Consider the following 57,115-nt stretch of genomic DNA (forward strand, 5'->3'; position numbering starts at 1 on the left):
TAAAAGTGGGAGAGTAGATAGCCGCCGTTTTTTAGGAGTGAGAGCGAAAGTTCTCTAAGAGGAGGAGTCAGTCGTAAGCCTGACTCCTTTTTCTGTTTTATATGTTGAAGGATTCTTTCCGGAGGACTGTTTGGTATTGGGTAACGTTTTGGTGTCATAATTGGGGATTTTTTTAGGAAGAATGTGGAATAATTCTACATATATGGATTGTGATTTAGGTAACAAGCTATTTTGTATAGAAGGTATTATCTTATAAATAAGCTGTATAATGTTTTTTAGCATCTTGATTGAAACAGTGGTACGATTATTTCATGTCTTAATTTAGAGATAGATATATATAGCAAGTTTAAATGTCAATTATAGATATTAGAAGATGGTAGGAGAAAGATTGGTTAAAGGGGCTGTGTTTTTAGCCTTGATAGTGTTAGCAACAGGATGCCGACATAAGGATGAACCTTTGAAGCCTCTCGTGATTGTTGATAAACCGGCAAAGGAAGATGTACAGATCTTTGGTGAATATGTCGGACGCATTCGGGCAGCTCGGTTCGTGGAGATACATGCCCGCGTTGAGGGTTATCTGGAAAAGATGTTGTTTGTGGAAGGAAAGGAAGTTAAGCAGAATGAACCTCTTTTCATTATTAATTCGGCTCTTTATAAGGCAAAGGTAGAGAAAGCTAAAGCACAGCTGAAAAAGAACGAAGCACAAGCTGCAAAAGCTAAACGCGATGTAGAACGTTTGCAGCCTTTGTACGAGCAGCATGCTGCCAGCCAATTGGATTTGGACAATGCATTAGCATCGTTAGGAGATGCAGAGGCGGATATTGCCATGAGTAAAGCCGATCTGGATCAGGCCCAACTTGAATTGAGTTATACGACTGTAACCTCTCCGCTGGCCGGATATATCAGCGAACGTTTTGTGGATGTTGGCGCCTTGGTCGGTCCTGGTGTAAACTCTAAATTGGCAGCTGTAGTAAAGAGTGATACTGTTTTAGTAGACTTTAAAATGACTGCATTAGATTATCTGCGTGCCGAACGTCGTAATATTAAATTCGGAGAGCAGGACACATCCCGCTCCTGGCAACCGACCGTAACAGTTACCTTAGCCGATGATTCCGAATATCCTGTTAAAGGGATAGTGGATTTTGCCGATCCGATTGTTGATCCGCAGACTGGAACATTCGGGGTGCGTGCTGAACTTTCCAATCCGAACCAGAAACTTCTCCCGGGGCAGTTCACAAAAGTGAAACTCTTGTTGGATGTCCGTGAACGTGCGATTGTTGTTCCCCGTAAGGCTATTTCCATAGAGAAAGGAGGAGCTTTCATTTATGTAGTCCGCCGGGATAATGTAGCAGAAAAGCGTTTTGTGCAGACTGGGCCGGAAATCGGAAATAACATTGTTATAGAACGTGGATTGGGTGAAAATGAACAAGTCGTAATAGAAGGCTATCATAAGTTAGTTCCCGGAATGTTGGTACAGCCGATACAGGCGGGTGACGATAAAGCGATTGAAGCATTAAGGGCAGAGGAGGAAGAGGAATGAAACCGGGATTTTTTATAGATCGTCCCGTTTTCTCGACAGTGCTTTCTTTGGTAATTGTTATTGTCGGGATTATCGGGTTGGTGATGTTGCCGGTGGACCAGTATCCGCAGATCACTCCACCGGTTGTTAAAATTAGCGCCTCGTACCCAGGTGCAAGTGCCATGACGGTATCGCAGGCTGTTGCGACTCCTATCGAACAGGAGTTGAACGGTACGCCGGGTATGATCTATATGCAAAGCAGTAGCTCTAATTCGGGAGGTCTGACTATCACTGTAACATTCGATGTGAATGCGAATCCAGACCTTTCGGCAGTAGAGATCCAGAACCGTGTGAAACTGGCGGAGTCTCGTTTGCCAGCAGACGTTGTGCAGAACGGTATCACGGTAGAAAAACAATCAGCCAGTCAGTTGATGACATTGAGTCTACTTTCGGATGATCCTCGTTTTGACGAAATCTATTTGAGTAATTTTGCGACTATTAACGTGTTGGATGTATTGCGTCGTATTCCCGGTGTAGGCCGTGTTTCGAATGTCGGTAGCCGTTATTACGGTATGCAAATCTGGGTTTATCCGGATCGTTTGGCGAATATGGGGTTGACAGTAAAGGACTTGCAAAATGCCCTGAAAGAGCAAAATAGCGAGTCTGCAGCCGGTGAGTTGGGAAAACAACCAGTATTGGATGTCGATATCACTTTGCCTGTTACTGCCAGAGGACGTTTGTCTACGGTAAAGGAGTTCGAAGATATTGTAGTCCGTGCCAACCCAGACGGCTCTATTGTCCGTATTCGTGATGTGGCAAGAGTTTCACTTGAAGCCTCTTCTTATTCGACGGAAAGTGGACTGAATGGAAAAAATGCGGCTATACTTGCTATCTATATGTTGCCGGGAGCCAATGCACTGGAAGTAGCTACGAATGTAAAGGAGGCGATGAAAGAAATCAGCCAGAATTTTCCAGAAGGGTTGGAATATAAGTTTCCTTTCGATGCAACCGAATATATATCGCAGTCTATCCACGAGGTATATAAAACCTTATTTGAAGCTCTGTTCTTGGTCGTATTGGTGGTATTCCTATCTTTGCAGAACTGGCGTGCGGCCTTGATCCCGACAATTGCTGTTCCTATCTCTTTGATCGGAACATTCGGTTTTATGCTGATCATGGGGTTCTCACTCAATATGTTGACTTTGTTAGGTTTGATTCTAGCAATCGGTATTGTAGTGGATGATGCTATTGTTGTGGTGGAAAACGTGGAACGTTTGATGCATGAAGAGCATCTGACGGCACGCGAGGCTACTCATAAAGCCATGCACGAATTGTCGGGAGCCTTAATCGCTACCTCTATGGTGTTGGCGGCCGTGTTTGTTCCTGTTAGTTTTTTGAGCGGAATTACTGGAGCTTTGTACCGTCAGTTCTCCATTACGATCGTAGTTTCCGTACTGTTATCCACAGTCGTGGCATTGACGTTGAGCCCTGCCATGTGTGCGATTATTCTACGTCCGAACAGGAAGAAAAAAAATATTGTTTTCCGTAAAATCAATATTTGGTTGGCCAAAGGAAATAATAAATACGGCCATTTACTGGAAAAAGCGATTCGGAATCCAAGGCGCATCCTGGCCGGTTTCGGAATGGTAATCGTGTTCATCTTTGTGTTGAATCGGGTAATCCCGACCAGCTTTATTCCTGAAGAAGACCAAGGGTTCTTTACTGTCGAACTGGTGATGCCCGAAGGGGCGACTTTGGAACGTACGCGTAAAATTACAGATCGAGCCATCGCTTTCATTGAAAGTCTGCCGGCTGTCGCATATGTGCAAAATGTGACCGGTAGCAGCGCACGTGTCGGAACTTCGCAGAGCCGTTCTACCCTGACCGTTATTCTGAAGCCTTGGGAGGAACGCAAATCTTCCAACATGGGAGTGGAAGATGTAATGGAACAATGCCGTAAAGAGTTCTTATATTATCCGGAGATATTGGCCTATCTGAACCGTCCTCCTGTGATTCCAGGATTAGGAGAGAGCGGAGGTTTGGAAATGCAACTTGAGGCCCGTGGTGATGCCAGTTGGGAAAACTTAGTGGCGGCTACCGACACTTTTATGCTCTATGCATCACAAGCGCCGGAACTGACAGGTGTGTCCTCAGCCTTGCAGTCGGAGATTCCGCAGCTCTACTTCAATGTAGACCGCGACCGCGCGAAGTTTCTCGGTATCCCGTTGACGGATATCTTCTCAACTATGAAAGCTTATTTAGGTTCCGTCTACGTGAACGATTTCAACATGTTCAACCGTATATATAAGGTATATATTCAGGCGGAGGCACCATATCGTGCAACGCGTGATAATCTTGGCCTGTTTTTTGTCCGTGCACAGAACGGTTCGATGGTTCCATTAACAGCCTTAGGAACGACCAGCTATACAACAGGACCGGGAACGATCAAACGTTTTAATATGTTTACGACTGCTGCTATTAGTGCTGTTGCCGCTCCTGGATATAGTTCTGGCGAAGCAATGGCCGCCATGCAGCGGATTGCCCGCGAGCATCTGCCTGAGAATATCGGGCTGGAATGGAGCGGACTTTCTTATCAGGAAAAAAAGGCCGGTGGACAGACTGGATTCGTGTTGGCGCTGGTATTTCTTTTCGTCTTCCTTTTTCTAGCTGCCCAATATGAAAGCTGGATCGTACCGATCGCAGTACTGCTTTCATTGCCGGTTGCAGCATTGGGAGCTTACCTTGGAATATGGGTGACGGGCCTGCACAACGACATTTATTTCCAGATCGGCTTGGTGACGTTGATTGGTTTGGCAGCAAAGAATGCGATCTTGATCGTCGAGTTTGCCAAAATACAGGTCGATTCCGGAGTTGAGGTTGTTAAGGCTGCCCTTCATGCCGCCCGAATGCGTTTTCGTCCGATCCTGATGACCTCATTGGCATTTGTTCTGGGTATGCTTCCGATGGTATTGGCAAGCGGACCGGGTTCTGCTTCACGCCACAGTATCGGTACCGGTGTGTTTTTCGGGATGCTAGTTGCTATCACAGTCGGGATCGTTTTGGTTCCTTTCTTCTTTGTCTTGATTTACAAGATAAAAGGTAAAGTCAGAATGGAACGTATTCTTCATCGAACAATAAGCAAATAATTACAATGAAACGAAATATCTATATATTCATAGTCCTGTCCCTTGCGTTGGCTCTTCCTTCCTGCAAGATCGGCAAGAAGTACGCTCTTCCGGAACTGGATCTTCCGGAAGAGATTGTGGCAGGAGCGGATACAGCTTCGATAGACAGCATCTCTTGGCAGAGCCTGTATGTCGATACGACTTTGCAACGTCTGATTACCATCGCTCTCGATAATAATAAAGACATGAAGATCGCTGTTGCGAAGGTTAAGGAGATGATCGCTTCGAAACGGATCACCTTTGCCGATCAGTTCCCGGAAATAGGAGCCCGGATTTATGGACAGAAAGAACGCTTGAATTACGGAGGTGATAACCCAAAACCTGATCCTGAATACGGAGCCAAACTGGCTCTCTCGTGGGAATTGGACCTGTGGGGGAATCTTCGTTGGGCAAACGAAGCGGGAATTGCTGCCTATCTGCAATCGGTGGAAGCACGTCACGCCTTGCAGATGACATTGGTAGCGGAAGTGGCTGCTGCTTATTATGAACTTTGTGCACTCGATCAGGAACAAGATATCGTACGCCATACATTGGCTGCCCGTCGCGAAGGCGTCCGCTTAGCCAAACTGCGCTTCGAAGGTGGTCTGACTTCCGAGACGTCCTATAGCCAGGCACAGGTGGAACTGGCACGTACGGAGACCTTGCTTCCTTCACTTGAACAGAAGATCAAAATAAAGGAGAATGACCTTGCTTTCCTGCTTGGACAGTATTCGGGGGATATCCCGCGTGGATTGCCTTTACGTGAACAGCATTTGCTGGAGACATTGCCGGTCGGTTTGCCTTCTTCCTTGCTAGAACGGCGTCCGGACATGCGGCAAGCCGAGCAGAAACTGCGTGAAGCGAATGCTAGGGTAGGAGTGGCTCAAACCGATCTTTTTCCAAAGATCAGCTTGACTGGTAATTTGGGTTTTGAAAACGAAGAACTGACGAATTTCATTAAGAGTCCTGCTTGGTTCCTTGCTGGCGATTTGCTGCAACCGTTGTTTGCTATGGGTAAGAACAAAGCGAAGCTGAAGGCGGCCCGTGCTCGCTATGAGCAGGAAGTATATAATTACCAGAAGAGCGTGCTCAGTGTTTTTAAGGAAGTCAACAATGCAATTGTCACGATCCGCAAGGCAAAGGAGGTTCGCATGTCATACGAGAAATTGCTCAATGCTGCTGATACTTACCTTCAGCTGGCACAATTGCAGTACATCAACGGTGTCACTAGCTATATGGACGTTCTTGATGCCCAGCGTGGTTTGCTTGACGCCCAACTCAGTCTGAACAAGGCGATGCTTGACGAACTGCTGTCAACGGTCTATCTTTACAAGGCGTTAGGAGGAGGCTGGGAATAAAGCCGGCTGATTTCTGAAAGCCCCTTTTCCTTTGATCAATCAGAGGAAAAGGGGCTTTTTTTGTACCGAAAATCTCATTATCTTTGTTTTCTCTTTCGCAATCAATAAAGTAAAATATAAATGGAAAGTTTCGCAACATTAATAAAGAGCAGAAAAAGTACCCGTAAATTCACGGATCAGTTACTGAATCCGGAGCAGGTGGAAATGATATTGAAAGCCGCTTTGATGGCACCGGCTTCCAAACGGAAAAATCCCTGGCAGTTTGTTGTCGTGGAGGATAAGGAAATGTTGGCCAAGTTGTCAGTATGCAAACCGGCAGGTGCTGCGTTCCTGAAAGATTGCGCGTTGGCTGTTGTTGTACTGGCGAATGTAATGGAAAGCGATGTTTGGGTAGAAGATGCTTCGATTGCCTCCATCTATATGCAATTGCAGGCTGAAGATTTGGGACTGGGCAGTTGTTGGTGCCAAATACGCAACCGGCAGATGGAAGACGATACGGACGCCGCGCAGTATGTGCGAGGACTTCTCGATGTACCTTACCAACTGGACGTTTTGTCCATCATCGGTATCGGATATAAGGATCAGGAACGTAAGCCGTTTGACGAATCGCATCTGCAATGGGAAAAGATACATCTCGGAACTTTCCGTATGCCAATTGAAAACGAACAGGGGAAAGTATGAAAATCATTTTTTTAGGCTCTGGCAACTTGGCGACGCGCTTGTCGCTCGAAATGCATCGCAAAGGGATGCAGATCGGGCAGGTGTATAGCCATACGCCGGAAAATGCACAGCAGCTGGCTGCTCTGTTGGGCTGTCCCTGGACAACTGATCCCGAAACTGTCGATACGGATGCTGACCTGTATGTCTTTTCTTTAAAAGATACGGTTTTGGCGGATGTGATTGCTCGTGTCAGGCCGAATGAGGGCTTGTGGGTGCATACGGCAGGCAGTATGCCGATGGATGTTTTCAACGGCCATACGGCCAATTATGGAGTCCTGTATCCGATGCAGACGTTTAGTAAAACACGGGAGGTAGATTTCAACGTGATCCCTTTTTTTCTTGAAGCTAATACGTCTGAAAATGCTGGCAAATTGCAACATTTGGCGGAGAAACTTTCGGGAAATATCCGTTTCCTGTCGTCCGACAAACGTAAAAGTTTACACCTGGCAGCTGTTTTTGCCTGTAATTTTACCAACCATATTTATGCGTTGGCTGTTAAATTATTAGAAGAACAGGATATACCGGCTGATGTCTTGTTGCCACTTATCGACGAGACGGCAGCCAAGATACATACGATGCCGCCGAGGGTGGCACAGACTGGTCCGGCTATCCGATATGATGAGAATGTGATTAATAAACATTTGGCTATGTTGGGGGATTCCGATATGCGGTCGATCTACCGGCTGATCAGTCAAAGCATACATAAGGAGGCACAACATGAGTAGTATCAATTATGATCTGAGTAAGATAAAGGCTTTTGTCTTTGATGTAGACGGTGTTTTGTCCTGTGATGTAATCCCGTTGCATCCGAATGGCGACCCTATGCGTACCGTTAATATAAAAGATGGCTATGCCTTGCAGCTCGCTGTCAAGAAAGGCTATCACGTAGCCATCATTACCGGAGGCTATACGGAAGCGGTACAGATCCGCTTTTCGCGTCTCGGCATTACTCATATATATATGAAGAGTGCAGTAAAAGTCCACGATTACCGGGATTTTCTGGAAAAGACTGGTCTGCAGCCTGAAGAGGTTATGTATGCCGGGGACGATATTCCTGACTACGAAGTGATGACAATGGTCGGCCTGCCGGTAGCACCCGCTGATGCGGCTCCTGAGATCAAGCGTATCGCCAAATATATCTCCCACAAGAATGGGGGGGCTGGCGTTGCCCGCGATGTAATCGAACAAGTCATGAGAGCTCAAGGCCACTGGATGGGTGACGAGGCTTTCGGCTGGTAGAACTAAACTGATAAAATAGGATAATGAAAAGCATACTCCCTAACTTGAGTCAATATAAAATCGTATTAGGTTCCAATTCTCCCCGGAGACGCGAATTGCTGGCGGGATTGGATATTGACTTTGAAGTACAGACGATCCCGGATATAGACGAATCCTTTCCCAAAACGTTGCGGTCGGACGAGGTTCCGGTCTATATCGCTAGGAAAAAGGCGGAAGCCTACATCTCTTCCATGTCGGCAGACGAATTGTTGATCACTGCCGATACGATTGTGTGGACTTTCAGTGAAATTTTAGGAAAACCGAAAGATCGCGAAGATGCTATCGCCATGCTTCGGAAACTGTCCGGGCATGTACATGAGGTGATTACCGGTGTTTGTATTACGACAAAAGAAAAAACGGTTTCTTTTTCCGCTTCATCGACCGTCTGTTTTGCCAGGCTGGATGATGACGAGATCGTCTACTATGTCGATAAATATCGTCCGTTTGATAAAGCCGGTAGCTATGGCATACAGGAATGGATCGGGTACGTGGCAGTCGAAGCCATCAATGGCAGTTTTTATAACGTGATGGGGTTACCGGTCAGGCTGCTTTATCAAGAGTTGAAGAAGTTCTGAAGATTGGACAAAATTCTATGTTTTAAGATGATTTATTGAAGGTAAGGCGAATAGGAAGTCTGTATTTTTGTGGTATTAACTTTTAAATATCATGAAAAAGATCTATTATTTGCTTGTATGTCTGTTTTTCCTGCAATCCGCTTTTGCTGCAGGGGAGAAACAGTCATTCGATGTTTGTTTACAGAATGGGCTGAACATGAATGTGGAAGTTTGTACGGATGGGATATTCCGGATTCGGGTTACTCCTCGTTCAACCTTTTCTGAGTCGTTGATGCAACGTTACGGAATTATTAAGACGGATTGGGACCCGGTTCCGGTTTCCCCGAAAGACAATAAACAGCAGTTTGAAGTATCGACCGGCGCTTATCGACTGAAAGTTGATAAAAAGACCGGTGCTATATCTGTTTCTGACCGGAAAGGGCGGGTGATTATCGAGAAAGTAGTCTTTCTTACTTCTGCCGATCCGTTGTGCATTGAGCTGGGAGAAGTGATCAATGCCAAATACAAGGACATGAAAGTCCCCAACAATGGAACGATCATCGGTGACGACAAAAATCCGGGAAACATGAAAGACCAGGCGGAAACCGGCGATTACAAGAACACCAGTATCCTTTCGATCTCGCTGAAAGACGGCGAACGTTTCTATGGTGGTGGCAGTACCAGTCGCGACCATATTCAACATCGGGGCGAACTGTTGCGTATGTGGACTACTTACCAGCATACCGAGATTCCGATGCCTTTTATGATCAGTTCCGAAAATTGGGGTATTTTCAACAACACGACACGGAAAAATTTCTTTGATATCGGCAACTACCAGTCGGATGTTTTCTCAATCTATAATACGACGGACGAGGTGGATTTCTATTTGATGTTCGGTAATTCGATGCCCGATGTGATCAACTATTATACGGCTATTATCGGTCGGCCTTACTTGTTGCCGAAATATGCATACGGATTGTGTTTCGGTCCGAATATGCTGGAAGACCAATTCGATATTTTGAATGATGCTGTACGTTTCCGTGAGATGGGTGTCCCTTGCGACTTATTCTGGCTCGAACCGCAATGGATGGAGAAACGTTATGATTTCTCGACTAAAAAGAAATGGAACTATCAGAAGTTTTCGGCTGAAGCTTATTGGGATTCTACTCGCTATCCGAAGAAAGAAAACCATCGGCTGCTTATCGGCCGTCTGCATGGGATGGGGTATCACATGGGGCTTTGGCTCTGTATCGAGTATGATCTGAGCGTTCCGGAGGAGGATGCGTTGGCGAAGGCGATGGGGAAGCCTCTTTCCGGGCAGGAGCACTGGATGGATCATTTGAAGAACTTTGTGGATAATGGTGTAGACGGTTTCAAGATGGACCCGGCACGTACGATAGACGAACATCCGAATTTCAAGTATTATAACGGACACACCGATAAAGAGATGCATAACTTGAACCAGATTCTTTTGCCGAAGCAGATGTATAAGATGATGCGTGAACACACTGGACTCCGTTCTTGGCATCATTATACTGCCGGGTGGTCGGGAACGCAGCATTGGAGCGCTTCCACCAGCGGTGATAACGGGGGAGGGCGTACGGCTCTGTTCGACCAGTTGAACTTGGGTATGAGCGGTTTTCTCAATACTTCTTGCGACGTGATGAATGTCAATAAGGACGAGGAACTGCAGAGTCTTCATTTCGGCCTCTTCTTGCCATGGGTGCAGATCAATAGTTGGTATTCGTTGCATCAACCGTTCTATTTCCCAGAGAAAGAAAAGAAAATGTACCGGGATTATGTGAAGTTGCGTTATGCGTTGATGCCCTATATTTATTCGGCAGCATTGGAAGGGGCACAGACCGGTATGCCGATTGTACGCTCCATGCCTTTGATGTTTCCTGATGACCGTAAGACGGATGATATGGTCTATCAGTATATGTTTGGCCAAAGTTTTCTGGTCGGTATCTTCAGTGATTCGATCTACTTGCCGAAAGGGAACTGGTTTGACTTTTGGACAGGTGAAAAATTGGCTGGCGGTAGGGAAATCAAGCATGCAATACCTGATAACCGTGCAGGGTTGCTGTTCGTACGTGAAGGGGCGATCATACCGTTCCAAAAAGATATGCAATTCATTGGGGAGGAACCGTTGGATACTTTGATGGTGAAAGTATTTCCCAAAGATGTCTCTTCCTATACGATGTATGAAGATGATGGTAAAACATATGATTATGAAAATGGAGCGATTGCTACAACCCGTTTTGAATGTAAGCAGAGCGGGCGGACAGTAGAGTTTACTGTTTTCCCAGTGGAAGGATCGTATAACGGCATGTGCAAAGCACGGACATACGAATTGGAGATCGACGCTCCGCAGCGCCCGTCGGAAGTGCTAGTAAACAATGTTCCGATAATGGATTGGCAGTATGGCGACGATCACAAGGTACGTTTCAGTTTGCATCAGGAAAATAACGAGTTGATAAAAGCTATGCTTCGTTAGTTCAGTTCGCTTCGCTTTTCATTTTGATAATATTCGATTATGTATAGGGTTTTAGCTAAAGATGGACAGATAGGGAGTATGACAGGACGATCCGGATTCCATTCCGGATCGTCTGTTATCATTTCGGAAAGCGGACCGGCATGCATGAGTATGAGTCGTGTCGATGTGATGGCTATCGCAATAAATGATTTTTCGGCAGGCAGTAATACAAAATGTCCTTCGTCCACATCGGCAACCGGCGTCTGGTTTTGATTATAGATGACCAGTTTTCCGGAAGAGACAAACAATAAGACATTGCCGGTGTCATCCGTATTACATAAAATTTCGCCCGCTTTTCCTATTTTACATTCAAGCTGGTTCAGGACGTTTCTTGTCATATTTAATCAATCAGGAATTATCCGAACTTATCATTGTTTCCGTTTAGGCAGATACTGAAGCATCCCTTTTGAGTATTCAATCTGATGCTTCCCATTTTCGTCAGCGTATATCACGTAGTATTCGATCTCAGGTAAGGAATCTGCCATTTGCCGGGCTTTTTCCAAGCCCATTGCCATAAATGCAGTGGCGTAAGCATCGGCAGTCATACAGTCATTAGCAACGATTGTTGCGCTCAACACGCTTTGTTCGGCTGGATAACCGGTACGTGGATCGATTGTATGGGCATATTTTTTACCGTCTTTGATATAAAAGTTGCGATAATTGCCTGAAGTGGCAATCGCGCCTTTTTTACATAGTTGGACGATTTCGTCATAATTATTTTTGATGCCGTCCGGATCGTCTTCCGGGAGATTGATACCGGTACGCCAGCATACGCCATTCTGATTGACACCCTTTACTACCACTTCGCCTCCAATCAAAATCATATAGTTTTCCACTCCTTCTTTTTCAAGCAGGCGGGCGATCACGTCACAGGAATATCCTTTGGCTATGGCGGAGCAGTTCAATAGCAGACGGGGATCGTCTTTCACGACCTTTTTGCCTTCCAGATGTACTTTTCGGTAGCCTACAAAAGTTTTGAGGCTGTCGATCATAGCAGGTGTCACACTGTCCTTTTTATTGAAACCGAACCCCCAAAGATTAACCAGAGGGGCACAGGTGATATCGAAAACACCATCTGAATTGCGGGAAACTTCCATCGACTTGTTAAATACCTCCGTGAACCATTCGTCTACTTCCACCGCTTCGTTATTATTCACTTTTGCGATGATCGAATTTGGGTTGAAGGGATTCAAGGACAGGTTGAACTTTTGCAACTCGGCATCGATTTTATCCGTTAAAATATGGGGCGCTTCATATTTGATCGTATATAGGGTATGAAACACGGTACCACTTTCTTCGTAATATTGTTTTTTGTCTTTACACGAGACAAAGAACAGAATTCCTAAAATAACTGATAAATAAATTTTCTTATGCATTTTTCTATTGTTTAGTCGGTTGCAAAGATAGTGTAAATCTTTGAGTACTACTTTATCTGTATAAAATAGCAAAATAATATACTTCCTCGAATCTCTTGTTTTTGGGTAGAGAAGTCAGATACAGTTGTTTCGGATTTTGTTCTTTAATGCACATCCCGGACATCCTTGACAAGGATTGTCTGTTCCGGTGGGATGTGTAAAGAACTTATATATTTTCTTTCCGATATAGAAAATAACGATAAGGCCGATGATGAAAACTGCTATTTCCTGCCACATAAAGAAGGTGTATTAATTAAACAGGTTCATAAAGAAGTGCCCTGTCTGATAGACTACGCATGAGACGAACCACGCAAGTACGCAAGTATAAACAATTACAAATATACCCCATTTCCAGGAGCCGGATTCGTGGACAATGGCCGATATTGTAGCGATACAAGGGAAATAGATCAGGACAAAGAGCATGAAACTCAGTGCGACCAAAGGTGTAAAGACCAATTCTCCCTCGGCATTTTTATCCTGTTTTAATCGTTCGGTCAAGACCTGGCTATCATCCGACTCTCCTGTATATAAGACACTCAGTGTGCTGACGACGACTTCTTTGGCGGCCATACCGGTCAATAGGCTGACACTCATCTTCCAGTCGAAACCCAGTGGATGGAGTATCGGTTGTATGGCTTGGCCGATACGGCCGATGTAGGATTTCTGCTGATGGTCCATCGATTTCAGGCGTTCTAGTTCAACGATGGTTTCCGCTTTGTCTTCCGGGTTCGTGTCGGACTGTTCCACTTCGGCGATCTGCTTCTCAAAAACATCTCCGTTTTCCGAATGACGAGGAAAATATCCCAAGAACCAGATGATGATAGAAGCGATCAAGATGACCCCCCCCATCTTGTGCAGATATTGCTTGGCTTTTTCCCACATATGAATCATAATTGATTTACCTGTCGGCATGCGGTAAGGAGGAAGTTCCATCACGAAAGGTACATCTTCGTCCTTAAAAAGGAAGCGCTTGAACAGACGTGCCATTAAGACGGCAAGCAGAATACCCGAAGCATAGAGGATCAGCATGACCGTTCCGGCCGTCTGGGGGAAGAAAGCACCTGTCAGCAGGACATACACCGGAAGGCGGGCACTACAGCTCATTAACGGGTTTACCAGCATGGTGATCATCCGGCTGTTACGGCTTTCGATCGTACGAGATGCCATGATAGCCGGCACGTTGCACCCGAAGCCCATCACAAGCGGGATAAACGATTTGCCGTGTAGCCCCATCTTATGCATGATCTTGTCCATGATGAAAGCGGCGCGCGCCATGTAGCCGGAATCTTCCATAAAAGAAATGAAGGCATACAGTATCAATATGTTGGGCAGGAATACGATAACGCCTCCCACGCCTCCTATAATGCCATCGACCAGTAAATCCTTCAACGGGCCTTCGCTCATGTTTCCACGTACGAACTCTCCGATCCAGCCAACAAACGATTCGATCCATTCCATCGGGTATTCTCCCAAGCGGAAAGTGGCTTCGAACATGATCCACATGAAAAGGATGAAGATCGGGAACCCCAACACTTTATGGGTTACGAACAAATCGATGATCTGGGTGCTTGTCGCTTCTTTTATTTTGTTTTGCTCGTAGGTCTCACGCAGTGCACCGGAAATAAAACCGTAGCGGGCATTGGTGAAGGCTGTCTCACAATCTTCTTTCAGAAGGGTTTCGATTTGAGCGACATTGCGGTCGCGTTCGTGGATGACTGTTTCGGAACCAGGCATTGACTTGACGAATGATTCCACTTCCGGATCGCCTTCTAGCAACTTGATGGCAAGGTAGCGCTTGGAAAGGCTTTTGGATACATTTCCGTTCAGTTTCAAAGCATGCCTTACTGGATAAATGGCCTTTTCCAATACATCACCATAATTGATATGGATATGGCGGAGTACGGGATCTTCTTCTTCGTAGACCTTTATGACGCGGTTGAAAAGTTCTTCGATACCGAAGCCGGTCTTACTGATGGTCGGAACAATCGGCGTACCGATCATCCTTGAGAGAGAGTTATGGTCGAACTTATTTCCGTGTCGTTCCAGTTCGTCGTACATGTTGAGGGCGATAACCATACGTACGTCCATATCGATCAGTTGGCAGGTCAGATACAGATTGCGTTCCAAGTTGGATGCATCGACTACATTGATTACGATGTCTGGCTGTTCTTCATTCAGATGCTTGCGAACATAGAGTTCTTCAGGGGTGTAAGCCGATAGGGAATAGGTCCCCGGCAAGTCTACGATTTTGAAGGTATAGTCATTCTGATGGAATGTCCCGGCTTTGGCGTCGACTGTCACGCCGCTGTAGTTACCGACATGCTCGTGTGCACCGGATGCGAAATTGAATAAAGATGTTTTACCGCAATTGGGATTTCCGACTAATGCGACATTGATGGTTTTACCTTTGTGCATGGCCATAGCCTGTAAACTCTTGCCAGATGTTTGGATATAAGAATCCACCGGGCGGTTTTCCTGTTTTCCGGTACTGGCTTCTATGAATTCAGCCACACTGACGACTTCTATCATTTGCGCATCGTTTCGTCTTAATGAAACGTCGTAACCCATTACACGGTAGTGTATAGGATCTTTAAGCGGTGCGTTCTGGATGACATCAACCTCTTTTCCTCTGATAAACCCCATTTCGATAATGCGCTTGCGGAATGCTCCGCGTCCCATTACCTTTACTATAACCCCTTTTTCGCCTGTACGAAGTTCTGATAGTCTCATCTTTTTAAAATCTTGCGCAAAGGTAGCATGAAATGGTAATATGGTCAATACCGTATTGTAGGTATTTTTTTGTTAGTTTTGTCTCCGTAAAGGCTTTAAAATATGACTATGTGGAACAATGTTATATTATGTTTGGGGTCCAATACGGATTGCGAGGCGAATCTAAAGTCGGCGGTCAGTCTGTTGCGTGCTTATTTCGGATCGATCCGGTTCTCTGAAGCGATTTATACGGAGCCGATAGGTTTATCCGATTCCGGCTTATTCTTGAACCAAGTGGCTGTTGCCGGTACGAATGCTTCGCTGGAAGAGGTGAGGCGGGCTGTGAAGGCGATGGAAAAGCGATTGGGACGCATGTCGGACAGTAAGCAGAAAGGGAAGATTCCGATCGATATAGACCTGCTTTTATGGAATGGAACAATCCTGAAACCTGCCGATTGGGAAAAGGAGTATGTGCAACTACTCTTCCGGTCTGTTGCGGATTAGGAGACATAACCCATAGCTTTACGATGGCTAATGCATAGCTTTAAGCGTCGTAACCCATAGCTTTGGTTATTGTAACTTATCGTCCTTTGTTATCGCTCTGTAGGTGCAGGGTTATAAACGGGGCAAATAGGAAACCAGCTTTTCCGCTGATCCTGATCAGACCGTTGATACCTAAGCAAATGAATGTGGAGATCGGGTTGGAGCGATCCGTGTTGTAGAAACCTTTTCCTATCCGGACTTGATAACCGAAAGGTTTTGCCAGCGAGCGATATGTTTCGATGGGTAAGATGCGTTCTGTCCAATTCCCGTTTCGTGGATCGCAGGTGTTGAAAGCATCTTTCAATAGAGGATAGGAACCGGTCTTGACAGCCTTGTGGATATGTGGGAAGGTAAGTCCGCGCGTCTTTCGTGCAGCTTCTTTCGCTTCGGCAGGGGAAAGGGCCGGAAAGTGCAGTTGGATATAATGCAGACGTAAAGCATAATATTCCTTTTCCCAAATGGTCATAAGCCGATGCAGCCTTCTTTTCACATACGGGTTAAAAGGTGTAGAGGCCGTTGTAAACAACATTTGCATCTTGTTGTCGATGGCAACCAAATTGGCGAAAAAAGCCGACAGGTCGTAAACATGTTCGATCAGGTCGGTCGCGATCAGCAATTGTGGCTTGACTTTATTTGCCGAGCACCAATCTGCTAAGGTGTCTGAGTCTCCATGAAGAATAATGTCAGGTCCTGTATTGACCTGCTCTTTCAAGATGCGGATCGTATCGACAGAATCCGGATTGAGGTCGATGTAGATGACTCGGCCGATTCCGGCTTGTTTAGCAAGTATACTCAGGAAGCCGCTTCCGCCACCATAGTCGATAAGTGTTATCTCCTCCGGTGAGCTACCGATAGATTCCAGTCCTTTAAGGAGACAGTCCGCATAGATTTTCATGTAATAGGATAAAACCGGTTTCAGCCGGGCAATATAACGTTTGTTATATTTACTGATAGGCAATCGTTCGTAATCGATAGCCTTTAGTTGGCTAATCAACGCTTGTGCTGCTTGTCGGATATCATACTTCATAGATCAAATGTAAGAGGTGTTCGCCTTGATATTGATTGGAATAAGTCGGATAAAGAAAGTCGCGGCGCTGCTCGATCGACTCCGGAGCCATATCGGTATGCATCAATTTCCGACAGATGCAGACCATTTCGTCCGGAGTGTCGGCGATATGGCAGAGCGATTCCAGTCCGCTACCTGCTATCATCAGTCGGTTGACCACTGTATGGCGTCCGGCAAACAGGCTGTTCAGTAGTTTTAGTTTCAATCCGGTTGCCTGAAAAGTAATCAAGGCATGTATTTGTGCATTGTGTATCAAGTCGTTCATCTGTTCTTCTGACGGATTGGCTTCGATATGGATATTCGGATAGGGAGCTGCCGCTTTCAACAAAGAAGCCGGCGGGTTCATACCGGCAATGATGCAACGGCAGTCCAGTTTACTGAACACGTTCCGGATAAGAAAGAGGGCTGCTTGTGTATTCTCTATTACGGATAGTTTACCATGATAGAGGATAAAATCGGAAGAACCCGGCTTGACCGTAATTTGGTTGTTGGTGTGAAAGCAAGGCATGAATTCGATCGGTTTGTCGGGGAACTGGTGCCGGAGGTAGTCAGCATCGGTTGTTGAAACGGCAATCATCAGATCGGCATGTTTCAGTATTTTCTGATAATGTTTGAATCGCCAAGCCTCTATCCGGAAGAAGCTTTTCCTGATCGGATGGCTCTCCGCCTGTGCCAGGTGATAATAATAGTCGTGTTCGATATTTGCTTCCCGGTAAATCTTTTTCCGGTTGTGTAGTCGCGGATCGTTTATGTAATAACAACAATGGAGTCCTTCGAACAGGATCGGGTAATCGTTCTTCAACAGATTGGCGATCAGTTCAGGATGCTTGCGGCTGTATACGTTATAAGGCAGCAGGGTTATATTGGTACGTAGCCCTGTATGTCGCTTGTAATAAAATACCTTTTCGCAGATGGCTTCTAGTTCGGGTGAATGGGCACGTTCGTATTCGAAACAGTGTAAGATGATCTTCACACCGCACTGGTGCAGAGCTTTTATCTTATAATATACATCAATGATTCCCCCGTAGTTGGCAGGCCAGGGAATATTGAAAGCTATAATGTTCAGATACCTTTCCATGTCTGTCATTTGCTGTTTAGTCGGGTAAAGATACGCATAAATTGTTCAGCTTGTTTTTTACGGGAGAAACGTTCCACTGCTTCCTTATCCGTATTTATGTGTGTGTACCCATTATCCTGCCAGAACTGATAATGGTGCAGGATAAAACGAAAAGCTTCTTCGGCTGTCCGGGCTGCCAGTCCGGAATGGGTATTCCGGATGGTAGCTTCGAGGCAACTTTCGTCACTCTTTACACAGAGTAAAGGTTTCCCGACAGCCATTGATTCGAAAAGCTTGGTAGTCATAAATCCTTTTGGTCCGTCGGATGCAAAGGTATTGGCGAGTTGCAGCAGAATGGAACTGCGGTTTAACACGCCGGGAATCTCGGAAGCGGGAACATAGTCGAAAAAGTCCATATACCGGGCGACTGGGTAAGCGGTTGCTGCCTGCATGATGATCGCTTTTGATCCGGCGTCGACATACCATTGGATGCGGAACTGGTCTGGATCAATGAGCTTTTCACGATCTAACCGGCTAACGGCCTCGAAAAGCAATCGAGGGTCACGTGTCGCCAAGCTAATCAAACGTCCGGTATAGGTGATGACGAATTGAGAGGTCCGATGTTGTTCAGGATAGAAGAGCTCTGGATCGTAACCGTTGTAAACCAATTCTGTGTTAGGATTGTATGCTTGAAGTTTTTCCACATGCCAGGGGGAAATGGTCGTGACCTGATCCGCCTTTCTCAATGCATTATTTCTGTCCCGTAATAACTTATGACGGAATGTTTCCGTGATCTTTCTATCCAACCAGGAAAAGGTACGGAAGTTATGAGCGATATATTCGTTGGAAGCATATTGTTCGACTATGTCTCGAAGGTCGATTACTAACGGCAGATGATATTTCTCTGCTATATATTGGGCGGCCGGCAAGGGAAAAGTTCGGTATGAACTGCACAGGATACCGGCATATTCCCCTTCTTCCAGTAAACGGGAGGCGGCTTTTGCCATCTTCTTGTCTTTATAATGGAAAAAATAATCGAGTATGAATATGCATATCCACTCTAACTTTTGGAGGATTTTCCCTTTGGAATGAAAGAAATTTACATATGTGACAGGCGTTTCTCCTTTCAGGAAAGAGAACGTGCTGTCATCGATTTGCTCAGTGACAACGACAGGTTCCCATCCGGCCCGCCTCATATATTTGCATAAATAGCCCATTCTCGGTCCGAATGCAGGGGGAAACATATCACATAATATCAGTATCTTCATGATTTTATCAATTCTTCAATGATGGCGGCGAATAGTTTTCGTTGCCAGTCGACAGAGACATTCGGCTTGATCCGGGTGGTGATGGAGTCGTTATGCCAGAGCAACACCAGTTCGCCGTTGGCAGATGCCACCTGTTTGATGAGTTGTGTTGAGTAGGCAAGTGCTCCCTCATAGCCAAGATTCATATAAACAGGTTCGTTCAGGCTGCATTCCATGATTGCCAATGGGTGGAGAATAAGTGGCGAGATACGTTTATTCTCAGGATTAATCCAATGTACCGGACGAGATGTGCCGAGGCGAAAACCGGCAACATCCGGATAGCCCATCGTGAAATCATCTGTAATACCTGCTTTTTCCAACCATACCATATCTTCCGGTTCGCGTGAGGCCAGATAATGATGCCGATTGTAAGTGACCGATTTTCCGGTCTGTCTCTCCAACAATTCTTTTTCCGTTGAGATGAGTGCCGGTGTTTTACCGGCATCGTAACTGGTATGCAGTCCAATCTGTACTTTTTCGGTTTTACAAAAGAGCAAAAGCTCTTGTAAGTCCTTTGAATGCAGTTTATAATGAGGCTTGTCATAAACGGATGAGCCACCTGACTTGATAAAAAACAGAGATTCACAACGGTTTTTTCCGATAACGGCCTTTAATTTGTTTCGTTGTTTTACAAGCCAGGGAAATGTGTAGAACGGATCTTCCTGTAACGGACCTTGAAACATCTTCCAGGCATGTTTCAGTCCTGTGCCTTTAACCGTTTCTCGTATCAGGTTGCGGAAAGTCCGGCAAAAGAAAGGAGCATCTACATCGTGTGTCAGCCATACTTTTTGTATGTGTGGGGGCAGTTCGACGGCTGACTGTACACGCGCTTGGCGTAACCAGCGTCGCAACAATTTACCGTATTCGTCGACTATCGGGCGATGAATGAATCCTGCTTTGAAGGGTAGGGATTCTGTTCCGAGGAAGCGACCGTGGATGTCCCGTATGTTGCGTTTCCGTATTTCTTCATATCGCGTCAGCAGAAAATAGGCACTGGCGATGATATCGGCATGTACCACCCAAGTATCCCCCTGCCATTCTATTTTGGGAGAACCGAAGAGCAGAGGTATGCCTTCTATCTCTTCCAGTGGTAGTTTGGGTATGGACTCGGCTGTCCCGTAAACTTCATCCCGGAAAAAGGGGGACGGGATGATGACTACGCGATAACGGGAGAATTTGTTGGGATCCGATGTGTAACCGACAAGACTGGCTAATACATCGGCCTTTTCTCCTCCTATCAGGAATTTGGTAATATAGGAAATAACGGCTTTCATACTGTCTTTCAACTTTACAGGAACAAACGGACTACTTCGAATGCTTCAGCATAAGGACAGCCAGCTTGTACACCGCGTGTTTTTGCCAGTGAAAAGATAAACTCTTCGGATAGATAGTCGCGTGTTCCTTGTGATTCGTATGCTTTTAATGCTTCGACTTTGGCTTGAATGTGCTCTCTATTCAGTTCAACGAAACATTGTGTGTTGAATGTCAGATTGTTCCAAATCAACTCGTAGCCCAGCAGTGTCGTGTTTTTGAAGGCGCGTAGGCCTTCTTGGGCGATCGTTGTATGATCCTGGTGAATGTCGTGTAGGCTTGGGATAAAGACCAAGTCAAAGCTGTTCGATTTTTTTAGGCGGATCAGTTCTTCCAATATTTCCTGCCGGACATATCCGAGTTTACGGACCTCATAATTGTAGATGATGAGGTTTTCAGGTGATATTCCCAATTGGGCAGTCGCTTTCTTGACTTCTGTCTTCAAAATATCTTTCGGAAAACCTTCGGGTACGGACTGCTGAGCGGTTGAAAAAGCGACATAGGTTACTTTCTTTCCCAGTTCGATAAGTTTGCTTATGGTTCCTCCCAGTCCTAATTCCCCGTCGTCCGTATGAGGGGCTAAAACCAGTATATTATTATAACTGTTTAATATCATAAATAATTTATCTGTTTATTATCCTTCCTATTTTTAAACAGGCTCTATTTAATAAACTTAATTTTCCTTTGGTTATTGTGAAGAAGGGGGTTTGAATTGCACCGAATTCACGGAAAAAACGTTCGACTCCCGGTATCATGGAACCTTCGAAATCAAATGTGTCGGTATATTGTGAAACATAACGGATTGCTTCCCACAAAATTAAACTGTGTGCTCCGGACTCCCGAAGAGTCGGATTTCCTCCACCAGCCAGATACCAGGCGGAACTTTCTTGCCAGACGATAAAAGCGACAGCATGCAAACGTCCTTTTTCGTCATAACCGCCCCATAAATCTCCCTGGTCCCGTTTTCGGCAAATATTGATCAGTTTGATTAAAACTTCCATATCTTCTTTGTTGGTGATCTGTTGACGTTTGAAGGTTTGTGCCTGTATCAACAAGAACTCTTCTATAGAAATTCCTTTTTTTACTGTGATATGATATTTGTCTCTGGCTTTTGTGATGTTCCGTCGGATATTGAAACTCATATTTCCCAATATTGCTTTTGTGTTTCGGATATCCTTCAACATATAGGTGTAGCGTGTTGTTTGTCGGTAACCTTCCCAATAGAATGGTAGCCAGTCGGTGATTCCGTAATGAAAATTTTGCATAAAATACGGATAGCTTTTAAGCGTGTTTAGCAGTTGTTTGCATAAAACTTGCCGGTGGCCTAAAGTTTTGGTGTATTTGGTATCTTTGGATTCCGGTGCGAACCAAGGACCCATTGTTTGTGTGTAAGATGGCATTGAGATAATACCTTGTCGAGGACAATAAAGTGGCATCGCTGCCGTAATCCTTTCTTTTTCTTCAACCAATAAGACTTTCCATTTATCTTTGCCACAAACCGTATCGAGCCACCAGTCACGGGAAAAGATGGGAATACTAGTTTCAGTGTTGCAAAGCAAATGGTATTTGTCTTTTGTGTTCATGAATGATTTTCTGTATAATCATGGACACAGATGACTACAGACTTGATCCGTATCATCTGTGTGCCATTGATTTTATCCTTTTAACGCTTCGAAGATCAGGTCGGACAATTCGTCTGCCAGTTCAGGATTGTCGGCAACGCATTGTTTGGCGGCATCACGTCCCTGTCCTAATTTAGTGTCGTTGTAACTGTACCACGAACCGCTTTTCTTAATGATGTTCAGTTCTGCACCCAGGTCGATTATTTCACCGGCTTTGGAGATACCTTCACCGAACATGATGTCGAACTCTGCTTTCCGGAAAGGAGGAGCGACCTTGTTCTTGACTACTTTTACGCGCACTTGGTTACCTTTGATATCATCACCGTCTTTCAATTTACCGATGCTGCGGATATCCAGACGAACAGAGGCATAAAACTTCAACGCATTACCGCCGGTTGTCGTTTCGGGATTGCCGAACATCACGCCAATCTTGTCACGCAGCTGGTTGATGAATATACATGTCGTGTTAGTCTTATTGATCGCAGCCGTCAACTTACGAAGTGCTTGGGACATTAATCGTGCCTGTAGTCCCATCTTGCTGTCACCCATATCGCCTTCGATTTCCGCTTTTGGAGTCAGAGCGGCAACCGAGTCGATTACGATAATATCCACAGCAGATGAACGGATTAGCTGTTCAGCAATTTCCAGTGCCTGTTCGCCATTATCCGGTTGGGAAATCCACAGGTTTTCGACATCTACTCCTAACTTTTCTGCATAAAAACGGTCGAAAGCATGTTCCGCATCGATAAATGCCGCAATACCACCATTTTTCTGTGCCTCGGCAATCGCATGGATCGCAAGAGTTGTCTTACCGGATGATTCCGGTCCATAGATTTCGATCACACGGCCTTTAGGATAACCGCCTACACCTAATGCTGCGTTCAAGGCGATAGAACCTGTTGGGATCACTTCGATATTTTCGACGCTTTCGTCACCCAATTTCATGATCGAACCTTTTCCGTAGTTTTTTTCGATCTTGTCCATTGCTGCGCGAAGCGCTTTCAATTTGTCTGCGTTTACAGCCGGTTTCTCGGCTGCCGGCTGTTTGCCTTCTTCGAATAAATCTTCTTTTGCCATTTCCTTTTATAGATTAAGGATTTGATTAGCATGGTCTTTAGTCTTCACCTCTTTCGGGCCGATGATATTGGTAACGATACCGTCTTCATCTATAATAAAGGTGGTACGGAGAGTCCCCATGTATGAACGTCCGTACAATTTCTTTTCTGCCCAAACCCCGAACTGCTGTTGCAGGGTCGTATCCGTATCAGCGATGAGGCTGAAAGGGAGTTCCTGTTTTGCGATAAATCCCTGATGAGACTTGGCACTGTCTTTGCTGACACCCACTACTTCGTAGCCAGCAGCTTGCAATTCCTTGTAGCCATCCCGCAGACTGCACGCTTCAGCTGTACAACCGCTGGTATTGTCTTTCGGGTAGAAATAGAGCGCCAACTTCTTGCCTTTGAAATCGCTTAGCTTTATCTCTTTCCCGTTCTGGTCAAGTCCCAGAACTTCGGGAGCTTTATCTCCTATTTGTATTGCCATATATTTATTTACTTGATGTTATAGTTCATCTTGCGTGTTACATCCGCTTTCCGGCGGGCTTTTCGTCCGAAGACCTTCCAAAGCAGTTTTCTTCCCATGTGATGGGCAGCAGCATATGACTCGAATGTCTCCGTCCGGTAATCGAATTCATCTTGCCAGCATTCTTGGGGAGAAACATAGCAGTATGTAATCTTTTCGATACTGTTGTCGTCTGCGTCGTTTTCCTCCAGCACGATGATGTTCTGCTTGTCGGGAGCCAGGCAGATGATATGCTTGCGGCGGCATTCTTCTATTAGCGGAACCAGTATGGCATCGTACCTCGCATAGATATTAGTCAGATCGAAATCCTGGTATTCGCTCTCTCCGATCTTTTGTATCGGGCGGAGTTGCAGGATATCCAGTTCGTCTCCGACGACTTCCCATATCCGGTTTAGTTCTTCGAGATTGTCGTTGTTGATCGTATAATTGATGCGCAACTTGAACTGCGGATGTTGTTTCTTTATTTCTGCGACGTCGGCGAGCAGCCTGCGGAACAAGTCGAATTTACCGTTTGTCATCAGATACTCGTATGTTTCGCGGGTAAAACCATGTGCCGATAGTGTCAACTCGTCCAACCCGTTTTCTACAGCAACGGCTAACTGCTTTTTTGTCAGCAGATTCCCGTTTGTCGTGAGTGAAACGTAAGGGACGTTGTATCGTTTACCCAGTGCAATGATTTTTACCAGATCCTTATGCAAAGTCGGTTCCGCTCCGCAACCGATCTGAAGTTTCAAGGCACGGTGGAACAGGCTTCCGGCAATGGCTTCTATTTCTTCATATTTCAGTGTACCTCGCAGACTTTTCCTTTTTTCCTCGTCGCTGAAATAACACATCTTACAGCGGAAGTTACAGGCTAGTACCGGATCGAGAAAAACGCCGATATATCGTTTGCCTAACACATGAAATAGCCAAATACCCAATAGTTTGAGCCTTCTGCTTTTGATTTGTGTACCAAGACGTAGTATGTTGTAAATATTACGAGCCATTTAGTTAATTGATAATTGACAATTGACAATTAAAAAGGATATTAATATAATTGTCAACTATCAATTGTCCATTGTTTACAGTTCTAGATCTATATTGAACAGTTCGTGCCAAGGCAGACCTTGTTCGTTCAGTTCCTTCATGAACGGATCGGGATCGAACTCTTCTACGTTCCAAACCCCCGGTTTTTTCCAAACTCCCTGTATGAACAGTTTGGCCCCGATCATCGCCGGGACGCCAGTCGTATAGCTTACACCTTGTGCCCCTGTTTCTAGGTAAGCGGCATGGTGGCTACAATTATTGTAAATATAGTAGGTCATTTCTTTGTCATCCTTGATACCACGGATGCGGCAACCAATGGAGGTTTCGCCTGTATAGTTTTCACCCAGATCCCCCGGATTTGGTAACACGGCTTTCAAGAATTGGATCGGAACGATTTCCTGTCCATTATACATAATCGGATCAATGCGGGACATACCGATGTTCTGGATCACGCGTAAATGAGTCAGATATTCCTGTCCGAAAGTCATCCAGAAGCGGGCACGTTTAATTGTCGGGAAGTTTTTGGTCAGGCTTTCCAACTCTTCGTGGTACATCAGGTAGGACTCTCTCGGACCGACATTCGGATAGTTCAACGGTTTGTGTATGGACAACGGATCTGTTTCTTTCCATTCTCCGTCCTCGAAATATTTTCCTCGTTGGGTAATCTCGCGGATATTGATTTCCGGGTTGAAATTAGTCGCAAATGCTTTGTGATGGTCTCCTGCATTACAGTCTACAATATCCAGATATTGTATTTCATCGAAGTGATGTTTGGCCGCATAAGCCGTATATACGCCTGTTACGCCCGGATCGAATCCACAACCCAGGATAGCAGTCAGACCGGCATCTTCGAAACGTTTCTTGTATGCCCACTGCCAGCTGTATTGGTATTTAGCTTCGTCCAGCGGTTCGTAATTGGCCGTGTCGAGATAGCTGACACCGTATGCTAGGCAGGCATCCATGATGTGGAGATCCTGATAGGGCAAAGCTAGGTTTACTACTAAGTCTGGTTTGAAGGAATTGAACAAGGTAACGAGTTCTTCCACGTTGTCTGCATCAACCTGTGCTGTTTGTACCTTTACATTCTTAATATCGGCGGCAATCCGGTCGCATTTGCTTTTTGTGCGGCTGGCAACCATGATATCGGTAAAGATATCTGCATTCATCGCAATCTTCTTAACAGCAACGGTACTAACGCCCCCTGCACCAATAACTAATATTCTTCCCATTTACTAATAGAATTAATCTTGTTAATATACAGTTTACAAGGTTTTAAACCTATCGACAAATATACGATGAATCTTTGAATAATTTGGCAAGGTAGGAGAGAAAAACAGTTTCGCAGGTTAGGAAACAAAAGTTTCATACGCCGGAAACTTTTGTTCCGTGCTTGGGGAACAGGCTCCGGCTAACCGAGTTTACGCCTGTAGTATTGCGGAGAAGTGTCGGTATGTCTCTTGAAATACCGGTCGAAAAGCGACTGATCCGGAAACTGGAGGTGGTTGGCTATTTCCTGTATGTTAAGTCTGTCGATTCCAGCAATACTTTTATTTCGAGTATGACATGTTTATCAATGATGTTTTTTGCTGTTTCTCCGGAGACGGCTTGCGCGATGGCGGATAGATAGCGGGGGGGGTGATGAACATTTTTTTTGCGTAAAATGAAACTTCGCGCTGGCTGAGGCAGTGTTTGTGTATCAACTGGATAAATCGTTTGAACAAATCTTCCTACCGGTTGATTCCTCCCGGGTGGTTCTGCTTGAAGATACAATGTGTCTTATCGTAAATGTCCAAAAGGAAACTTTGCGTGTAGCTGCGAAGGATTTGTAGTCGGAAACAGTTTTCTTTATCTTTATAGAGGTCTTCCAGTGCAATGATGAGTCCGTTAATGGTGCGTGTACGTTCGGCAGGTAGCGTGACGACAGGATTCTCTTTCAGAAAATGAAAAAAAGAAGGGTCGAGCCGGACTGTTGCTTCTTGGAAAAACGCATTGGAAAATGTTATAATAGAGAGGTCTGAACTTGCATATGAATAATTGATAATACTGTTGGGTAGGAATATGATCTGCGTATTAGGTACGATGTCATATTCCAACAAATCGATTTCGATCCGGGCTTTCCCGCTATGGCAAAAAAAGATACAGGCATCTTCCAGTTTGAAAAGATGGATGCAACTTTTAGGTGTTATCAGTTGCGTAGCGTTAGTGGTGTCTTGCAAGCGCCATCAATAGAAATGGAAGCAGAGTACACGGTATTGCAGGTACAACCATCCGATAAAGTAATCGACTTATTCGGCGACAATCCATGGGCGGCAGGATATCAATATCTATCAGTCCTTTGAGGTAGGTCTGATTTATTGCCGTCCCTCAACGAAAAGGTAAAAAGAAGTATTTTTCCTATTTGCTGGAGGACGACTGTTTTAAAATGTTTGTTTTTCTGTTCATTTCACTCCTGAATGGCTGCCCGTAACTTATCGACGGCGACAGAGATCGGTTCGCTTTTCAATAATTGTATGAATTTGCTTCCTATAATAGCCCCTGATGAGTTAATAGCTGCTGCATCGAAGGTTGCTTTGTTCGATATGCCGAAACCGACCAGGCGCGGATTCCGGAGTCCCATCCCGTTGATGCGGTAGAAATAAGTCTGCTTCTGCTCGTTGAAACTTTGCTGCGCTCCGGTAGTGGAGGCGCTCGACACCATATAGATGAAACCGCTTGTATGTTCATCGATCAGGCGGATGCGTTCTTCGGAGGTTTCAGGTGTGATGAGCATGATCATTTTGAGGTTATTCCGTTCGGCGATGGCTTTATACTCTTTCATATAATCGGCAAAAGGCAGGTCCGGAATGATCATACCGTCCACACCTGTCAGTGCACATTTCCGGCAGAATGCTTCGAAGCCATATTGCATGATCGGATTCAGATAGCCCATCAGGATAATCGGGATATGCACATCCTGACGGATATCTTCTAACTGTTCGAACAGAACATGCAATGACATCCCGTTTCGTAACGCGGCAGTAGAGGCTTCCTGGATCACGGGGCCGTCTGCCATCGGGTCGGAGAAGGGAATACCGATCTCTACCATGTCTATTCCTTTGTTTTCTAACTCTTTTAATATCTTCTTCGTGTCATCCAGGTTCGGATATCCGGCGGTAAAGAAGACGGAAAGGATTCCGTTCTTTTTTGTGTTGAATAAGTTTGTGATACGGTTCATCTTTTGATTTGTGATTTCAGATTTATGAATTATGATTTTGAATTGCTTTTAAAAACTCCTTTAGCTTTCCTATGTCTTTCAGCCCCGGTTCAATCTCGAATCCGCTGTTCAGGTCGATCCCGGCGAGGCGGGGATGCCGGAAAGAACGTATTGCCCCAGCACTTTCCGGACGGATGCCTCCGCTTAACAGGAAAGGAGTCTTTCCCCGGTAGGCTTCGAGCACGGACCAATCGAATTGTTTGCCGGAACCTCCATAACTATTGCATTTGGTATCGAAGAGGAAGTAATCGACACGCCCTTCATAATTGGTAGTTTGTTCAAGATCGCAAGCTGTTGCAATCTGAAATGCTTTGATTAGCGAGTAACCACGCTTTTGCAAGGCATGGCAATCTTCCGGTGTTTCATTTCCGTGCAGTTGCAGGTAATCGAGTCGGAAAAATGCCGCTGTTTCCACCAACTCTTCGAAGGAAGTGTTGACAAAAACACCGACCTTTTTTAATGGATAATTGATAATTGACAATTGACAATCGGAATACCGCTTGCCGCCATTGTCAATAGTTAATTGTCCATTGTTAGTTATTCTTCGTGGGCTTCTCGCGAAAAATATCAGTCCTATCCAGTCAACCCCTAAGGCTGCAACTTCCCGTATATTTTCGGGATCACGCATTCCGCATACTTTGATGATCATGATAATCTTCCTATGAATTGTGCGAGAGTGTCGCCTGGTACATCGGTTTTCATGAATGTCTCTCCGATCAGGAATCCATGAAAACCAGCTTCTCTGAGGTTCGATACGGTGGTTGTGGTCGAAATACCGCTTTCTGATACTAACAAAGGAGAAAGATTTCTTTCACGAGCGACCGTTTGCATCGCTTTTGCCAGACGGAAGGAGTTTTCCACATCAGTATGAAATGTTCCGAGGTTGCGGTTATTCACTCCCAACATATCGACAAATGGATTGAGGTGGTCAAGTTCTTCTTTGGAATGGATTTCCAACAGTACTTCCATGTTGAGGGTATGAGCTAACTCCGCAAACATAAGACATTGTTCTGGGGTAAGGCAGGCGGCAATCAACAGGACGGCATCGGCACCCATTACGCGTGCTTGATAGAGTTGATATTCGTCAATGATGAAGTCTTTTCTCAATAAGGGCAGGCCCACCAGGCTGCGTGCTTTGCAAAGGTCACCTAAGGACCCCCCGAAAAAGTTCGAATCGGTCAGGACAGAACAGGCGGAAGCGCCTCCCTTCTCATAGGCGGGCAAGACATCAGCTATAGCAGCATCGGGATGTAACCAGCCTTTCGAAGGACTTTTTCTCTTAAACTCAGCAATGATGCCCGATGAAGATGCTGCGAGAGCCGCCCGCATGGAACGGGCAGGATGTTCGAGTCGTTCACCGCCCATCCCCAGTAAGGTCTGCAACCGGACAGCTTGTTTTTGTCGCTCCACTTCGATACGCTTATTCGCTATAATATCTTGTAATATATCTTTCATATTCGTTGTTTCATTGTAATTTGTCATTCAAACTGATAAACGTATTGAATGTCTGCAATGCTTTACCACTTTCCAATGCTTCTTGAGCTTCCTCCAGGCATTCTGAGATTCTCTTTTCCGGGCAGATGACTTGGATGGCGAAAGCGGAGTTGGCGATTACGCAATTCTTTTGTGCCGGAGTCGCCCGGTTATTCAGGACATCGTCAAAGATGCGGGCTGCTTCGGCGACTGTCTCACCGCCATCCAGTTCCGCTTCCGTTGTGCGGGAGAAACCTAACATTTCCGGTGTGTAGAGCTTCTCTTTTTCCGGCATTGCTACCTTAAATTCTGCTGTCAGCGAGATTTCGTCATACCCGTCGAGGCTATGTACAACGGCAAAACGCGTTCCGCTCTCCTGATAGGTATAGCTGTAAAGCCTGAGCAATGGCAGGTTGTACACACCTAACAACTGGTAGGTCGGCATTACCGGATTGACCAGCGGGCCGAGCATGTTGAAGAAGCTGCGCACTCCTAAACTCTTCCGTATCGGAGCCACAGCCTTCAGTGTCGGATTGAACAACGGCGCATGCAGATAGGCGATATGGCAGGATTCCATCGAACGGCGCAACCGGTCGATATCGGCAGTAAACTTCACACCGTGCTGCTCCATTACGTTGCTCGCGCCACTGACCGAGGTCGCCCCATAGTTCCCATGTTTCACGACGTTATATCCGGCACCGGCTACGACAAAGCAGGAAGCCGTGCTGATATTGAACGTATTCTTTCCGTCGCCTCCCGTCCCCACAATATCGATCGGCTTAAACTCCGACAAATCTACCGGGACGCGCATTTCGAGCAATGCCTCCCGAAAACCCGCCAATTCCTCTACGGAGATATTACGCATCAGGTATACCGTTATCAAGCTGGCAATCTGTGAATCATTATACTTGCCTTCTGCAATATTCTGAAGAATCGTCCGCGCTTCGTCACGTCCCAAATACTGATGTTCGAATAACCTATATAATATATCTTTCATCCTTAATTTTTAATTCTTAATTTTTAATTTATCCCCAGCCAGTTCCGTATGATTGCCTTTCCCTTGGGGGTCAGTACGGATTCCGGGTGAAACTGGATGCCGCGAACATCATATTCGCGATGGTGAAGCGCCATGATCTGTCCTTCTTCCACATCCTCTGCCGTGATCTCCAGGCAGTCGGGGAAATTCTCTTTCGATACGACCCACGAATGGTAGCGGCCGGCACGGAAACCGGGTTCCAAGCCCGTAAACAACACATCCGGCACCGTCACCCGTATATCCGAACAGACTCCGTGATGTACATCCGCCAGGTTGATAAGCGTTGCACCGAATGCTTGCCCGATGGCTTGCTCTCCGAGGCAGACGCCTAAGATGCTCTTGGTCGGCGCATAGCGGCGGATTAACGGCAGCAAGATGCCTGCCTCCTCCGGAATGCCCGGACCGGGTGACAAAAGGATCTTGTCAAAACGTTCCACTTCGTCTAATGAAATCTTGTCATTGCGATGTACTTCAACTTCCGCACCCAATTCCTTCAGTATATGCAACAAGTTGTAGGTGAAGGAATCATAATTATCGAACAGTAATACTTTCATAAAAACTTTCAACTTTTAATTTTCAACTTTCAATTTATAAATGTTGTTGCCAGATCGATCGCTTTCTTCAAAGCGCCTAATTTGTTATTGACTTCCTGCAATTCCCGTTCATCATTGCTTTTGGCGACAATGCCGGCTCCTGCCTGATAGTACAGGACGTTTCCGCGGCTGACGAATGTACGGATCGTGATCGCCTGGTTCAAGTCGCCGTCAAAGCCGATGAACCCGATGCAACCGCCATAAGCGCCCCGATTATGCTTTTCTATATCCGTAATCAATTGCATGGCACGTACCTTCGGCGCTCCGCTCAATGTTCCAGCTGGGAATGTATCTATATAGGTCTTGATCGGATTGCTGTCTGCATCGATCTCACCGCTGACACGCGATACCAGATGAATGACATGACTGTAGTACTGCACTTCCTTGTAGAAATCGACCTGTACGTCATGCGCATTGCGCGAAAGGTCGTTACGGGCAAGGTCAACCAGCATGACATGCTCGGCATTCTCTTTCGGATCGGCAAGCAAAGCTTCGGTACGCTGTCTGTCCAATGCAACGTTTCCCGTGCGGAAAGCCGTGCCTGCAATCGGGTCGATGCTTGCATGTCCGTCGGCTACCTTGCAGTGCGTTTCAGGTGAAGAGCCGAAGATACGGAATCCTCCGAAGTCGAAGTAAAACAGATAGGGAGAGGGATTGATGCTCCGGAGAGCCCGATAAACCTTGAAGTCGTCTCCTTTGAACGGTTGTTCGAACCGGCGGCTCAGCACGATCTGGAAAACGTCTCCACGGAGACAATGACGGATGCCTTCGCGCACCATTGCTTTATATTCTTCCCCGCTGACAGGCGATGTCTCAGGGCCGGTAGCCTGGAAGTTATAAGAAGCATAGTTCCGGTTTTTTATCAAGGTCTCTATCTCTTGCAAACCGGAGTTTTCGCCGGATTGCATCAGCTCAACGAGCGTCAGTTCATTTTTGAAGTGGTTGAAGACAAGTACATACTTATATAATATGTAGAGCATGTCGGGAGCATCGTTTTCTTCATGGTGCGCTTCCATCACCGGGATGTTCTCAAAGTAACGCACGGCATCGAAAGCCGTATATCCGAACAGTCCGCATACTTTCCTGTCAGGTCCTTCGATCGAGAAACGCTTCAAAAACGCATTCATGGCCTCCGCCACATTGAATGTTCCGGTCAATGCCGTAACCTCGCTTTTTCTATCAGGAAAAACAGCGGTGCATTCCCCGTTATTGATTCCGATACTTGCCAGCGGACAAAGTGCGATGTAAGAAAGACTGTTTTCATTCCCATGAAAATCGGAACTTTCCAACAACGCCGATTTCGGATAAACGTCCCGTACCTTCAAGTAGATACTGACAGGTGTATGAAGGTCACTGAGAACCTTCCTGCTTATTGTTTTAAATGTATAGTCCATTATGATCGACAATTGATGATTATAAAACTGATTATAGGAAGAACTTCCTGACTCTCACTTTTCACTTCTCGTTTTTCAATTTATACTTAATATAAGTCTCCATATCCTTATCTCCCCGACCCGATATTGTCAGGACAACGACATCTTCCGGTTTGAATTTTATCTTAGGCAACGCCCCTAATGCATGCGCACTTTCAAGTGCCGGAATAATTCCCTCGATGCGCGTCAGGCAAAAAGCCGCATCTAGCGCTTCGTCATCATTGACGGCAAGAATCGTAGCTCGGTGAGTTTCTGACAGGTTGGCGTGGATCGGTCCGATACCCGGATAGTCCAGTCCGGCAGAGATGGAATAAGGCTCTTCGATTTGCCCGTCCTCGTTTTGCATCACTAATGTGCGCGCTCCATGTATGATACCTTTCTTGCCTAATTGGATGGTTGCTGCGCTTTGTCCGGTCGTAATCCCCAAACCGCCCGCTTCGGCAAGAACGATTTTTACCCGTTCATCATCAATAAAATGATAGATCGTTCCGGCAGCGTTGCTTCCGCCACCTACACAGGCGATCAGATAATCCGGATAGTCACGTCCTTCCTGCTCCGACAACTGCTTTTTAATCTCTTCGCTGATAACGGATTGCAAACGTGCCACCATATCCGGATAAGGATGGGGGCCGACTGTCGACCCGATGATGTAATATGTGTCGGAAGGATGGCAGCACCAGTCGCGGATCGCTTCATTGGTCGCATCTTTCAGTGTCATATTGCCAGAAGTTACGGGGATGACCGTCGCGCCCAACATCTCCATTTTCTGCACGTTTGCATGTTGGCGTTCCACATCCGTCTTGCCCATATAAACGATACATTCCATATTCATCAACGCACAGACAGTAGCGGTTGCCACGCCGTGCTGTCCGGCTCCCGTCTCGGCTATGATACGGGTTTTTCCCATCCGGCGGGCCAACAAGATCTGTCCGATCGTGTTGTTGATCTTATGAGCGCCGGTATGGTTCAGGTCTTCACGTTTCAGATATATCTTGCAGCCATACATCTCACTCAGCCTTTTTGCTTGATAGAGAGGAGAAGGGCGGCCGACATAGTCCCGAAGTAACTGGTTGAATTCTTTCTTGAAACTGTCGCTTTCCAATACTTCCAGATACTTCTTCTGCAAGTTTTCCACACATTGGTGAAGTATTTCGGGCACATATGCTCCTCCAAACTCACCATAATACCCATTTTCGTCAACTTGATACGTTTTCATCGTTCTATCTGTTATTATTTATTTTTTGTCTTTTCGAATCTTGGTAATTGCCCTAAACGAAAAAAGGCCTGCCGCAAGTGCGACAGACCTTTTATTATATCATGATAGTATATACATGAGGACTGGTTCCTTACGACCTTATGAGTTGTAAAGAGCGCCACCACCAATATGTATTTACTATAATTGTTCTCATGACTTTTGTTGTTATTACGGCAGCAAATATATGCATTCTCTGACAAACTGCAAATAATTCGGCTGTTTTTTTGTTATATAATCATAGAACTTTTGTATGGCAGTCTCAGTTGTCCCTCTCCCTGCTATTTCAAATTTCTTGTTTGAGGGGATAGGCTTCTTATGATTTATCAAAATGTCACTACTACCCCGTCAAAATAGGATTAGTAGGGCATGTTTTGGAAATTACACTGGCGGGTGATATTTTTTAACGTTTCTATCTATCTTGTTTTGTCCCTATGAAGATAACAAAATGATACTGGAGGAGAGGTCGCGTTTCCGTGTGGTTATGTAAATAAAGAAGGTGATACTTGATCGGGTATTAGGGGAAGCTCTGTTGGCTGACAAATAGAGGAAGTGAGATAATTTACATTATTTTAATAGAAGTGAGTAGTGAGTTTTTTACCTAATCCTGTCTTTATCTCTAAAATGTAGAAGAGAAAAGCATGGAACCTTCACACGATCATATAGAAAAGACACTGGACAAGCTTGTCGCCTCCACACGTTCACCTCGTGGGCGCTATTCCGCTTCCGAAAGTTGGAAATTGTTGGAGAGGCGGCTCGTTCCTCCCCGGACAAAGAGGCTGAGACTGTTCCGTCTGGCGGGAGTCGTTGCTGCATCCGTCCTGCTTTGCTTTGCAAGTTGGTTCATCTATGATTATTGGAAGCCGGTAGCGATGCAAACTGTTTCAGCCGGTGCAGCCATATCGGTAATTACTTTGCCGGACCAGACGAAGGTGACGCTGAACCGCTATTCCTCTTTGACTTACCCGGATCGTTTCAAGGAGGATAGGAGGGAAGTACAATTACAGGGAGAAGCTTATTTCGAAGTGGAGAAAGATGCCCGGCATCCCTTTGTTGTGAAAGCGGACCCAGTCGAGGTCGAAGTGCTCGGAACACATTTTAATGTTGAAGCCTATCCCGGAGATGCAGAGGTGAAGACAACTTTGTTGGAAGGTTCTGTCGCTGTCAATGCGCCGGCTGTTTCCAGCCGGATTACGCTTTCTCCCGGAGAAAGCGCGATTTATAATCGAGCAGATAAAACACTACAGGAAGAAAAAACAAAAGAAAATAATACGGCTACCGGTTGGCGCGACGGCCATTTTCATTTTGATTATCTGCCGTTGCAGGAGATTGCACGAGAGTTGTCGAATGCTTTTCATGTGAAAATCAAAATTACGGATGAAGATATAAAGGATTTTCGTATCAGGGCGCATTTTACTGAAGGCGAGAGTTTGGATCAGATGCTCGATCTGCTCCAGCCAGCCGGTAATTTCAGTTATTCAAAGACAAATGATACGATCTTGATTCATTCTAAACTTAACTAAGTCATGAATTATTACCTATATTGTCTCCGCCGGTTCGCCCGGCTTATTCTTCTATTATGGATAGTTTTCAGAATTGCGCCGCTCGCTGCACAAGACCGGGCGGCGCGTCTGGACTTCCAGGTCCGGAAGGCAACACTGGACACTTTTGTCCGCCAGTTAGAGGACTCCACCGGCTTCTCGTTTATCTATGGTGAAAAGGTACAGCTCCGGCAGCCTGTTACCCTTGATGTCCGTCAGAAGACCATCGAGGAAATCCTGCAATATGCATTTGGTCAGGAAGCGATAACGTTTAAAATCTCCGGCACACACATCTTGTTAGGAGAGCGTCCTGTTTCCCGTAAATATACGGTCAGCGGATATATTACCGATTCCATATCGTCAGAAACGCTGATTGGTGCAAATATTTTGGAATCCAGCTGTCATGCCGGGACTTCGACGAACCCTTTCGGGTTTTACAGCTTGACCTTGCCGGAAGGAGAGACTGGACTTTTCTTTTCGTATTTAGGATATGAAACCAAGCATTGCCGTTTTCTGTTAAGTCGGGATACTGTAATGAACATCCGTTTGCAGACCAATAACCAGTTGTCGGAAATCATCGTTCTTTCCGACAAAAAAGAGACAGGCATTCGGGCAACGGGTATGGGTACGTTAGACATCCCGATGACGCAGATCAAGAATACTCCGGCCATTTTAGGAGAGGCTGATATTCTCAAAACAATCCAGTTGATGCCTGGCGTACAGGCTGGAACGGAAGGTTTCAGCGGGTTGTATGTACGGGGTGGCGGACCGGATCAGAACTTGATCCTTCTGGATGGTATCCCCATCTATAATGCCGACCATATGTTGGGCGTGTTTTCCATCTTCACTCCGGAAGCCATGAAAAAGGTTACGCTTTTCAAAGGTTCATTTCCAGCCCGTTATGGCGGCCGTCTGTCTTCTATCGTGGATATCCGGACAAACGACGGCGATATGCAGAATTATCACGGTACGGTCAGCATTGGCCTGTTGACCAGTAAGCTACACTTCGAAGGTCCGATCTTGAAAGATAAAACCTCCTTTTGCCTGACCGGCCGCCGCACTTATCTCGACCTGGTGGCAAGGCCGTTTCTGCCGGAGGACAAGAAATTCAATTACTATTTTTATGATATCAATGCAAAGGTGAACCATAAGTTTTCCGACCGCAGCCGCCTGTTCCTCAGTTTCTACAAAGGGAAAGACCATTATGACTACAAGCAGGACAAGGAATATGACGCCTATTCGAATGGGTCACGTATGTATTTCTACAACAGCCGGATCGATTTCAACTGGGGAAACACGATTGCCGCCGGACGGTGGAATTATGTCTTCAACAGTAAATTATTCAGCAATACGACCGTAGCCTACAACCATTACCAGATGAGTATGGCGGACACTTACCGTAAAGATATCATCGAGGCGGATAAAAACGGTGATCCGATAACCGATAGAGGTGAATCGTATGTCTATAATTCCGATTACCGTTCCGGTATACACGATTGGAGTTTTCATACGAACTTCGATTATATGCCCGTCCCTGACCATCATGTCAAGTTCGGTGTTTCTTATCTGTATCATACCTTCCGACCGGAGGTGATGACCTCGCGTGTGAAAGAAGCTGTAGGCGGGCAGACGGCACAGGATACCGTCTACAACGATTCCTCGAACAGCTATTTGCACGGGCACGAGTTTTCGTTTTATGCCGAAGACAATGCCGATATCAGCGACCGTCTGAGCCTGAATGTCGGCATTCATCTTTCCTTGTTTTCCACACAAGGGAAAGGCTATCTGTCGGCACAGCCTCGTCTTTCTGCGCGTTATCGCTTTCATGACGGTTTTGCGGCAAAGGCTTCTTTTACACAAATGGAACAGTATGTACACCTGCTGTCATCCTCGCCGATTTCGCTGCCGACCGATTTATGGGTTCCGGTTACTAAAAACATCCGTCCGATGCGCTCCTACCAGTATGCTGTCGGTGGCTATTATACCGGTGTGGAAGGGTGGGAGTTCTCTCTAGAAAGCTATTATAAAGATATGCATAATGTATTGGAATACCAGGATGGCGCTACCTTTTTCGGATCATCCGGCGGATGGCAGGAGAAGGTGGAGATGGGACGTGGCCGTTCTTTCGGCTTGGAGATTTTAGCCCAGAAGACGATCGGTAAAACGACAGGATGGTTGGGGTATACGATCGCCAAGAGTGATCGCCAGTTCAAGGATGGGACGGTCAACAACGGCGAACGTTTTCCTTATAAATACGATCGCCGCCACAACATCAACCTCTGTGTAAACCATACTTTCAGCAAGAAAACGGATATAGGGATCACTTGGATTTTTAATACGGGCGGAACGGCTACGGTTGCCGAACAGCGTACAGGGACGGCATCTGGTAACTTGATTGATTACATTTCCCGTCGAAACAATTATCGCCTTCCTGTCAGCCACCGGTTGAATCTGAGCATCAATTTCCATAAGAAATTGCGCCACGGCATGCAGACTTGGAATATTTCGGTCTATAACGCCTATAATGCCATGACTCCGAATCTTATCTATAAAGAAGAAGAATATATCGGAGTAGAGCATATTAAGCCGGATGGTAGCCATGAGACGACCTGGAAGCGGAAAACGAGGCTGATAAAGCAAACGCTTCTGCCTTGTGTTCCATCGATTACCTATACATACCGGTTTTAATAAAGAGGAGTAGAATTATGAAAAAGAATTTATTTATATTATTCATACTGGTTTCCATGCTGTTCCCGGGTTGTGAGAATGAGCTTCCATATATGAACAAGCCGCAGGTCCCACAGCTTCTGATGAATGCTTTTCTTGAAGCTGGAAAGAAAGAAAACGGAGTGTCTCTGCGTATGATCGATACCGATAAACAGCAAGCGGATTGTGTTTCCAATGGTTCCATTGTAGTATATGTCAACGGTCAAAAGACCGAGACGGCAGAGGTGGAGAAGGTCTATGGTTCTTTCGATGATCCTAATTGTACGTTGAAAACATCTTTTCGTCCCGGTGACCGTATCCGCTTTGAAGCGACAGCCGAAGACGGGCAATACCAGGCTGGCTGCGAGGTGGAGATCCCTTTTCCGATCGAGGAAACTATCCGTGTAGATACGCTCCGTACGCAATTGAGGGGTGGTTCCAGCATGATGGATTGTATGCGATACAAAATAACGATACATGACCGTCCGAACGAGAAAAATTATTACCGTCTTATTATCGAAGAAAATACATACAGGATTTCTTCGGAAACAGGTATCAAATACGGTCCCTTTTCCTCTTATCCCGAAATTATCAACCAGGAGGATATTGTGTTGACCGATGGGCATCTTACGACTGCCGATGATGACAAATTCGGCATTTTGGATTGGACTATTCGTAATCTTAGCAATGTTTTCACGGATGGCCGTTTTGAAAATGGTTCGTATACCCTTAAGATCTACACCTCTGTTCCGCATATTAGCGAATCAAATGGAAAAGATCATTTTTACTTGGATGTTACAGTCCGCTTATTGAGCATATCACAACCTTATTATCGTTATTTGCGTGCGATGAACTGTCTGAATTCGGAAGATTATAACGAAACCTTTATGGAACCGGTCATCGTTCCTCAAAACGTATCGGGTGGCTTAGGTTTTGTCGGGGCCTCCTCTGAGCAGCAGGTTACCTTGCGTATGGTCGACCGGCCGCCGTTGTCGTATCCAAAGTGAACTGCCGGAAGGACTGTGCTGAGTGTAAGGCCGTATTCATTAAGCGGAAGATGGTCAGCGAATAATCATAAAGCTACAACGAGAAAAGATTTTCGTCTTATGAGGGGCTTTTTCTCATAAGGATGGCAATCTTTTCTCGTCGTAATGATAATCTTTTCTCATACGGATGAGAATATATTCTCTCCCTGGTGAGGAAGTATTCTCATGGATTGGAAACTGCTGAGAAAAGCATACGATTTATTCGTTGTATTCTTTGTTCCGTTTGTGCAAGCTCTTCAGTTCGAAGGAAAGCATAACCCGGAAGATGCCGATGATCAGCAAAGTGTACGCGATCATATAGACAAGGGATAACGCTCCAAGACCTGGTTGCCAGATAATGCCGATACTGCAAAGGATTGCCAGTACGCCGAAAGCCATATACCAGCCCCAGTTGCGTGTCCCGTAGCGTTTCAGGTCCATAGCGTAGCCGGTTGAAGCGAAACCGCGGAACATCAGCCAGAAAGCGACGATGAAAGGCAGCACTGCCATGCTCAGGCCGATATTGGCCATCAGGTAGATACCTAAGATTAGGTCGATGATACCGCTTGCCAGATACCAGCCCCAACTGGAAATATTCTTTCTATTGGTGACGGCAAAAAGAATTTCCAACGTGCCGCTGACAAACATGGATACACTAAACAAAACACTCAGTGCGACATAGCTTGCCAGCGGTGTGAACATCAGGCAGATTGCGATGAGGATATAAAGCAGGCCCAACAGCAGGGAAACCCACCAGTTTTTTACTCCGAAGTTGATTGTGTCAATAAAAGTCTTCATAATAAATTCGTTTTTTAATTATTTTGAAATCTACTTTGTAACAAACCTTTGGAAAGAAAAGTTTCACCGAGCCGGTAAAGTGAATTATTTTTAATACATTTGCCATCCGTTATATTTATTAAGAATTTATGATTTTGGATGTATGATTTATCATTGATGCATGATTCCGGAATCATAAATCGTAAATCATAGAAGATTATGAAAGGTATTGTTTTAGCAGGAGGGTCCGGTACGCGTTTGTATCCGATAACCAAAGGGGTTTCAAAACAGTTATTGCCTATTTATGATAAACCGATGATCTATTATCCGGTGTCTGTGTTGATGCTGGCAGGAATACGTGAAATATTGGTGATTTCCACACCGCAGGATCTTCCCGGTTTTCGTCGTCTGTTAGGGGATGGTTCCGATTATGGTGTCCGTTTCGAGTATGCCGAACAACCTTCACCGGACGGATTGGCACAAGCTTTTTTAATTGGGGAGGAGTTTATTGGAAATGATTCCGTTTGTCTGGTCTTGGGCGACAATATCTTTTACGGACAGAGTTTCACCGCAATGTTAAAAAGGGCCGTAGCTAATGTGGAAAACGAACAAAAAGCGACCGTCTTCGGTTACTACGTCAATGATCCGGAGCGCTATGGCGTGGCCGAATTCGATGAGGCAGGAAATGTGTTGAGCATTGAAGAAAAACCAGCATGCCCGAAATCGAATTATGCAGTTGTCGGTCTTTATTTCTATCCGAACAAAGTGGTGGAAGTTGCCAAGCAGATTAAACCTTCCGCCCGCGGAGAACTGGAGATTACGACTGTCAACCAGGAATTCCTGAAGGATGGGAATTTGAAAGTTCAGCTCTTAGGGCGCGGTTTTGCATGGCTTGACACCGGTACGCACGATTCTCTTTCTGAAGCCTCCACCTTCGTTGAGGTGATAGAGAAACGACAAGGGTTGAAAATAGCTTGCTTGGAAGAAGTTGCTTATCGGAATGGTTGGATCGATGCAGAACGGTTGAGGCAAGTTGCCGCTCCGATGTTGAAGAACCAGTATGGACAATATCTGCTGAATTTGATAAAAAGAGAGAATGAATAAGGATAGTAAAATATTTGTAGCAGGCCATCGGGGACTGGTCGGTTCTGCTATTCTGAAGAATCTGAAGGCAAAAGGTTACACGAACTTCGTCCTGCGTACGCATGCGGAATTGGATTTGACCGATCAGCAGGCCGTTCATGATTTCTTTGCCGCAGAGAAGCCGGAATATGTGTTCCTGGCAGCAGCCCATGTCGGAGGGATTGTGGCAAACAGCCGCTACCGGGCTGACTTTATTTACGAGAATCTTATGATTCAGAACAATGTGATTCATGCTTCTTATCTGAATAACGTAAAGAAACTTCTGTTTTTGGGAAGTACTTGTATTTATCCGGGAAATGCTCCGCAGCCGATGCCGGAGGATTGCTTGCTCACTTCGCCACTCGAATATACGAATGAACCCTACGCGATAGCTAAGATAGCCGGGATCAAGATGTGTGAGAGTTATAACTTGCAATACGGAACTAACTATATCGCAGTAATGCCGACCAACCTGTATGGCCCGAATGATAATTTTAACCTGGAGACTTCGCATGTGCTGCCTGCCATGATTCGCAAAGTACATTTGGGTAAATGTCTTTCCGAAGGAGATTGGGAGGCTGTCCGGAAAGATCTGAATGCGCGTTCGGTTGAAAATATATCCGGCGGTACTTCTGAATCCGAAATATTGGATATTCTTGCCAAGTACGGTATTTATCCTGGTAAAGTGGAGTTGTGGGGAACAGGCAAACCGCTTCGTGAGTTTCTTTGGAGCGAGGAGATGGCAGATGCTTCCGTCTATGTGATGGAGAAGGTCGATTTTGCCGATCTCCGTCCTGCTACCGGCGATATCCGAAATACGCATATTAATATAGGTACTGGAAAAGAACTTTCTATTTGTGAAGTGGCTTCCCTAATCCGAGAAAAGGTAGGGTTTACAGGTGAGATCGTATTTGATTCGTCTAAACCGGACGGGACGATGCGCAAACTGACGGATGTCACGAAGTTGCATGCTTTGGGCTGGCATCATACGATTGAGATAGACGAAGGGGTTGAACGCCTTTATAGTTGGTACTTGGAGAATTAAGAATTGAAAATTAAAAAATTAAAAATAGGGAGGTTGTTGCGTCTTCCGTTTAACAACGATGAGTAAAGTTGCTTTAATAACAGGAATAACAGGCCAAGATGGGGCTTATCTGGCCGAATATCTGATCAAGAAAGGATATATAGTGCATGGTATCAAACGCCGGTCGTCCATGTTTAACACGGATCGTATCGACCATCTTTATCAGGACCCGCATGTGGAAAATCGTAACTTGATCCTACATTATGGTGACCTGACCGACAGTTTGAACCTGACTCGCATCATCGGTGAGATCCAGCCGGATGAAATTTATAATCTGGCGGCTATGAGTCATGTGAAAGTGAGTTTTGATACACCCGAATATACGGCTAATGCCGATGGTCTGGGAGTTTTGCGTATCTTAGAAGCAGTTCGTCTGCTGAATTTGATCCCCAAGACGCGCATTTATCAAGCTTCTACATCCGAACTTTATGGTTTGGTGCAGGAAGTTCCGCAGAAAGAAACGACTCCTTTTTATCCGAGAAGTCCGTATGCCGTAGCCAAACTTTACGGTTATTGGATAACGGTGAACTATCGTGAAGCTTATAAAATGCATGCGTCGAACGGTATTTTGTTCAACCATGAATCTCCTCTGAGGGGAGAAACCTTCGTGACTCGTAAGGTGACGCGGGCTGTCTCCCGTATTGCTTTAGGCATGCAGAAAAAAGTTTATATGGGGAATCTTTCTTCCAAACGTGATTGGGGACATGCAAAAGATTATGTCCGCGCAATGTATGCAATCCTCCAGCAGGACGAACCGTCCGATTATGTCATTGCGACGGGGATTACGACAACTATTCGTGATTTCTTGAGGATGGCGTTCGCCGAGATAGGCGTGGAAATTATTTTCAAAGGAGAGAATGTTAATGAGGTGGCTGTCTTAAACTATATTGACGAAAAAGTGTTTATTGAAAGAGTCGGTGAGGTTTATCTCGATAATTTCAGGAAACGGATTGGAGATGAAGTTGTAGGTGTTGATCCTCAGTATTTCCGTCCGACTGAAGTCGATTTATTGATCGGCGATGCGACGAAGGCGCGTACCCGTTTGGGATGGGAACCAAAGTACGATTTGGCCTCTTTGATAGAGGATATGATGTTGAATGATATAAAATTGATGAAGAAAGAATCGTATCTAAAAGAAGGTGGCTATGAAGTATTGAATTATTTTGAGTAGAATCGAACTTTTATTGTTTTTATTTGTTATAATTAGAAAAAGAGTTAATTTTGCAATATGTTTGAGCAAGATTATAGGTAATTGATTGTTTAATTAAAATGTTGATGAATATGAAGACTAAAGTATTACTTTTAGCTTTGTTATCAGGTTTTGTTTTCTCTGTGTCTGCACAGGAATTTAAACCGCAGGTTGGATTTAGTAACGAAGCGGGTTATAAGACAAACTTCAAAAAGAACAAAGCAGGCGACAACTGGTTTATCTCTATTGCTGGTGGCGCGAGTGTTTTATTTGGTGATCAGAACAGTGAAGCCGATTTTAAGAATCGTTTGAATTTCGCTCCTCAGTTCTCTGTCGGTAAATGGTTTAATCCGTATTTAGCCCTGCGTCTCCAGTTGAATGGTGGTGTGTTGCATGGTTTTGAAAACACAGGTGCTACATTTATGCAGCACAATAAATATGCAGCTGCTCATGCTGATTTGTTGTGGGATGTGACTAATTTCTGGGCTCCTTACAACGAAAAGAAAGTGTTTCGTTTGATTCCTTGGGTAGGTCTTGGTTACGCACAGCGTTTCAAAAACTCCGATGATAACAGAGGTATTGCAAGAACAGAATCTCCAACGGTGAATTTCGGTATCCTGACTGCGTTTCGTTTGAGCAAACGTGTAGATTTGAACGTAGAAGTTCAGGGTTCATTGTTGAACGAACAGTTTAACCGTGTTTCTATGTACCACCTGACTGACGGTATCGGACAGTTGAGCGCTGGTTTGACATTCAAACTGGGTAAAACTGATTTCGAAGTGTTGGAGCCGATGGATTATGCATTGTTGAACGACCTGAATGGTCAGATCAACGCTTTGCGTGCTGAAAACGACGAATTGAGTAAACGTCCGGTTTCTTGTCCTGAATGTGAAGAAGTTGTAACTAACGTTGTTAACAACTATGTAGATAATGTGGTATACTTCCGTATCAATAGCGCTAAGATCGACAAGAACCAGCAGGTTAGCATCTTCAATACTGCACAGTTTATGAAAGAAAACAATGTGCCTATCAAGGTTATCGGCTATGCTGATAAGAAAACAGGTACAGGTTCTTACAATATGCAGCTTTCCGAAAAACGTGCAAGAGCCGTTGCCAAGGAACTTATTGATAAATACGGTATCTCTTCTAGCCAGATCACAATCGAATGGAAGGGTTCTGACGTTCAACCGTACAATGAAAACAATTGGAACCGCGTTGTTATCATGTCTGCAAATAATTAATTTTTAATTATATCCCGAAAGGCTGTACATAATCGTGTGCAGCCTTTTTTTTGCTCGGAAATAATGCTTATTTTTGCATGATTTTAGCGCGTTGTTATGGAGTCAAATAAAAAATATGGTTATCTTATTCAATGGCTGATAGGCATCGGAGATCTGATCGTTCTGAATATTCTCTTTTTTATTGTCTATTATGGATTGAATAGTATTCATACGTTAGCTATTACTGGAAGCTTGCGAGAAGTGGTGCTTTTGTTGAATTTTTGTTATTTCTTTTCCCTTTATTTTGTTCCTTTGCGGTTGCATCTGTCCATTGTCTTTATCGATAAAATTGTGCAAAGAGCATTCTTTTTGGTTACGATTATGTTCTTTTTATTTGCCACTTGTCTGATTTTTTTGAATGTTGGAGATGTGTTGGCAACTTTCTTATTGATTTATTACGCTGTTACGCTTGTAGTATTTTCTTTGTGGCGTGTTATTGTGCGTGTAACATTGAAAATGTATCGTCGGAAAGGGTATAATTTTAAAAAGATCGTAATTGTTGGAGCAGGAAAAAATGGGATGGAATTATATAAGGTAATGAAGGATGATTTGTCGTATGGTTTCAATATCTTGGGATTCTTTGATGATAATCAGTCCTTGAAATCGGTTTTGCCGAATTATTTGGGAATGACGAATGAGGTAGAGAATTTTGTGCTGGCAAATGATGTGGATGAAATCTACTGTACTTTACCGGGTACGAATGATGAGAAGATTGTGCGTTTGTTGAATTTTGCGGAGAAGCACATGATCCGTTTTTATATTGTGCCGGAATTTTATCGAAATTTGAAGAAGAGTCTTGTGATGGATGTTTTGGAGTCCATCCCTTTGATGACCGTTCGCCGCGAGCCTTTACAGGCAGCTTACAATCGAGCATTGAAACGTGCGTTTGATATTCTTTTTTCAACTGTAATTCTGGTAACTATATTCCCGATATTATATATTGTGGTTGGTATCATGATCAAGCTGAGTTCTCCGGGACCGATCTTATTTAAGCAAAAGAGAACGGGACTGTACGGACAGGATTTCAGGTGTTATAAGTTTCGCACGATGAAGGTTAACGCGCAGGCTGATTCCCTGCAGGCTGTGAAGGACGACCCGCGTAAAACAAAGGTCGGAGATTTTCTTCGGCGGACTAATTTGGATGAATTTCCCCAGTTTATTAATGTGTTGAGGGGGGAAATGTCAGTTGTAGGACCGCGTCCCCATATGCTGAAACATACAGAGCAATACTCTGCGTTGATTGACAAGTATATGGTTCGCCACTTGGTTAAACCGGGGGTGACAGGTTGGGCACAGGTAACAGGCTACAGAGGAGAAACGAAAACGTTGGAACAAATGGAAGGACGTGTGAAGCGAGATGTCTGGTATATCGAGAATTGGTCTTTCTTCTTGGATCTTAAGATTATAGTTGTAACGGTTATCAATATGTTCAAGGGAGAAAAGAATGCATACTAAGTATTAAATTGCACACTTTTTGTATATATGTGTAATAGGAAACTGAATTTATGTTATCTTTGTGCCCGATGGGAAGGATTATAGCAATTGATTATGGCCGGAAACGTACCGGTCTGGCGGTCACAGATACCTTGCAGATGATTGCAAACGGACTGACAACTGTGCCGAGCGGTGAACTTACAAGGTTTCTGGCTGATTATGTTTCGCGCGAACCCGTTGAACGGTTTGTAGTCGGGCTTCCAAAGCAGATGAACAACGAACTTTCTGAAAATATGAGATACGTGGAAGCCTTTGTAACACATCTGAAGCGGACCATTCCGGATATTCCGGTAGAGTATTACGATGAACGATTTACTTCCGTTTTGGCACATAAGGCAATGCTGGACGGAGGATTGAAGAAAAAGAAAAGGCAAGATAAAGGATTGGTAGACGAGATCAGTGCGGTTATTATCTTGCAGTCATATTTGGAAAATAAGAAATATCAGTTATAAAAGTTATGATTTTACCAGTATATTTATATGGACAGCCCGTGCTGAGAAAAGAGGCTGAAGAGGTTCCGATGGACTATCCGGATCTGAAACAATTGGTAGCCAATATGTTCGAAACGATGTACAATGCCGATGGTGTGGGGCTGGCCGCTCCGCAGGTCGGTTTGTCATTGCGTCTTTTGGTAATTGACGCTGACGTGATGGGAGATGATTTTCCTGAATGCAAAGGCTTCAAGCGTGCGATGATCAATCCTGTTTTCCTTGAAAAAAGTGAAGAAGAGGTTTCGATGGAGGAAGGTTGTCTGAGCCTGCCGGGAGTGCATGAGAAAGTAGCCCGTTCAGCAAAAGTACGTGTGAAATATCTGGATGAAGACTTGAAGGAACATGAAGAAACGGTGGAGGGGTTTGCTGCACGTGTTGTGCAGCATGAGTGTGAACACTTGGAAGGCCATGTATTCATAGATAATATTTCAGGAATCCGCCGTCAGTTGAATAAAAGCAAACTAAATAGTATTATTAAAGGTACAGCCCGTTGCTCCTATAAAGCAAAAGCGGTTGGTAAGTAATAAGAACTCTATTAACTAATCAGTATGACAGATTTAAGTAAAAACATTCAGGCCCTCAGGGAAAAGAAAGCCGTCGTTGAGATGGGTGGAGGTGAAGCTGCTATCGAAAAGCAGATCGCGATGGGTAAACTGACTGCCCGTGATCGTATTCTATCCTTGTTGGACAAGAATTCTTTCCATGAATATGACCTGTTCGTGAAGCACGATGGTCGTGATTTCGGCATGGATAAGAAAGATTTACCAGGTGATGGTGTTGTTACAGGTACAGGTACGATCTTCGGTGCTCCGGTTTGTATCTATGCACAAGACTTTACGGTTGCCGGTGGTTCACTGGGCTTGCAGCATGCACGTAAGATCACGAAGATCATGGATCATGCTCTGAAAATGAAATGTCCGATTATTGGTATCAACGACTCAGGTGGTGCACGTATCCAAGAAGGTGTAGGTGCATTGGCGGGTTATGGTGAAATATTCTATCGCAATACAATTGCTTCCGGTGTTATTCCTCAGATCTCGTTGATCCTGGGACCTTGTGCCGGTGGAGCCGTATATTCTCCGGCTTTAACGGACTTCGTATTTGTAGTAGAGAATATCTCCAAGATGTTTATTACAGGTCCGAATGTGATCAAGACCGTGTTGGGCGAAGATATTTCTATGGAAGATCTGGGTGGTGCACGTGTCCATGCGGAAACAACTGGTAATGCTCATTTCTACGCACAGAGCGAGCAGGAGTGTTTCGAGCAAGTTAAACGTCTGGTTAGTTTTATCCCCTGGAATAACCAGGAACGTGCTAAAGTGGTAGAGTCGAAGGAACCCGCTGCGGTAATGAACATCGAAGATGTGGTTCCGGCAGATCCGAAACAGCCGTACGATGTTCGTAACGTTATCAAATGTATCGTGGATGATTCCGACTTCTTGGAAGTACAGGAGTTGTGGGCAGCCAACATTGTGATCGGTTTTGGCCGCATGGGTGGTGAAACTGTCGGTTTCGTTGCTAATCAGCCGATGGTGTTGGCAGGTGTATTGGATTGCGACAGTGCCGATAAAGCTGCACGTTTTATCCGTTTCTGCGATTCTTTCAATATTCCTATTATCACGTTGGAAGATATGCCGGGCTATTTGCCGGGCGTCGACCAGGAACATGCCGGTGTGATCCGCCATGGTGCGAAGGTATTGTATGCTTATTCCGAAGCGACGGTTCCCAAGATTACGGTTATCCTGCGTAAGGCTTATGGTGGCGGTTATATCGCCATGAACTCTCGTCACTTAGGGGCGGACTTTATGTTTGCATGGCCGAGTGCAGAAATTGCGGTGATGGGACCGGAAGGTGCGGCCAACATTATTTTCCGCAAGGAGATCATGGAAGCCGAAGACCAGAATGCAATGCGCCAGGAAAAGGTGAAGGAATATATCGAGAAGTTTGCAAATCCTTATGTGGCTGCGTCCAAAGGGTTCATCGATTCTGTTATCGAGCCGAAAGAAACACGTTCATTGTTGCTTCACGCGCTTAAACTTTCTGTATTGAAAGAAGAATACAGACCGGCTAAGAAGCACGGATTGCCTCCGTTCTAATTAACGCCGTAAAAACTTTTGAATATGGAAAAGAAAGAAAAAGATAACGAATATGTGGATTTTGTAGTAACGGCCCGCAAATACAAGACGACGCTGACTGCAAAATATAAGAACCGTAAAATGTGGCATAAGCCCTTTGTCGGTGATGTGATTTCTCATCTTCCTGGAACGATCGTTAAAGTGGAAGTACAGCAAGGGCAGGAAGTCGAAGCCGGCCAGTTGCTTTTGATCCACCAGGCGATGAAGATGTACAACCGGGTGGTCGCTCCCGTTGCCGGAACGATTGTCGAGCTGGGTGTAACGGAAGGAGATAAGATCCCAAAAGACCATTTGATGGTTAAGATTCAGCCGAAGTAAATAGCTGAAATAAGTAAATATAGAAAGCTTTCACACTGTTTTACAGTCTGTGAAAGCTTTTTTTATAGATTGGTTTTAATGGCTAAGATTATTTACTTACTTTTGCGACCGATCAATGTTGAATATTTTTATAATAGATGAAGAAAGCGATTCTTTTATTTATATTCCAGCTGTGTTCGTTAGCCATGTTTGCACAAATCAATACGGATCGTGTGTTGACTATCGGGCGCAACGCCTTGTATTTTGAGGACTATGTTCTTTCGATACAATATTTCAATCAGGTTATCAAATCAAAACCTTGGTTGGCCGAACCATATTTCTACCGTGCTGTGGCAAAAATCAATTTGGATGATTATAAAGGAGCTGAAGAAGACTGTACGCTTTGTCTTGAACGGAACCCTTTCCTGGTACAGGCATATTACGCACGTGGTATTGCCCGTCAGAGTCAGGAGAAATTTGACGAAGCAATAGAAGACTACAGGAAAGGTTTGGAGTTTAAGGCGGAAGACCGCCAGATGTTGGTGAATATGGCAGTAGCCAATATTCAGAAAAAAGATTTTAAGGAGGCCGAAAAGGTGTTTGATGAACTGATGACGGCCCATCCCAAATATTCTATGAACTATCTGACCCGTGGTGCGATGTACACCGAGAAAGGCGATACGGTCAAAGCACTTGCCGACTATGATAAGGCGATCAGTATGGACCCCTACTATGCTCCCGCTTATGGCAACCGGGCGATCCTGCATTACCAGATGAACAATATGAAAGACGCGCTTGCCGATCTGAACGAGGCCATTCGTCTGAATACCCGTGAGAGCGGTTATTACATCAATAGAGGTCTGGTCCGGTATCAGTTAAAGGATTTGCGTGGTGCTATGGCTGATTATGATCAGGTGGTCAGCATGGACAGCCACAACCTGATTGCCCGCTTCAACCGAGGATTGCTTCGGGCACAGATCGGGGATAACAACCGGGCTATCGAAGATTTCGATGTTGTGATCGAGATTGAACCGGACAACTATATGGCTTATTATAACCGGGCGTTGTTGCGTTACGAGACGGGAGATTATCAAGGTTCCGTACATGACTTCGATGTCGTGTTGCGGCAGTATCCGAATTTTGTGGCCGGTTATTACAGCCGTGCGGAAGTGAAGCGGAAAATGCATGATGAGGTCGGTGCCGACCGTGACTACTGGACTGCCTATAATATGGAGCAAAAAAAGAAGAACGGGAATGCTTCGGGAAATGCGGTCGCTTCCCAAAATGGCAACAATACCGGTACGCAATTGGCCGATCCGGCATCAAAGGATGAAAATACGCGTGAACAGTCGGATAAGAATATCGATAAGTTCAACCGTCTTGTCGTGTATGATGAAGAAGAGGTACGTAAGACGAAGTATAACAGCGAAATTCGTGGACGCGTGCAGGACCGCAATGTGCGTGTGGATCTGGAACCGATGTTTGTCCTGACTTATTACGAAAAAGTCGATCCGGTAAAGAAGTTGGTTTATTATGATAAGATGGTGGAAGTTTACAATTCCCGTCTGGTACTGGAACGTAAGCTGCGTATCACAAATGAAGAAGCCGCCCTTACGGAAGACCAGGTTGCCGTACATTTTGCATCTATCGATAATTTTTCGGCCCGTATAGTGAAGAATCCGAACGATGTGGATGCCTATTTTGGACGGGCTTTGGATTTTATGCTTGTACAGGACTTTACCGAAGCGATTAAGGATTATACAAAGGTGATCGAATTGGATCCGGATTTTGCTATGGCTTATTTTAACCGGGCTGTCGTCCGGTATAAACAGCTTGACTATAATATGTCGCAGGCTGCCAGCTCGCAAGACGATTTTTCTGCTATGAGCATGAACCTTAAGATGGGTAAGAATCCGACGGTTGTTCGTACTCCGGCAACATCTGATCCGGCTTCCGCATCCTTGAAAGACAATAAGCGAGCTTACGAGCATGAAATGATTACGAGGGATTATGACATGGTGATCAAATTGAATCCGGGCTTCGTATATGCTTATTTCAATCGTGGAAACCTGCGTTGTGCGCAACGCGATTTTCGTGCTGCCATCCAGGATTACAGCGAGGCGATCCAGCGTGATCCGGAATTTGCCGAGGCTTATTTCAACCGTGGATTAGCACGCCTTTCGCAAGGAGATGCCAACCGGGGAATCGCCGATTTGAGCAAGGCCGGAGAGTTGGGTATCATCAATGCTTATAGTATTATCAAGCGTATGACAAGCAATTGATCCCCCCTTATTGTAAAAAACATCTTGAAAATGACTTGAACCTCATCCGCCAAATGTTCTTCGAACAGTTGTTTACGGATCGAAAATAATGCCTTTGGGAGGCCATTCCCGTGAGGTGCGCGGTTTTTCCTCCCAACGACCGTCTTCATCGCCACGAAGTCCGACTTCGTATAGAGTGAATCCGACAGCCCGGAGCGATGAAGACGGTCGTCGTGGAAATAAGGGTTCGATTTCCTTGAAAAGACCCTTCGAATCCGGGCAATATTCCTTTACCCTCCCTTTGTTTTTCCAAATATTCAACTCACCGGCAGTTCCGGTTTTTCGAAGTGTAAGAATATGGAAGATAAGATTACCAAATGTCATGCAATTTCTACCTCTCCGGCGGACTGTTCGCTGGTATGTTAGGAAAAGCACTGTTTAGGTGGAAGAAAGGTCGGCTGAAATTGTGTTTGTTTTCTCTCGAAATAGGAAAAACAGGGGTTATTGTAAAAATCTTGATAAATAAAACCGCTTGTTATCACTAATATGTATTATTGTCAACAAAAAACAGAGGAATAAGAGAGGATATTCGTAATATTGCATTTAGAACAAACGCTATAATAATGAATAGAAACATATACGTTATATTTTTGTCGTTAGCCTTCTGTCTGATTGCTTGCCGGCAGTATCCCCATATCCAACCCCTTTTGCAGGAGACGGAAACCTTAATGGGGAGCCGGCCGGACAGTTCTTTAATCCTTTTAGAGTCCATCCCGTCCCCAGAAAAACTCTCAGAGGAAGACTATGCCACCTGGTGTCTGCTGATGACGCAGGCGCGGGATAAAAATTATGTGGAACATATGTCGAATTCGGTGATCGGGGTGGCGGTACGGTATTTTGAGAAACAGGGTCCGAAGGACAGATAAGTTTATTTTCCTTTTTTCTTTATTCTATGTATTTCTATTTTTAGGTGTTAATACTCTGACGAATGGATTAGATTTTCTGTTTACTATACCATTTAATTTTTTAGGTGTATATGTGTCTTATCTCCTTGTTTTAAAACAGTTGGATGTGAAAAATAAATTGGCAGATAAAATATGTGTAGCTTTTAGTTCAAAAAACGGATGTAATGCAGCATTGGAATCTTCTGTATCTAAATTGTTTGGGATTCTTCTCTGATCCAGGCTACCTTCTACTATCGCTTTTACTTGTTCCGTGCCTTGAAAAAGGTCGGTTTGGCCGATCGGTATGCGGAGATAGAAGGAAAGAGCCCTCACCCGGCAGGGCTTATCGAAGTCAGTTTGAAGAAAAACGGCAAAGGACTTTCCGGCCATATCGTTTTACCGGCTTTGCTGAGCGGAACGTTTGTCTGGGGCGAGCAGCAGTTGAATCTTGTTGGCGGCAGGAACACGATCGCTCATCTTTTTCCGTTGGCAAATTAGCATATCTGTAAATAGCGGACCTACGATTGACAATTTGTTAGAGTTGCCACTCGTAGGTCCGCTTACATCCGTACGTTTATCCTGATCGTTTGTCCCGATTGTCTGGATAGTTTTCCAAAACCATTCAGATCATTTGAAAAATCATTTAGATGATCCTGGGAAGACGGTACGGAATCGTGCTGTTTTTAAGCCTAAAATAAGGAAAGCAAGCAAAGCGTACGTTAGGAAAATGGCTCTAAGTTTGTATCAAAAATAGACAATATCCCTTCCTGAAATAGAGCCATTTTGTAAATCTGTGATTAGTAGGCATATATGGAATATGTTGTTTGTTAAAAATATTACACCCTTGTGTGTAATTTGAATTATATGGGGTATAAAATCAAATTAGATGCGGTGGTAGTTTCGATTTGAACCAATGGCTTTTTCGGAAATTTTGACAATAAGTAAGATCTCGTTTGTGTATGTCTATTGTATAGCATAAGATTTTGTGTTACAGATTGTAAAAGAAATCATATATTTGAATCTAACTATAATAACAAAAATTGAGGCGTAGAATGGTTTTTGCGTAGTTTAGTGCTATTATAGTGTCGGGTATAAATTAGATAAAATATGCAGATACCAAAGATTATACACCTAAGTGTGGGAAGGAAAGGATGGTCCACAACCGGATCTTTTGTCGGATTTGTCTCAAACATGGAAAGAGCAACATCCGGATTGGACGTACATTTTCTGGAATGGCGAGAAGATCGATGCCTTTATGGCTGGACATGCCGAATATAGGGATGTATATAATTCTTATCCGTATGCAGTTCAGCGTTGGGATATGATTCGTTATTTGATTCTATATGAATATGGAGGTATTTATGCTGATTTGGATTATGAATGTATAGATGCGCTGGATAGTTTGTTGGAAAATGAATTTTGTTGTTTGGCCTCCGATCCGGAAGAACATGCCCGTATTTTTGATAAAGCCCATATTGTAACGAATGCTTTTATAGCTATTGAAGCCGGGCTGCGGTATATGGGATTGGAACTTATATCCGGCAAATGGTATCATGCTTAACCAGTATGGATAATGTTTCTTTGCATCTCGTCCAACTCAATTCGGATGTTGAAAAAGTTACTTTCTCTCAACAGGAAGGTTATGAAGAAATCCAATGACATACAAAAGTGAACGGAGTAAAAAAAGGTACTATTTTCGAAGCTTTTGCAGGTTTTCAAGTCTCGTGCGTCGCGAATCGCAGGCTTCCATGATACCCTCCACAATCATGACAAGTTCCCGCCATTCTATATTTGCACAGACCTCATTATCGCTGGCAGAATCAGACTTGCCTAAAGTGCCGGCTTCCAGAAGTTTGGAATACTGCACCATGCCGCCTGGCTCCCAATGCAGGAGTTTTATACGGTCACGGTTTATGAAGATATACACGTTGCCGTTGCAGGGGTCCTGCCCCATGGCGTCGGTGATGATACCGCTGAGGGTATGGAAGCTTTTGCGCATATCAGTCGGGCGGTTATACAACAGATAGCACATACTGTCATTAAGGCTGAACATGGTTGCAGGCCCGGATGATTGAAAACAGTTCCTTTTCATTTAGCTCACCGCAATGCGTATGGCACTACCGGCCGGTGTACGTATTTCCATCTCTTTCAATCCGCTTGGCGTAGCCGGTGTATTTTTCTGTTTCCGTCCGGTTGTACCGGCAAATGAAGGAACCGGAACAAAAGATCCGCTGTGTGGAAGCTCGATAAACTCACCTTGAGCCGTTTTACCCGATGATTGCTCGGCGGCATAACGGGATTTGCTGTCGTAAAACCGCCATACAGGGATGTTGAGTTCCTCTAATCTTGACTTATAAGTCACTTTGTGCTCTTTGCAGTAGTTCATTATCTCTACTACTTCTTCTCGTGTCATCATAACTTTGCTTTTTGGACGTAAAGTTAATAACGGAAGTTTGAGGAAAAAATACGTGGTTTACCGAATGCTTACGAATAAACTGCTTAAGGGTAAGTGTGTGTTATGATATCAAGGAGGTTACAGCAGCTGTAGAGAAAGTTGTGTTTTTCTATAATACCGAACACCTCACAATTGATGGCACCTCAGGAGGGTGTCACTCATACAGGTGAAATCAAGAAAGGATGGACCAGTTATAGAGATATTGCAATAAAAAATCTGCAACCAAAGAACATCATTACTATCAGATAAATAGTCTTATGTTACATAACATATCAAGATTATGCCCCATCACTTCCTGCACCGCTTCACTGCGTAATTCTATGTCTTTCCCTTTTTCCATATACAATTTGTAAATGATGATTTACCGGTAAATCATCATTTAATTGCCTAATTCCAACTGGTTCTTCACCAATTTGTAATATATTCCGCGTTTCGCCGTCAGTTCTTCGTGCGTCCCCTCCTCGGCTACCCGCCCTTTGTCCAGGACGACGATGTTGTCCGCATCCCTGACCGTGCTCAAACGGTGTGCCACCACGACCACCGTGCGGCCCCGGTAAAACCGGTGCAGGTGCTCCATGATCTCTTTCTCGTTGTTGGTGTCCAGGGCATTCGTCGCCTCGTCCAGGAAGATAAACTCCGGATCCTTGTACACCGCACGGGCGATCAGGATACGCTGCCGCTGCCCCTGGCTAACGCCGTTCCCTTCCATGCCGATCCTCGTGTTGTAGCCCAACGGCAACGAGTCGATGAACTCCCGGATATTCGCCACCGTAACGGCATGCAGCAGCCGCTCCCTGTCGATCGATTCAGCCCCCACCGCTATGTTACGCGCGATCGTGTCAGAGAAGATGAAGCCGTCCTGCATCACACACCCCGTATGCGCACGCCACACATGCGGGTTCATATCCTTCAGCAAGACGTTCCCCACGCGGATCGCCCCCTTGTTCGGCTCGTAGAAACCAAGCAGCAACTTGACAAGCGTCGTCTTCCCGCTGCCGCTCGCCCCCACCACAGCCGTCACCTTGTGCTGCGGGATCGCGAGGCTGACATGCTCCAGCACATAGTCACGGTCCGCCCCGTCATAGCTGAAGCACACATCCTCCACCCGGAGCGTCCGCTCTTCCGGGAGCCGGTTCGTTTTCAAGGCAAGCGTCTGTTCCTCATCCTCCTTCTGATGGATCTCGCCGAGCCGCTCCAGGCTGATCTTCGCATCCTGAAAGGCACACGCAAAGCCGATGAACTGCTCGATAGGAGCCGTCAACTGCCCTACGATATACGTCAGCGACATCATCATGCCCAACGTCATTTCACCCGAAACAACAGCCCGCGCCGCCAAAAAGGAGATCAGGATATTCGTGGTCTGGTTGAATGCCTGTTCGCGGAGGTACTGGATGGAATAGCTGCGACCGTAGTACTTCGCGATCATGCGCAGGCACGAGGGACCGCAGTCGGCGGATTCGAGTTGGTGGGAATGGGGGAATGTATCGAACATTTTTATTTGATATGACAAAGATTTAAACGTCCAATCACTATTTCATAATTAGATGGAGACGGACAAAGATAACAATGGCAGTCCAAATTGCAGCAGTCCGTAATTTCCAATATCAACTGTTTCGTATTGGCTATATTTTGTTTGATGATTTGAGGTTCCGGCTTTGTTATGAAAGAAACTTCTTTATGATCCAAGACTTTGTGTTGTTTCAAAAATCAAATTTTGTCTCATATCATTCTATTTTAAGGTTGCTATCATAAATCACCGGATTATCATATTCCTTCAAGTTTTCCAAAATCCGGATCAGTTGCGCTTTCTTTTCCGGCATCAACACTTCGGTTACTTTCAATTCATCAATATCAATCTGTTCCAACAAATCTGTTGCTTCATATTTGGCAATCCAGCTATTTTCGTTCTGGTCAAAAGGATAGAATGGCAAGCCGCCGCAAAGGTCGTTGATAAATTTAGGGGTTTCAACATCTACATATCTTACTTTCATAAAAGGTGTTTCTTTAAATTCTCCACCATTACAAATAGAAGTAACAGAACCGTCCTCTTTGTTAACCCGAAGCAGATAAGAATATACATCTTGCTTTGCTGTCAAAAACAAATATTCTTTTGTTTCTAAAATGTCCGATACAAATATACAACGAAAGTAACCGTTGTCCTTTGCCAGTATCATTTGCATCGAACTCACGTATATATTAACAAATTTTACACAAACAACAAATTCAAATTAAAATATTATCGCTTTTTTTGTAAAAAGAGCCAATCATAATAGTTATTGACCGAGAAAAAAGTGAATGAATAGATTAAAATAAGGAATCAAGTGAAGCTTGTGTTTGAGGTAATGAATTTTATGATTGAAATATAAGAGCCTGTTTAAATTTTGCATTTGTTGGTTGTGAGAGTTGTATTGAGGATGTTTTTCTGTAGGAGATGCCGTCTTTTTTGTTGAAACACGTGACTTATTTTGCTTCAAACAGTCAGAAAAAGTGCCGAAGATTCCCGTTTAC

50 protein-coding genes and 3 pseudogenes are annotated in these 57,115 nt (G+C 44.9%); 25 read left to right on the top strand and 28 right to left on the bottom strand.

Annotated features, from left to right (window positions below):
- Positions 1-373: 373 nt before the first annotated feature.
- The 8 genes from KTG12_RS15500 to KTG12_RS15535 all read left to right on the top strand — a co-directional run bounded on the left by KTG12_RS15500 (position 374) and on the right by KTG12_RS15535 (position 11,090).
- On the top strand, positions 374-1,540 hold the full coding sequence (locus KTG12_RS15500; protein ID WP_005636520.1) for an efflux RND transporter periplasmic adaptor subunit: 1,167 nt from the start codon (positions 374-376) through the stop codon (positions 1,538-1,540).
- Positions 1,537-4,665 carry an efflux RND transporter permease subunit gene (locus tag KTG12_RS15505; protein WP_005636522.1) on the top strand — a complete coding sequence of 1,043 codons (3,129 nt, stop codon included), beginning with the start codon at positions 1,537-1,539 and terminating at the stop codon, positions 4,663-4,665. The genes KTG12_RS15500 and KTG12_RS15505 overlap by 4 nt, the downstream gene beginning before the upstream one ends.
- Before the next feature lie 5 nt (positions 4,666-4,670).
- A complete protein-coding gene (locus KTG12_RS15510; RefSeq protein ID WP_022322556.1) occupies positions 4,671-6,041 on the top strand; it encodes an efflux transporter outer membrane subunit in 1,371 nt (456 codons plus the stop codon).
- A gap of 120 nt (positions 6,042-6,161) precedes the next feature.
- Positions 6,162-6,722, top strand: coding sequence for a nitroreductase family protein (locus KTG12_RS15515; protein WP_005636527.1), 561 nt, complete (start codon positions 6,162-6,164; stop codon positions 6,720-6,722).
- Positions 6,719-7,486, top strand: coding sequence for a Rossmann-like and DUF2520 domain-containing protein (locus KTG12_RS15520; RefSeq protein WP_022322557.1), 768 nt, complete (start codon positions 6,719-6,721; stop codon positions 7,484-7,486). Before KTG12_RS15515 ends, KTG12_RS15520 begins: the two co-directional genes overlap by 4 nt.
- A complete protein-coding gene (locus KTG12_RS15525; RefSeq protein ID WP_005636531.1) occupies positions 7,479-8,000 on the top strand; it encodes an HAD family hydrolase in 522 nt (173 codons plus the stop codon). Before KTG12_RS15520 ends, KTG12_RS15525 begins: the two co-directional genes overlap by 8 nt.
- Before the next feature lie 23 nt (positions 8,001-8,023).
- The gene (locus KTG12_RS15530) at positions 8,024-8,614 is read left to right on the top strand and encodes a Maf-like protein (protein ID WP_005636532.1); all 591 of its coding nucleotides are present in this window, start codon (positions 8,024-8,026) and stop codon (positions 8,612-8,614) included.
- 91 nt (positions 8,615-8,705) lie between these two features.
- Positions 8,706-11,090 carry a TIM-barrel domain-containing protein gene (locus tag KTG12_RS15535; protein WP_022322558.1) on the top strand — a complete coding sequence of 795 codons (2,385 nt, stop codon included), beginning with the start codon at positions 8,706-8,708 and terminating at the stop codon, positions 11,088-11,090.
- On the opposite strand, the gene KTG12_RS15540 is transcribed toward KTG12_RS15535, so the two are convergent.
- From KTG12_RS15540 to feoB, 3 genes are all read right to left on the bottom strand, one after another.
- Positions 11,087-11,467, bottom strand: coding sequence for a hypothetical protein (locus KTG12_RS15540; RefSeq protein WP_022322559.1), 381 nt, complete (start codon positions 11,465-11,467; stop codon positions 11,087-11,089). The two genes, KTG12_RS15535 and KTG12_RS15540, sit on opposite strands and share 4 nt — an antisense overlap.
- A gap of 30 nt (positions 11,468-11,497) precedes the next feature.
- A complete protein-coding gene (locus KTG12_RS15545; protein WP_005636537.1) occupies positions 11,498-12,505 on the bottom strand; it encodes an FAD:protein FMN transferase in 1,008 nt (335 codons plus the stop codon).
- A gap of 288 nt (positions 12,506-12,793) precedes the next feature.
- Entirely contained in the window at positions 12,794-15,274 is a 2,481-nt protein-coding gene (feoB, locus tag KTG12_RS15550; RefSeq protein WP_046451909.1) for a ferrous iron transport protein B, read from the bottom strand.
- Between the two features lie 108 nt (positions 15,275-15,382).
- On the opposite strand from feoB, the gene KTG12_RS15555 reads away from it, so the two are divergent.
- Positions 15,383-15,757: a 2-amino-4-hydroxy-6-hydroxymethyldihydropteridine diphosphokinase gene (locus tag KTG12_RS15555; protein ID WP_224204633.1), complete on the top strand. Its 375-nt coding sequence runs from the start codon at positions 15,383-15,385 to the stop codon at positions 15,755-15,757.
- Positions 15,758-15,833: 76 nt separating this feature from the next.
- On the opposite strand, the gene KTG12_RS15560 is transcribed toward KTG12_RS15555, so the two are convergent.
- The 18 genes and pseudogenes from KTG12_RS15560 to trpB all read right to left on the bottom strand — a co-directional run bounded on the left by KTG12_RS15560 (position 15,834) and on the right by trpB (position 33,770).
- Positions 15,834-16,823 (bottom strand): bifunctional 2-polyprenyl-6-hydroxyphenol methylase/3-demethylubiquinol 3-O-methyltransferase UbiG, encoded by a 990-nt coding sequence (locus KTG12_RS15560; protein WP_138273229.1) that lies wholly within the window; start codon positions 16,821-16,823, stop codon positions 15,834-15,836.
- Entirely contained in the window at positions 16,813-17,940 is a 1,128-nt protein-coding gene (locus tag KTG12_RS15565) for a glycosyltransferase (RefSeq protein WP_138273230.1), read from the bottom strand. Before KTG12_RS15565 ends, KTG12_RS15560 begins: the two co-directional genes overlap by 11 nt.
- Before the next feature lie 5 nt (positions 17,941-17,945).
- On the bottom strand, positions 17,946-19,187 hold the full coding sequence (locus KTG12_RS15570) for a glycosyltransferase (protein WP_138273231.1): 1,242 nt from the start codon (positions 19,185-19,187) through the stop codon (positions 17,946-17,948).
- Positions 19,184-20,500: a polysaccharide deacetylase family protein gene (locus KTG12_RS15575; RefSeq protein WP_022322565.1), complete on the bottom strand. Its 1,317-nt coding sequence runs from the start codon at positions 20,498-20,500 to the stop codon at positions 19,184-19,186. The genes KTG12_RS15570 and KTG12_RS15575 overlap by 4 nt, the downstream gene beginning before the upstream one ends.
- A gap of 14 nt (positions 20,501-20,514) precedes the next feature.
- A complete protein-coding gene (locus KTG12_RS15580; protein WP_022322566.1) occupies positions 20,515-21,153 on the bottom strand; it encodes a PIG-L deacetylase family protein in 639 nt (212 codons plus the stop codon).
- 7 nt (positions 21,154-21,160) lie between these two features.
- Positions 21,161-22,120, bottom strand: a complete 960-nt coding sequence (locus tag KTG12_RS15585) for a GNAT family N-acetyltransferase (protein ID WP_005636550.1) — start codon at positions 22,118-22,120, stop codon at positions 21,161-21,163.
- Positions 22,121-22,192: 72 nt separating this feature from the next.
- Positions 22,193-23,236 carry a recombinase RecA gene (recA, locus tag KTG12_RS15590; protein ID WP_005636551.1) on the bottom strand — a complete coding sequence of 348 codons (1,044 nt, stop codon included), beginning with the start codon at positions 23,234-23,236 and terminating at the stop codon, positions 22,193-22,195.
- 6 nt (positions 23,237-23,242) lie between these two features.
- Positions 23,243-23,701 carry a thioredoxin-dependent thiol peroxidase gene (gene bcp / locus KTG12_RS15595; RefSeq protein WP_005647670.1) on the bottom strand — a complete coding sequence of 153 codons (459 nt, stop codon included), beginning with the start codon at positions 23,699-23,701 and terminating at the stop codon, positions 23,243-23,245.
- A gap of 8 nt (positions 23,702-23,709) precedes the next feature.
- Complete coding sequence (locus KTG12_RS15600) at positions 23,710-24,726, bottom strand: radical SAM protein (RefSeq protein WP_022322567.1); 1,017 nt, start codon at positions 24,724-24,726, stop codon at positions 23,710-23,712.
- A gap of 75 nt (positions 24,727-24,801) precedes the next feature.
- The gene (locus KTG12_RS15605) at positions 24,802-25,995 is read right to left on the bottom strand and encodes a saccharopine dehydrogenase family protein (protein WP_022322568.1); all 1,194 of its coding nucleotides are present in this window, start codon (positions 25,993-25,995) and stop codon (positions 24,802-24,804) included.
- Between the two features lie 179 nt (positions 25,996-26,174).
- Positions 26,175-26,982: pseudogene (locus KTG12_RS22315) on the bottom strand (helix-turn-helix domain-containing protein).
- A 227-nt stretch (positions 26,983-27,209) separates the two neighbouring features.
- Positions 27,210-27,980: a tryptophan synthase subunit alpha gene (gene trpA / locus KTG12_RS15615; RefSeq protein ID WP_022322570.1), complete on the bottom strand. Its 771-nt coding sequence runs from the start codon at positions 27,978-27,980 to the stop codon at positions 27,210-27,212.
- Positions 27,981-28,002: 22 nt separating this feature from the next.
- A complete protein-coding gene (locus KTG12_RS15620) occupies positions 28,003-28,668 on the bottom strand; it encodes a phosphoribosylanthranilate isomerase (protein ID WP_005635404.1) in 666 nt (221 codons plus the stop codon).
- A complete protein-coding gene (gene trpC, locus KTG12_RS15625) occupies positions 28,665-29,474 on the bottom strand; it encodes an indole-3-glycerol phosphate synthase TrpC (protein ID WP_005648647.1) in 810 nt (269 codons plus the stop codon). Before trpC ends, KTG12_RS15620 begins: the two co-directional genes overlap by 4 nt.
- A gap of 10 nt (positions 29,475-29,484) precedes the next feature.
- Positions 29,485-30,489 (bottom strand): anthranilate phosphoribosyltransferase, encoded by a 1,005-nt coding sequence (gene trpD, locus KTG12_RS15630; RefSeq protein WP_022322571.1) that lies wholly within the window; start codon positions 30,487-30,489, stop codon positions 29,485-29,487.
- A 23-nt stretch (positions 30,490-30,512) separates the two neighbouring features.
- On the bottom strand, positions 30,513-31,082 hold the full coding sequence (locus tag KTG12_RS15635; protein ID WP_005635398.1) for an aminodeoxychorismate/anthranilate synthase component II: 570 nt from the start codon (positions 31,080-31,082) through the stop codon (positions 30,513-30,515).
- Between the two features lie 29 nt (positions 31,083-31,111).
- A complete protein-coding gene (locus KTG12_RS15640) occupies positions 31,112-32,515 on the bottom strand; it encodes an anthranilate synthase component I family protein (protein WP_022322572.1) in 1,404 nt (467 codons plus the stop codon).
- Positions 32,516-32,576: 61 nt separating this feature from the next.
- Entirely contained in the window at positions 32,577-33,770 is a 1,194-nt protein-coding gene (gene trpB, locus KTG12_RS15645; protein WP_022322573.1) for a tryptophan synthase subunit beta, read from the bottom strand.
- 677 nt (positions 33,771-34,447) lie between these two features.
- On the opposite strand from trpB, the gene KTG12_RS15650 reads away from it, so the two are divergent.
- The 3 genes from KTG12_RS15650 to KTG12_RS15660 are packed head-to-tail and all read left to right on the top strand — an operon-like array spanning position 34,448 to position 39,060.
- Positions 34,448-35,329: a FecR family protein gene (locus KTG12_RS15650; RefSeq protein WP_005635393.1), complete on the top strand. Its 882-nt coding sequence runs from the start codon at positions 34,448-34,450 to the stop codon at positions 35,327-35,329.
- A 3-nt stretch (positions 35,330-35,332) separates the two neighbouring features.
- Positions 35,333-38,035, top strand: coding sequence for a TonB-dependent receptor (locus KTG12_RS15655; RefSeq protein WP_155144247.1), 2,703 nt, complete (start codon positions 35,333-35,335; stop codon positions 38,033-38,035).
- A gap of 17 nt (positions 38,036-38,052) precedes the next feature.
- Positions 38,053-39,060, top strand: coding sequence for a DUF4249 domain-containing protein (locus KTG12_RS15660; RefSeq protein WP_022321230.1), 1,008 nt, complete (start codon positions 38,053-38,055; stop codon positions 39,058-39,060).
- Between the two features lie 237 nt (positions 39,061-39,297).
- Here KTG12_RS15660 and KTG12_RS15665 read toward each other — a convergent pair whose 3' ends face one another.
- Positions 39,298-39,876 (bottom strand): HdeD family acid-resistance protein, encoded by a 579-nt coding sequence (locus KTG12_RS15665; protein ID WP_005635389.1) that lies wholly within the window; start codon positions 39,874-39,876, stop codon positions 39,298-39,300.
- Positions 39,877-40,074: 198 nt separating this feature from the next.
- Between KTG12_RS15665 and rfbA the strand changes: the two genes are divergently transcribed.
- The 10 genes from rfbA to KTG12_RS15715 all read left to right on the top strand — a co-directional run bounded on the left by rfbA (position 40,075) and on the right by KTG12_RS15715 (position 51,229).
- Positions 40,075-40,959: a glucose-1-phosphate thymidylyltransferase RfbA gene (gene rfbA / locus KTG12_RS15670; RefSeq protein WP_005635387.1), complete on the top strand. Its 885-nt coding sequence runs from the start codon at positions 40,075-40,077 to the stop codon at positions 40,957-40,959.
- A complete protein-coding gene (locus KTG12_RS15675) occupies positions 40,952-42,022 on the top strand; it encodes a GDP-L-fucose synthase (protein WP_005635386.1) in 1,071 nt (356 codons plus the stop codon). The genes rfbA and KTG12_RS15675 overlap by 8 nt, the downstream gene beginning before the upstream one ends.
- A gap of 58 nt (positions 42,023-42,080) precedes the next feature.
- Positions 42,081-43,232, top strand: a complete 1,152-nt coding sequence (gene gmd, locus KTG12_RS15680; protein WP_022321229.1) for a GDP-mannose 4,6-dehydratase — start codon at positions 42,081-42,083, stop codon at positions 43,230-43,232.
- Positions 43,233-43,342: 110 nt separating this feature from the next.
- Positions 43,343-44,491 (top strand): OmpA family protein, encoded by a 1,149-nt coding sequence (locus KTG12_RS15685; protein ID WP_005648654.1) that lies wholly within the window; start codon positions 43,343-43,345, stop codon positions 44,489-44,491.
- 96 nt (positions 44,492-44,587) lie between these two features.
- Complete coding sequence (locus tag KTG12_RS15690) at positions 44,588-45,985, top strand: undecaprenyl-phosphate glucose phosphotransferase (RefSeq protein WP_022321228.1); 1,398 nt, start codon at positions 44,588-44,590, stop codon at positions 45,983-45,985.
- 68 nt (positions 45,986-46,053) lie between these two features.
- The gene (gene ruvX / locus KTG12_RS15695) at positions 46,054-46,476 is read left to right on the top strand and encodes a Holliday junction resolvase RuvX (RefSeq protein WP_005635380.1); all 423 of its coding nucleotides are present in this window, start codon (positions 46,054-46,056) and stop codon (positions 46,474-46,476) included.
- 5 nt (positions 46,477-46,481) lie between these two features.
- Entirely contained in the window at positions 46,482-47,039 is a 558-nt protein-coding gene (gene def, locus KTG12_RS15700; protein WP_005635379.1) for a peptide deformylase, read from the top strand.
- A 24-nt stretch (positions 47,040-47,063) separates the two neighbouring features.
- Entirely contained in the window at positions 47,064-48,611 is a 1,548-nt protein-coding gene (locus KTG12_RS15705) for an acyl-CoA carboxylase subunit beta (protein WP_005635378.1), read from the top strand.
- Positions 48,612-48,635: 24 nt separating this feature from the next.
- Positions 48,636-48,968, top strand: coding sequence for a biotin/lipoyl-containing protein (locus tag KTG12_RS15710; protein WP_005635376.1), 333 nt, complete (start codon positions 48,636-48,638; stop codon positions 48,966-48,968).
- A gap of 137 nt (positions 48,969-49,105) precedes the next feature.
- A complete protein-coding gene (locus KTG12_RS15715) occupies positions 49,106-51,229 on the top strand; it encodes a tetratricopeptide repeat protein (protein WP_022321227.1) in 2,124 nt (707 codons plus the stop codon).
- Positions 51,230-51,301: 72 nt separating this feature from the next.
- On the opposite strand, the gene KTG12_RS15720 is transcribed toward KTG12_RS15715, so the two are convergent.
- Complete coding sequence (locus tag KTG12_RS15720) at positions 51,302-51,592, bottom strand: hypothetical protein (RefSeq protein ID WP_138273233.1); 291 nt, start codon at positions 51,590-51,592, stop codon at positions 51,302-51,304.
- A 239-nt stretch (positions 51,593-51,831) separates the two neighbouring features.
- Between KTG12_RS15720 and KTG12_RS15725 the strand changes: the two genes are divergently transcribed.
- From KTG12_RS15725 to KTG12_RS15735, 3 genes are all read left to right on the top strand, one after another.
- Positions 51,832-52,134 (top strand): hypothetical protein, encoded by a 303-nt coding sequence (locus KTG12_RS15725; RefSeq protein WP_022321225.1) that lies wholly within the window; start codon positions 51,832-51,834, stop codon positions 52,132-52,134.
- Between the two features lie 294 nt (positions 52,135-52,428).
- Positions 52,429-52,650, top strand: a complete 222-nt coding sequence (locus tag KTG12_RS15730) for a hypothetical protein (protein ID WP_122298907.1) — start codon at positions 52,429-52,431, stop codon at positions 52,648-52,650.
- A 637-nt stretch (positions 52,651-53,287) separates the two neighbouring features.
- Positions 53,288-53,713, top strand: a complete 426-nt coding sequence (locus KTG12_RS15735) for a glycosyltransferase family 32 protein (protein ID WP_005635354.1) — start codon at positions 53,288-53,290, stop codon at positions 53,711-53,713.
- 129 nt (positions 53,714-53,842) lie between these two features.
- Here the strand turns inward: KTG12_RS15735 and tnpB are convergent, their stop codons facing one another.
- The 5 genes and pseudogenes from tnpB to KTG12_RS15755 form a co-directional block, all read right to left on the bottom strand.
- Complete coding sequence (tnpB, locus tag KTG12_RS15740) at positions 53,843-54,244, bottom strand: IS66 family insertion sequence element accessory protein TnpB (protein ID WP_005635348.1); 402 nt, start codon at positions 54,242-54,244, stop codon at positions 53,843-53,845.
- Positions 54,245-54,568 carry a hypothetical protein gene (locus KTG12_RS15745; protein WP_005635345.1) on the bottom strand — a complete coding sequence of 108 codons (324 nt, stop codon included), beginning with the start codon at positions 54,566-54,568 and terminating at the stop codon, positions 54,245-54,247. It lies immediately after the preceding gene.
- 418 nt (positions 54,569-54,986) lie between these two features.
- Positions 54,987-55,979 (bottom strand): annotated as a pseudogene (locus KTG12_RS15750) (peptidase domain-containing ABC transporter); the annotation flags it as partial.
- A 6-nt stretch (positions 55,980-55,985) separates the two neighbouring features.
- Positions 55,986-56,099 (bottom strand): annotated as a pseudogene (locus tag KTG12_RS22105) (cysteine peptidase family C39 domain-containing protein); the annotation flags it as partial.
- A 232-nt stretch (positions 56,100-56,331) separates the two neighbouring features.
- Positions 56,332-56,598: a hypothetical protein gene (locus KTG12_RS15755; protein ID WP_055285083.1), complete on the bottom strand. Its 267-nt coding sequence runs from the start codon at positions 56,596-56,598 to the stop codon at positions 56,332-56,334.
- Between the last annotated feature and the right edge of the window lie 517 nt (positions 56,599-57,115).

This window comes from Parabacteroides sp. MSK.9.14, assembly GCF_019041495.1.
GTDB lineage: Bacteria > Bacteroidota > Bacteroidia > Bacteroidales > Tannerellaceae > Parabacteroides > Parabacteroides merdae.

Bases quoted from the DNA above. Each gene is read 5' to 3' on its own strand.
- KTG12_RS15675 (WP_005635386.1), top strand. From the start codon at position 40,952: ATGAATAAGGATAGTAAAATATTTGTAGCAGGCCATCGGGGACTGGTC.
- KTG12_RS15660 (WP_022321230.1), top strand. From the start codon at position 38,053: ATGAAAAAGAATTTATTTATATTATTCATACTGGTTTCCATGCTGTTC.
- KTG12_RS15665 (WP_005635389.1), bottom strand. From the start codon at position 39,876: ATGAAGACTTTTATTGACACAATCAACTTCGGAGTAAAAAACTGGTGG.
- KTG12_RS15640 (WP_022322572.1), bottom strand. From the start codon at position 32,515: ATGGACTATACATTTAAAACAATAAGCAGGAAGGTTCTCAGTGACCTT.
- def (WP_005635379.1), top strand. From the start codon at position 46,482: ATGATTTTACCAGTATATTTATATGGACAGCCCGTGCTGAGAAAAGAG.
- KTG12_RS15565 (WP_138273230.1), bottom strand. From the start codon at position 17,940: ATGGAAAGGTATCTGAACATTATAGCTTTCAATATTCCCTGGCCTGCC.
- KTG12_RS15690 (WP_022321228.1), top strand. From the start codon at position 44,588: ATGGAGTCAAATAAAAAATATGGTTATCTTATTCAATGGCTGATAGGC.
- KTG12_RS15505 (WP_005636522.1), top strand. From the start codon at position 1,537: ATGAAACCGGGATTTTTTATAGATCGTCCCGTTTTCTCGACAGTGCTT.
- KTG12_RS15635 (WP_005635398.1), bottom strand. From the start codon at position 31,082: ATGAAAGTATTACTGTTCGATAATTATGATTCCTTCACCTACAACTTG.
- trpB (WP_022322573.1), bottom strand. From the start codon at position 33,770: ATGAAAACGTATCAAGTTGACGAAAATGGGTATTATGGTGAGTTTGGA.
- KTG12_RS15605 (WP_022322568.1), bottom strand. From the start codon at position 25,995: ATGGGAAGAATATTAGTTATTGGTGCAGGGGGCGTTAGTACCGTTGCT.
- KTG12_RS15655 (WP_155144247.1), top strand. From the start codon at position 35,333: ATGAATTATTACCTATATTGTCTCCGCCGGTTCGCCCGGCTTATTCTT.
- KTG12_RS15540 (WP_022322559.1), bottom strand. From the start codon at position 11,467: ATGACAAGAAACGTCCTGAACCAGCTTGAATGTAAAATAGGAAAAGCG.
- KTG12_RS15715 (WP_022321227.1), top strand. From the start codon at position 49,106: ATGAAGAAAGCGATTCTTTTATTTATATTCCAGCTGTGTTCGTTAGCC.
- trpD (WP_022322571.1), bottom strand. From the start codon at position 30,489: ATGAAAGATATATTATATAGGTTATTCGAACATCAGTATTTGGGACGT.
- KTG12_RS15510 (WP_022322556.1), top strand. From the start codon at position 4,671: ATGAAACGAAATATCTATATATTCATAGTCCTGTCCCTTGCGTTGGCT.
- KTG12_RS15685 (WP_005648654.1), top strand. From the start codon at position 43,343: ATGAAGACTAAAGTATTACTTTTAGCTTTGTTATCAGGTTTTGTTTTC.
- KTG12_RS15755 (WP_055285083.1), bottom strand. From the start codon at position 56,598: ATGAAAGTAAGATATGTAGATGTTGAAACCCCTAAATTTATCAACGAC.
- KTG12_RS15555 (WP_224204633.1), top strand. From the start codon at position 15,383: ATGTGGAACAATGTTATATTATGTTTGGGGTCCAATACGGATTGCGAG.
- KTG12_RS15525 (WP_005636531.1), top strand. From the start codon at position 7,479: ATGAGTAGTATCAATTATGATCTGAGTAAGATAAAGGCTTTTGTCTTT.
- KTG12_RS15570 (WP_138273231.1), bottom strand. From the start codon at position 19,187: ATGAAGATACTGATATTATGTGATATGTTTCCCCCTGCATTCGGACCG.
- KTG12_RS15560 (WP_138273229.1), bottom strand. From the start codon at position 16,823: ATGAAGTATGATATCCGACAAGCAGCACAAGCGTTGATTAGCCAACTA.
- gmd (WP_022321229.1), top strand. From the start codon at position 42,081: ATGAGTAAAGTTGCTTTAATAACAGGAATAACAGGCCAAGATGGGGCT.
- tnpB (WP_005635348.1), bottom strand. From the start codon at position 54,244: ATGAAAAGGAACTGTTTTCAATCATCCGGGCCTGCAACCATGTTCAGC.
- KTG12_RS15530 (WP_005636532.1), top strand. From the start codon at position 8,024: ATGAAAAGCATACTCCCTAACTTGAGTCAATATAAAATCGTATTAGGT.
- KTG12_RS15720 (WP_138273233.1), bottom strand. From the start codon at position 51,592: ATGACATTTGGTAATCTTATCTTCCATATTCTTACACTTCGAAAAACC.
- KTG12_RS15520 (WP_022322557.1), top strand. From the start codon at position 6,719: ATGAAAATCATTTTTTTAGGCTCTGGCAACTTGGCGACGCGCTTGTCG.
- KTG12_RS15585 (WP_005636550.1), bottom strand. From the start codon at position 22,120: ATGAACACAAAAGACAAATACCATTTGCTTTGCAACACTGAAACTAGT.
- KTG12_RS15515 (WP_005636527.1), top strand. From the start codon at position 6,162: ATGGAAAGTTTCGCAACATTAATAAAGAGCAGAAAAAGTACCCGTAAA.
- KTG12_RS15575 (WP_022322565.1), bottom strand. From the start codon at position 20,500: ATGAAAGCCGTTATTTCCTATATTACCAAATTCCTGATAGGAGGAGAA.
- KTG12_RS15580 (WP_022322566.1), bottom strand. From the start codon at position 21,153: ATGATATTAAACAGTTATAATAATATACTGGTTTTAGCCCCTCATACG.
- KTG12_RS15500 (WP_005636520.1), top strand. From the start codon at position 374: ATGGTAGGAGAAAGATTGGTTAAAGGGGCTGTGTTTTTAGCCTTGATA.
- KTG12_RS15620 (WP_005635404.1), bottom strand. From the start codon at position 28,668: ATGATCATCAAAGTATGCGGAATGCGTGATCCCGAAAATATACGGGAA.
- KTG12_RS15745 (WP_005635345.1), bottom strand. From the start codon at position 54,568: ATGATGACACGAGAAGAAGTAGTAGAGATAATGAACTACTGCAAAGAG.
- rfbA (WP_005635387.1), top strand. From the start codon at position 40,075: ATGAAAGGTATTGTTTTAGCAGGAGGGTCCGGTACGCGTTTGTATCCG.
- KTG12_RS15725 (WP_022321225.1), top strand. From the start codon at position 51,832: ATGAATAGAAACATATACGTTATATTTTTGTCGTTAGCCTTCTGTCTG.
- recA (WP_005636551.1), bottom strand. From the start codon at position 23,236: ATGGCAAAAGAAGATTTATTCGAAGAAGGCAAACAGCCGGCAGCCGAG.
- KTG12_RS15710 (WP_005635376.1), top strand. From the start codon at position 48,636: ATGGAAAAGAAAGAAAAAGATAACGAATATGTGGATTTTGTAGTAACG.
- trpA (WP_022322570.1), bottom strand. From the start codon at position 27,980: ATGAACCGTATCACAAACTTATTCAACACAAAAAAGAACGGAATCCTT.
- KTG12_RS15535 (WP_022322558.1), top strand. From the start codon at position 8,706: ATGAAAAAGATCTATTATTTGCTTGTATGTCTGTTTTTCCTGCAATCC.
- trpC (WP_005648647.1), bottom strand. From the start codon at position 29,474: ATGAAAGATATATTACAAGATATTATAGCGAATAAGCGTATCGAAGTG.
- KTG12_RS15545 (WP_005636537.1), bottom strand. From the start codon at position 12,505: ATGCATAAGAAAATTTATTTATCAGTTATTTTAGGAATTCTGTTCTTT.
- KTG12_RS15600 (WP_022322567.1), bottom strand. From the start codon at position 24,726: ATGGCTCGTAATATTTACAACATACTACGTCTTGGTACACAAATCAAA.
- bcp (WP_005647670.1), bottom strand. From the start codon at position 23,701: ATGGCAATACAAATAGGAGATAAAGCTCCCGAAGTTCTGGGACTTGAC.
- feoB (WP_046451909.1), bottom strand. From the start codon at position 15,274: ATGAGACTATCAGAACTTCGTACAGGCGAAAAAGGGGTTATAGTAAAG.
- KTG12_RS15650 (WP_005635393.1), top strand. From the start codon at position 34,448: ATGGAACCTTCACACGATCATATAGAAAAGACACTGGACAAGCTTGTC.
- ruvX (WP_005635380.1), top strand. From the start codon at position 46,054: ATGGGAAGGATTATAGCAATTGATTATGGCCGGAAACGTACCGGTCTG.
- KTG12_RS15705 (WP_005635378.1), top strand. From the start codon at position 47,064: ATGACAGATTTAAGTAAAAACATTCAGGCCCTCAGGGAAAAGAAAGCC.